Origin of the sequence: Geopseudomonas aromaticivorans, assembly GCF_019097855.1 — a bacterium.
Taxonomy (GTDB): Bacteria; Pseudomonadota; Gammaproteobacteria; order Pseudomonadales; family Pseudomonadaceae; genus Geopseudomonas; species Geopseudomonas aromaticivorans.
Genome location: NZ_JAHRGL010000012.1, coordinates 1 through 56,569, shown reverse-complemented (window position 1 = coordinate 56,569; position 56,569 = coordinate 1). Strand labels below are relative to the sequence as shown.

Annotated in this window: 47 protein-coding genes and 1 pseudogene (1 of these 48 cut by a window edge); 15 read left to right on the top strand and 33 right to left on the bottom strand. The window is 66.5% G+C overall.

Annotated elements, in window-relative coordinates:
• From KRX52_RS04840 to KRX52_RS04815, 6 genes are all read left to right on the top strand, one after another.
• On the top strand, positions 1–1,028 hold the 3' portion of the coding sequence (locus KRX52_RS04840) for an acyl-CoA dehydrogenase family protein (protein ID WP_217680034.1). It extends 133 nt beyond the left edge of the window; the window shows 1,028 of its 1,161 coding nt (coding positions 134–1,161); its start codon lies off the left edge, out of view; the stop codon is at positions 1,026–1,028.
• Positions 1,025–2,203, top strand: a complete 1,179-nt coding sequence (locus tag KRX52_RS04835; protein ID WP_217680033.1) for an acyl-CoA dehydrogenase family protein — start codon at positions 1,025–1,027, stop codon at positions 2,201–2,203. Before KRX52_RS04840 ends, KRX52_RS04835 begins: the two co-directional genes overlap by 4 nt.
• A gap of 50 nt (positions 2,204–2,253) precedes the next feature.
• Positions 2,254–3,381 carry an AraC family transcriptional regulator gene (locus KRX52_RS04830; protein WP_217680032.1) on the top strand — a complete coding sequence of 376 codons (1,128 nt, stop codon included), beginning with the start codon at positions 2,254–2,256 and terminating at the stop codon, positions 3,379–3,381.
• 235 nt (positions 3,382–3,616) lie between these two features.
• Positions 3,617–4,387, top strand: coding sequence for a class II aldolase/adducin family protein (locus KRX52_RS04825; RefSeq protein ID WP_217680031.1), 771 nt, complete (start codon positions 3,617–3,619; stop codon positions 4,385–4,387).
• 20 nt (positions 4,388–4,407) lie between these two features.
• The gene (locus KRX52_RS04820) at positions 4,408–5,334 is read left to right on the top strand and encodes a TauD/TfdA dioxygenase family protein (RefSeq protein ID WP_217680030.1); all 927 of its coding nucleotides are present in this window, start codon (positions 4,408–4,410) and stop codon (positions 5,332–5,334) included.
• Between the two features lie 283 nt (positions 5,335–5,617).
• On the top strand, positions 5,618–7,057 hold the full coding sequence (locus KRX52_RS04815) for an SEFIR domain-containing protein (protein ID WP_217680029.1): 1,440 nt from the start codon (positions 5,618–5,620) through the stop codon (positions 7,055–7,057).
• Between the two features lie 677 nt (positions 7,058–7,734).
• Here the strand turns inward: KRX52_RS04815 and KRX52_RS04810 are convergent.
• From KRX52_RS04810 to KRX52_RS04755, 12 genes and pseudogenes are all read right to left on the bottom strand, one after another.
• Positions 7,735–7,884 (bottom strand): annotated as a pseudogene (locus KRX52_RS04810) (hypothetical protein); the annotation flags it as partial.
• Positions 7,885–7,888: 4 nt separating this feature from the next.
• Positions 7,889–8,944 (bottom strand): metal-dependent hydrolase, encoded by a 1,056-nt coding sequence (locus tag KRX52_RS04805; protein ID WP_217680028.1) that lies wholly within the window; start codon positions 8,942–8,944, stop codon positions 7,889–7,891.
• A 3-nt stretch (positions 8,945–8,947) separates the two neighbouring features.
• On the bottom strand, positions 8,948–9,631 hold the full coding sequence (locus KRX52_RS04800; protein WP_217680027.1) for a TetR/AcrR family transcriptional regulator: 684 nt from the start codon (positions 9,629–9,631) through the stop codon (positions 8,948–8,950).
• A gap of 272 nt (positions 9,632–9,903) precedes the next feature.
• On the bottom strand, positions 9,904–10,842 hold the full coding sequence (locus KRX52_RS04795; protein ID WP_217680026.1) for a bifunctional OB-fold nucleic acid binding domain-containing protein/MaoC family dehydratase: 939 nt from the start codon (positions 10,840–10,842) through the stop codon (positions 9,904–9,906).
• A gap of 5 nt (positions 10,843–10,847) precedes the next feature.
• Positions 10,848–12,059 (bottom strand): thiolase family protein, encoded by a 1,212-nt coding sequence (locus KRX52_RS04790; protein WP_217680025.1) that lies wholly within the window; start codon positions 12,057–12,059, stop codon positions 10,848–10,850.
• A gap of 220 nt (positions 12,060–12,279) precedes the next feature.
• Positions 12,280–13,893, bottom strand: coding sequence for a DUF1302 domain-containing protein (locus tag KRX52_RS04785; protein ID WP_217680024.1), 1,614 nt, complete (start codon positions 13,891–13,893; stop codon positions 12,280–12,282).
• Between the two features lie 71 nt (positions 13,894–13,964).
• A complete protein-coding gene (locus KRX52_RS04780; RefSeq protein ID WP_217680023.1) occupies positions 13,965–15,050 on the bottom strand; it encodes an MBL fold metallo-hydrolase in 1,086 nt (361 codons plus the stop codon).
• A complete protein-coding gene (locus tag KRX52_RS04775; RefSeq protein WP_217680022.1) occupies positions 15,043–16,902 on the bottom strand; it encodes a long-chain-acyl-CoA synthetase in 1,860 nt (619 codons plus the stop codon). The genes KRX52_RS04780 and KRX52_RS04775 overlap by 8 nt, the downstream gene beginning before the upstream one ends.
• Before the next feature lie 36 nt (positions 16,903–16,938).
• Entirely contained in the window at positions 16,939–18,012 is a 1,074-nt protein-coding gene (locus KRX52_RS04770; RefSeq protein ID WP_217680021.1) for an alkene reductase, read from the bottom strand.
• A 10-nt stretch (positions 18,013–18,022) separates the two neighbouring features.
• Positions 18,023–18,655, bottom strand: a complete 633-nt coding sequence (locus KRX52_RS04765) for a nuclear transport factor 2 family protein (protein ID WP_217680020.1) — start codon at positions 18,653–18,655, stop codon at positions 18,023–18,025.
• 73 nt (positions 18,656–18,728) lie between these two features.
• The gene (locus KRX52_RS04760) at positions 18,729–19,502 is read right to left on the bottom strand and encodes an SDR family NAD(P)-dependent oxidoreductase (RefSeq protein WP_217680019.1); all 774 of its coding nucleotides are present in this window, start codon (positions 19,500–19,502) and stop codon (positions 18,729–18,731) included.
• A gap of 13 nt (positions 19,503–19,515) precedes the next feature.
• Positions 19,516–20,253 carry an SDR family NAD(P)-dependent oxidoreductase gene (locus KRX52_RS04755; protein ID WP_217680018.1) on the bottom strand — a complete coding sequence of 246 codons (738 nt, stop codon included), beginning with the start codon at positions 20,251–20,253 and terminating at the stop codon, positions 19,516–19,518.
• Positions 20,254–20,432: 179 nt separating this feature from the next.
• Here KRX52_RS04755 and KRX52_RS04750 point away from each other — a divergent pair, with 179 nt between their 5' ends.
• The 4 genes from KRX52_RS04750 (at position 20,433) to KRX52_RS04735 (ending at position 25,358) form a co-directional block, all read left to right on the top strand.
• A complete protein-coding gene (locus KRX52_RS04750) occupies positions 20,433–21,773 on the top strand; it encodes a spinster family MFS transporter (protein WP_217680017.1) in 1,341 nt (446 codons plus the stop codon).
• Between the two features lie 14 nt (positions 21,774–21,787).
• Positions 21,788–22,618, top strand: a complete 831-nt coding sequence (locus KRX52_RS04745) for an alpha/beta fold hydrolase (protein ID WP_217680016.1) — start codon at positions 21,788–21,790, stop codon at positions 22,616–22,618.
• A gap of 53 nt (positions 22,619–22,671) precedes the next feature.
• Positions 22,672–24,801 carry an oxidoreductase gene (locus KRX52_RS04740; RefSeq protein ID WP_217680015.1) on the top strand — a complete coding sequence of 710 codons (2,130 nt, stop codon included), beginning with the start codon at positions 22,672–22,674 and terminating at the stop codon, positions 24,799–24,801.
• Positions 24,802–24,920: 119 nt separating this feature from the next.
• The gene (locus KRX52_RS04735; RefSeq protein ID WP_217680014.1) at positions 24,921–25,358 is read left to right on the top strand and encodes a nuclear transport factor 2 family protein; all 438 of its coding nucleotides are present in this window, start codon (positions 24,921–24,923) and stop codon (positions 25,356–25,358) included.
• 65 nt (positions 25,359–25,423) lie between these two features.
• On the opposite strand, the gene KRX52_RS04730 is transcribed toward KRX52_RS04735, so the two are convergent.
• Positions 25,424–26,425 (bottom strand): LysR family transcriptional regulator, encoded by a 1,002-nt coding sequence (locus tag KRX52_RS04730; protein WP_254797401.1) that lies wholly within the window; start codon positions 26,423–26,425, stop codon positions 25,424–25,426.
• A 30-nt stretch (positions 26,426–26,455) separates the two neighbouring features.
• Here KRX52_RS04730 and KRX52_RS04725 point away from each other — a divergent pair, with 30 nt between their 5' ends.
• The gene (locus KRX52_RS04725; RefSeq protein ID WP_217680013.1) at positions 26,456–27,055 is read left to right on the top strand and encodes an FMN-dependent NADH-azoreductase; all 600 of its coding nucleotides are present in this window, start codon (positions 26,456–26,458) and stop codon (positions 27,053–27,055) included.
• A gap of 218 nt (positions 27,056–27,273) precedes the next feature.
• On the opposite strand, the gene KRX52_RS04720 is transcribed toward KRX52_RS04725, so the two are convergent.
• The 12 genes from KRX52_RS04720 to KRX52_RS04665 all read right to left on the bottom strand — a co-directional run bounded on the left by KRX52_RS04720 (position 27,274) and on the right by KRX52_RS04665 (position 41,438).
• On the bottom strand, positions 27,274–28,857 hold the full coding sequence (locus tag KRX52_RS04720; RefSeq protein ID WP_217680012.1) for an amidase: 1,584 nt from the start codon (positions 28,855–28,857) through the stop codon (positions 27,274–27,276).
• 86 nt (positions 28,858–28,943) lie between these two features.
• Positions 28,944–29,735, bottom strand: coding sequence for an SDR family NAD(P)-dependent oxidoreductase (locus KRX52_RS04715; RefSeq protein WP_217680011.1), 792 nt, complete (start codon positions 29,733–29,735; stop codon positions 28,944–28,946).
• An 89-nt stretch (positions 29,736–29,824) separates the two neighbouring features.
• Complete coding sequence (locus KRX52_RS04710; RefSeq protein ID WP_217680010.1) at positions 29,825–31,201, bottom strand: DUF1329 domain-containing protein; 1,377 nt, start codon at positions 31,199–31,201, stop codon at positions 29,825–29,827.
• A gap of 221 nt (positions 31,202–31,422) precedes the next feature.
• Positions 31,423–33,111: a class I adenylate-forming enzyme family protein gene (locus KRX52_RS04705; protein WP_217680009.1), complete on the bottom strand. Its 1,689-nt coding sequence runs from the start codon at positions 33,109–33,111 to the stop codon at positions 31,423–31,425.
• Positions 33,112–33,127: 16 nt separating this feature from the next.
• Positions 33,128–34,270 (bottom strand): acyl-CoA dehydrogenase family protein, encoded by a 1,143-nt coding sequence (locus KRX52_RS04700; protein WP_217680008.1) that lies wholly within the window; start codon positions 34,268–34,270, stop codon positions 33,128–33,130.
• 10 nt (positions 34,271–34,280) lie between these two features.
• A complete protein-coding gene (locus KRX52_RS04695; RefSeq protein ID WP_217680007.1) occupies positions 34,281–35,471 on the bottom strand; it encodes an acyl-CoA dehydrogenase family protein in 1,191 nt (396 codons plus the stop codon).
• Positions 35,472–35,711: 240 nt separating this feature from the next.
• Positions 35,712–36,881 carry an acyl-CoA dehydrogenase family protein gene (locus tag KRX52_RS04690; RefSeq protein ID WP_217680006.1) on the bottom strand — a complete coding sequence of 390 codons (1,170 nt, stop codon included), beginning with the start codon at positions 36,879–36,881 and terminating at the stop codon, positions 35,712–35,714.
• A gap of 10 nt (positions 36,882–36,891) precedes the next feature.
• A complete protein-coding gene (locus KRX52_RS04685) occupies positions 36,892–38,067 on the bottom strand; it encodes a lipid-transfer protein (RefSeq protein ID WP_217680005.1) in 1,176 nt (391 codons plus the stop codon).
• 19 nt (positions 38,068–38,086) lie between these two features.
• A complete protein-coding gene (locus KRX52_RS04680) occupies positions 38,087–38,506 on the bottom strand; it encodes a MaoC family dehydratase (protein ID WP_217680004.1) in 420 nt (139 codons plus the stop codon).
• Positions 38,478–39,611 (bottom strand): acyl-CoA dehydrogenase family protein, encoded by a 1,134-nt coding sequence (locus KRX52_RS04675; protein ID WP_217680003.1) that lies wholly within the window; start codon positions 39,609–39,611, stop codon positions 38,478–38,480. Before KRX52_RS04675 ends, KRX52_RS04680 begins: the two co-directional genes overlap by 29 nt.
• Before the next feature lie 10 nt (positions 39,612–39,621).
• Positions 39,622–40,581 (bottom strand): bifunctional MaoC family dehydratase N-terminal/OB-fold nucleic acid binding domain-containing protein, encoded by a 960-nt coding sequence (locus tag KRX52_RS04670; protein WP_437439687.1) that lies wholly within the window; start codon positions 40,579–40,581, stop codon positions 39,622–39,624.
• A 74-nt stretch (positions 40,582–40,655) separates the two neighbouring features.
• Positions 40,656–41,438, bottom strand: coding sequence for an SDR family oxidoreductase (locus KRX52_RS04665; RefSeq protein WP_217680001.1), 783 nt, complete (start codon positions 41,436–41,438; stop codon positions 40,656–40,658).
• A 138-nt stretch (positions 41,439–41,576) separates the two neighbouring features.
• On the opposite strand from KRX52_RS04665, the gene KRX52_RS04660 reads away from it, so the two are divergent.
• Positions 41,577–42,362, top strand: a complete 786-nt coding sequence (locus KRX52_RS04660) for an enoyl-CoA hydratase (protein WP_217680000.1) — start codon at positions 41,577–41,579, stop codon at positions 42,360–42,362.
• A gap of 68 nt (positions 42,363–42,430) precedes the next feature.
• Here KRX52_RS04660 and KRX52_RS04655 read toward each other — a convergent pair whose 3' ends face one another.
• Together KRX52_RS04655 and KRX52_RS04650 are read right to left on the bottom strand one after the other, a co-directional pair.
• Positions 42,431–42,661, bottom strand: a complete 231-nt coding sequence (locus KRX52_RS04655; protein ID WP_217679999.1) for a hypothetical protein — start codon at positions 42,659–42,661, stop codon at positions 42,431–42,433.
• A gap of 271 nt (positions 42,662–42,932) precedes the next feature.
• A complete protein-coding gene (locus tag KRX52_RS04650; RefSeq protein WP_217679998.1) occupies positions 42,933–44,042 on the bottom strand; it encodes a tetratricopeptide repeat protein in 1,110 nt (369 codons plus the stop codon).
• A gap of 338 nt (positions 44,043–44,380) precedes the next feature.
• Between KRX52_RS04650 and phaC the strand changes: the two genes are divergently transcribed.
• Positions 44,381–46,087, top strand: coding sequence for a class I poly(R)-hydroxyalkanoic acid synthase (phaC, locus tag KRX52_RS04645; protein ID WP_217679997.1), 1,707 nt, complete (start codon positions 44,381–44,383; stop codon positions 46,085–46,087).
• Positions 46,088–46,098: 11 nt separating this feature from the next.
• On the opposite strand, the gene KRX52_RS04640 is transcribed toward phaC, so the two are convergent.
• The 6 genes from KRX52_RS04640 to KRX52_RS04615 all read right to left on the bottom strand — a co-directional run bounded on the left by KRX52_RS04640 (position 46,099) and on the right by KRX52_RS04615 (position 53,940).
• Positions 46,099–47,256, bottom strand: a complete 1,158-nt coding sequence (locus KRX52_RS04640) for a helix-turn-helix transcriptional regulator (RefSeq protein ID WP_217679996.1) — start codon at positions 47,254–47,256, stop codon at positions 46,099–46,101.
• Positions 47,256–48,578 carry a DUF1329 domain-containing protein gene (locus KRX52_RS04635; protein ID WP_437439686.1) on the bottom strand — a complete coding sequence of 441 codons (1,323 nt, stop codon included), beginning with the start codon at positions 48,576–48,578 and terminating at the stop codon, positions 47,256–47,258. Before KRX52_RS04635 ends, KRX52_RS04640 begins: the two co-directional genes overlap by 1 nt.
• A gap of 72 nt (positions 48,579–48,650) precedes the next feature.
• Positions 48,651–50,312: a DUF1302 domain-containing protein gene (locus KRX52_RS04630; RefSeq protein WP_217679994.1), complete on the bottom strand. Its 1,662-nt coding sequence runs from the start codon at positions 50,310–50,312 to the stop codon at positions 48,651–48,653.
• Positions 50,313–50,676: 364 nt separating this feature from the next.
• Complete coding sequence (locus KRX52_RS04625; protein WP_217679993.1) at positions 50,677–51,579, bottom strand: VOC family protein; 903 nt, start codon at positions 51,577–51,579, stop codon at positions 50,677–50,679.
• A gap of 67 nt (positions 51,580–51,646) precedes the next feature.
• A complete protein-coding gene (locus KRX52_RS04620; RefSeq protein WP_217679992.1) occupies positions 51,647–52,723 on the bottom strand; it encodes a 3-ketosteroid-9-alpha-monooxygenase, oxygenase component in 1,077 nt (358 codons plus the stop codon).
• A 17-nt stretch (positions 52,724–52,740) separates the two neighbouring features.
• Positions 52,741–53,940: an acyl-CoA dehydrogenase family protein gene (locus tag KRX52_RS04615; RefSeq protein WP_254797400.1), complete on the bottom strand. Its 1,200-nt coding sequence runs from the start codon at positions 53,938–53,940 to the stop codon at positions 52,741–52,743.
• A gap of 249 nt (positions 53,941–54,189) precedes the next feature.
• Here KRX52_RS04615 and KRX52_RS04610 point away from each other — a divergent pair, with 249 nt between their 5' ends.
• Together KRX52_RS04610 and KRX52_RS04605 are read left to right on the top strand one after the other, a co-directional pair.
• A complete protein-coding gene (locus KRX52_RS04610) occupies positions 54,190–54,591 on the top strand; it encodes a DUF1176 domain-containing protein (protein ID WP_217679991.1) in 402 nt (133 codons plus the stop codon).
• A gap of 100 nt (positions 54,592–54,691) precedes the next feature.
• The gene (locus KRX52_RS04605; RefSeq protein ID WP_217679990.1) at positions 54,692–56,458 is read left to right on the top strand and encodes an NACHT domain-containing protein; all 1,767 of its coding nucleotides are present in this window, start codon (positions 54,692–54,694) and stop codon (positions 56,456–56,458) included.
• Positions 56,459–56,569: the final 111 nt, after the last annotated feature.

The window sequence follows — 56,569 nt, the reverse complement described above, 5'->3', positions numbered from 1 at the left end:
GGCAGATCGCCGAGGAGCTGTGCTGGCCGGGGCTGATGATTCCCGAGCAGTACGGCGGCGTGGGCCTGGGCTTCGTCGAGCAGGCGATCCTGCTCGAACAGATGGGCCAGCACCTGCTCTGCTCGCCATTCTTCGCCAGCGCCTGCCTGGCCACCCCGGCGCTGCTGCTGGGCGACAACGAGGCGCTGCGCCAGCACTGGCTGCCCGAACTTGCCGCCGGCAGCCTGACCGCCACCCTCGCCTGGCGCGAGAGCCGCGACGGCTGGCACGCTGCCGAGCAGCCGCTCGCCACCCGCCAGGGCGACGGCTGGCGCCTCGACGGCATATATGAAGCGGTGCTCGACGGCGCCAGCGCCGATCTGCTGATCGTCGCCACCCGCGACGACGCCGGCGCACTACGCCTGTTCGCCGTGCCCGCCGAGCAGGCCGGCATCCAGCGCCAAGCGCTGCCGACCCTGGACCAGACCCGCCGCCGCGCGCGTATCGAGCTGGACGCGGTGGCAGTCGCCCCCGAGCAGTGCCTGCACGGCGACAGCTGCGGCGAAGCCCTGCTCGACAAGATCCTGCAGGTCGCCGCCATCGGCCTGGCCTGCGAGCAGACCGGCGCCGCCCAGCGCACACTCGACCTGACCCTCGCCTACATCGGCGAGCGCAAGCAGTTCGGCCGCACCATCGCCAGCTTCCAGGCGATCAAGCACCGCTGCGCCGACTTGATGCTGGCCATCGAGTGCGCCCGCTCGGCCAGCTACTACGCCGCCTGCGTAGCCCGCGAGGCACTGGTCGAAGACGGCGACGCAACCCTGGCCGGCCAGTTGGCCGAGGCCTGCGCTATCGCTCAGAGCCAAGCCAGCGAGACCTTCATGCACTGCGCGGCGGAGTCGATCCAGCTGCACGGCGGCGTCGGCTTCACCTGGGAGTACGACCCGCACCTCTACTTCAAGCGCGCCCGCGCCAGCGAGCAACTACTCGGCACGCCGAGCTGGCATCGCGAGCGCCTGGCCACCCTGATTCTGGAGTCCCGCCCATGAAAATCGGATTCGGCACCGAGGACGAAGCCTTCCGCCAGGAAGTCGCCCACTGGCTCGAACAGCACCTGCAGGGCGAGTTCGAGCAGCTGCGCTTTCGCGGCGGCCCCGGCGACGAACACATGTTCCCCGAGGAACGCAAGGCCTGGGAGCGCGAGATGGCCCGTGGCGGCTGGATCGGCCTCGGCTGGTCGCGCGAGTGCGGCGGGCGCGGCCTGTCGATCAGCCAGCAGGTGATCTTCCACGAGGAGTACGCCCGCGCCGGCGGCCCGGGGCGCATGGGCCACATCGGCGAGGGGCTGGCCGGACCGACCATCGCCGCCTTCGGCACCGAGGAGCAGAAGCGCCGCTTCCTGCCCGGCATCCTCGAAGGCCGCGAGTTCTGGTGCCAGGGCTACTCAGAGCCGGGCGCCGGCTCCGACCTGGCCGGGGTGAAGACCCGCGCCCGCCTCGAGGGTGATCGCTGGCTGATCAACGGCCAGAAGGTGTGGACCTCGCTGGCCCACGAATCGGACTGGTGCTTCGTGATCGCCCGCACCGAGCCGGGCAGCGTCGGTCACAAGGGGCTGTCCTTCTTCCTGGTGCCGATGCACCAGGCGAACATCCGTGTGCAACCGATCCAGCAGATCACCGGCACCAGCGAGTTCAACGAGGTGTTCTTCGACGACGCCGAAACCGCCGCGGACAACATCGTCGGCGCACCCGGCGAGGGCTGGAAGATCGCCATGGCCCTGCTCGGCTTCGAGCGCGGCGTCTCCACCCTCGGCCAGCAGATGCTGTTCCAGAACGAGCTGGACGAGATCGTGCGCATCGCCCGCGCCAACGGCGCCGCCGCCGACCCCATGCTGCGCCAGCGCCTCGCGCGCGCCTGGGCCGGCCTGCGCACCCTGCGCTACAACTCGCTGCGCATGCTCTCCGGCCCGCAGAACGGCAGCCTGCGCCCCGAGGCGATGAGCTACAAGCTGGCCTGGTCCACCTGGCACGTCGAACTCGGCAAGCTGGCCATGGACGTGCTCGGCCCGCAGGCGGAGATCCTCGACGGCGAGCCCTACGAGCTGTCGCGCTTGCAGTCGCTGTTCCTGTTCACCCGCTCGGACACCATCTACGGCGGCAGCAACGAGATCCAGCGCAACATCATCGCCGAACGGGCGCTGGGGATGCCGCGCGAACCGCGTTGAGTCCCACTCCATAGGAGCCAGCTTGCTGGCGATGCCGATCTGTAGGGTGGATGACGGCGCAGCCTCATCCACCGGAACCACGGTGGAAAACGCTACGCGGTTTTCCACGGGGTGGCCATCCATCCTACGAACCGGACCGCCAGCCGCGCCAAGGCCCCAAGGAGGCTGCCATCAATACCGATTCCCGCTACATCGTCTGGCTGCTCGACTTCCTGCACAGCCAGGGCATCGACAGCGCGCAACTGGCCCGCCGCCACCGGCTGGACCCCGCGCGCCTGCTGGACGCCGATGCCGTGGTCAGCGCCGAGCAGCACCGCGCGCTGCTGCTCGATGCGCTGCAGCTGAGCGGCAATGCCGGCCTCGGCCTGCAGCTGGGCATCCAGCGCTCGCTGGCCACCCTCGATCAGCTGGGCTACCTGATGATGAGCTGCGGCACCCTGCGCGAGGCGAGCGAGACCGGCCTGCGCTACCAGAACTACCCGGGGCGCTTCTCCGGGCGCTCGATCGTCACCGCGTTCAGCGAGATCGAAGGCCAGGGCTGCTACCAGATCCACGCCAAGGACGACCTCGGCCCGCTGCGCCTGCTGGCCGTGGAGGACGTGCTGGGCAGCATCGTCGCCAGCTGCCGCTGGGTGCTGGGCCGCCCCCTGCCAGTCACCCGTCTGCGCTGCAACTTCCCCGAACCGGCGCATGCCGAGCAGTACCGCGCGGTGTTCGGCTGCCCGATCCAGTTCGACGCGCCGGCCACCCAGCTGTTCTTCCACGCCGCCGTGCTCGACCAGCCGCTGCCCCACGCCAGCCCGCAGAGCGCCGCGCTGTACGCCAGCCTGTGCGAGCGGCGCAGCATCGAACTCAGCCGAGGCGACGTGGCCTGGCGGCTTTCGCAGATGATCGTCGAACATATTGCCGAACCACCGGACCTGGCCGCCGCCGCCGAGGCCCTGCACTGCAGCCCGCGCACCCTCAGTCGCAGGTTGCTGGCCCAGGGCTGGCAGTACCAGCAACTGGTCGACCAGGTACGCGAGATCCACGCCCGCCGGGCGCTCAGCGACCCCACCCAGAGCATCACCCGCATCGCCCAGCAGCTCGGCTACGCCGACAACTCGGGCTTCTTCCGCGCTTTCAAGAAATGGACCGGGCTGTCGCCCAGCGCCTTCCGCGAGCGGCTGTTCGGCTGAACGCCGGGCCGCTGCGCCTCTTGCCGTCGCTCCCGCGAAGGCGGGAGCCCAGGTGTTGCGGACCTTCTGGATTCCCGCCTGCGCGGGAATGACGGCCTTTGCAGCGCTTCCCCACGCCCCACCAACTTGGCCGGATCGGCCATCGATCTGTCCGCATCGGCAATGCTCGCACCGGCCCACGGCTCTAGCATCGAACCCACGACAAGAACCGCCAAGCCGACACCGGAGCACTACCATGCTGAGAACCGAAGGCATCAACGCCCAACTGCTGGAGAAGTTCGCCCCCAACCCCGGCGCGCGTCCGCTGCTGCCCGAGCTGAGCGCCAAGGCGCAGGTCGCGCTGATGTGCCGGATGCTCCGCCGCGAGGGCTGGGACGACCACATCGCCGGGCACATCACCGTGCGCCAGAGCGACGGCACCATCCTCACCAACCCCTGGGAGCTGGCCTGGGACGAGCTGCGCGCCAGCGACATCCTCACCCTCGACCGCCACGGCAAGGTCCTCGACAGTGACTGGAACGTCACCCCGGCGCTCGGCCTGCACCTGCAACTGCACGAGCTGCGCCCCGACGCCAACGTGGTGATCCACAACCACGCCCGGTGGAGCGGCATCTGGGCCGACATGCAGCAGGTGCCACCGGTCTACGACCAGTCCGGCGCCTACTGCGGCGTCGAGCTGCCGCTGTACGACGACTACGCCGGCACCTTCGAGAAGCAGCAGATCAGCCTGTCCGCCGCCGAGGCGCTGGGCGATGCCAAGTGGGCGCTGCTGGCCAACCACGGCTCGCTGGTGGTCGGCCGCGACCTGCGCCAGGCCCACCTGCGGGTCGTCACCCTGGAGTGGCGCTGCCGCCGCGCCTTCGAGGTCAAGCTGGCCGGCGGCGGGCGCCCGCTGCCCGACGAGGTGGTCGAACGCCTGGCGATCGCCGACGCCAACGGCTTCCCCTTCCTCTGGGAAGCCATGGCCCGCCGCGAGCTGCTCAACGATTCGTCCGTCCTCGAATAACAACAATCGGGAGAGCAACCATGAGCCTCATCGTCACCCCCCTGGACAACGTCGGCGTCGAAGTCTCCGGCTTCGACATCAACGGACCCTACAGCGAGGAGCTGCAGGCCGAGCTGAAGGAGCTGTGGTACGAATACGCCATCCTGCTGTTCCGCGACCAGCAGATCACCCCGGAAAGCCAGATCCGCTTCAGCCGCCTGTTCGGCAAGCTGGAGATGCACCCGCTCAAGGTCACCACCTCGGCCCAGTACCCGGAACTCTTCGTGCTGGAGAACAACGGCGCCAAGGACAGGTTCTCCACCGCCTTCTACCACGGCGAGGAGATCGTCGGCCGGCTCGACTGGCACATCGACCTGCACTACACCGGCCGCCCCAACCATGGCGCCGTGCTGACCGCCGTGGAAGTCGCCAAGGAGGACGGCATGACCGGCTTCGGTGACCTGGCCAAGGCCTACGACACCCTCGACGACGAGACCAAGGCCCTGCTGGAGAAGCTGGAGGTGGCCTACTCGTTCAGCATGCAGCGCCGCCACATGCGCTACGTCGACCTGGACGGCTACGTGCCGGGCCCCGGCCTGCCGAAGAAGCCCTCGGACATCGGCTTCCCCGACTTCGCCGATGCCGTCTACCCGGCGGTGGTAACTCACCCCATCAGCGGCCGCAAGGTGCTCGGCGTGGTCGAGCAGTTCCTCGACCGCGTCATCACCCCGCAGCGCTTCGGCCTGTGCAACGACGAGTCCATCGAACTGCTCGAACGCCTGGTGGCGCATATCCGCAAGCCGGAATTCCACTACTTCCACCAGTGGCACCAGGGCGACATAGTCCTCTGGGACAACTGGCGCGCCATGCACTGCGCCACCGGCACCAAGCCGGGCGTGCGCCGGGTGATCAACCGCACCACCATCGAGGGGGATCGGATGCTGGGGCGGGTGTTGAGCGGGGAGTGAGCCGCTGCGGCTTCCTTGATGACTGAAAACGACCGGGGCTGCGAGAGCGTCCCGGTTGTATTTCTGGTGGGTGGCACGGTAGGCTCGACCCCATTCGATCAGTGAGTGCAAAGGGAGTTGCAGTTGTGGTGCATAAGATCCACATCTCTCCTCCCCCTTCTCAAAAGCCGCACCTCAGAGCGGTTTTGTGTGCTTGCCTCGAAATTTTATCAACCAGTCCCGCCTAGGGAGTTATGCACCACCTAGTGCATATTTACAGTTATACCTTTGAGGCACGCCCCGCATGAGTTCGCCACCTCGTCTATTCATTTCCTATAGCTGGTCAACATCCGAACACGAGCAGTGGGTCATTGATCTAGCTACGGAGCTAGTAAACAGTGGCGTAGATGTTGTACTAGATAAGTGGGATTTGCGCGAAGGCCACGATTCCATAGCGTTCATGGAAAAGATGGTCACTGACCCATCAATCTCGAAAGTCATCCTCGTCTGCGACCAGGTCTACGCAAGCAAGGCCGATGGAAGAGCTGGCGGTGTCGGAACTGAAACCCAGATCATTTCTGCGGAGGTCTACGCGAAGCAGTCTCAAGATAAGTTCGTCGCAGTCATCGCGGAAAAGAACGATGCAGGCAAGCCCTACTTGCCCACCTACTACAAGTCACGTATCTACGTTGACCTTAGCGAAAGCGATCGTTATGCAGAGAACTTCGAAAAGCTCCTGCGCTGGATTTTCGACAAGCCGTTATACCTGAAGCCAGAGATAGGGAAACCACCATCATTCATCATCGAACCAGATGCACCCGCTTTGGGAACCAGCGCTCTCGCCAAACGGGTTATTGAGGGTGTAAAGGCCGACAAAGGCTACACGCGCGGCGCCCTAGACGAGTACCTTTCACTCTTTTCAGAACACCTCGAACGATTTCGCATTTCTTCCGACGAAGGCGAAATGGATGATCGAATAGTGAAATCAATTGAGGATTTCACTCCTTCACGCAACGAACTGATTCAGATCGTCACAGCGCTTGCACAGTACACAGACCCGCAGGCATATGTGCCACGTGTTCATAGGTTCTTTGAATCCATATTGCCGTATCTTTCACGGCCACCGCATGTCAATCGGTGGAGCGAGACAGATTTCGACAACTTCAAATTCATAGCCCATGAGATGTTTCTCTATGTCATTGCGGTTCTCCTGCGCGGCGAGCACATTGAATCCGCCACATACCTCCTGTCGCAGTCGTACTATGTTCCAGGCAACTCTGATTACGGCAAGAATGCAACGGTGAGCTTTACAGCCTTCCGCGAATACATGAAGTCCTTGGATATTCGAAACCAACGACTCAAAAGCAATCGCCTCTCGATAAGGGCTGACCTACTTGAACAGCGATCAAAGACCTCTGGTGTACAGTTCCGACATGTTATGCAGTCGGATTTCGTTTGCTTTCTCCGTGCCGACTTAACGCACATAGATAGCTACGACAGATGGTGGCCAGAGACGCTGCTTTACGCGACCCGGCACTACGGGCCATTTGAGCTGTTCGCAAGGTCAACATCGAAGACCTATCTATCGCGCACCTTGTCGCTCTTGGGCGTTCCCAATCTAGATTTACTTAAGGAAAAGCTCGATGAGTACGCTTCCGATAGAAAGAATCTCCCTCGGTGGCAGTTTGAATCCTTTAACCCATCGGCATTGGTCGGCTTTGACCAACTTGGCACAAAGGTATAACCCTGCGTTCGAGGCGACCTGCGCGAAAAGCTGCGCAGGCGCCTCAACTTCGCGTTATGCTCACAAGAACAGATTAGATTTTTAACAGAATAATATTTCACGCAATAATCGGAGGAATTACTTTCTTAATTTTAACCAGTCTCCATGATTTCGCCAAAATTAGAGGGCGGGTAACTTTACTGCTTATGCTGGAATAATATACGTTGGGGCTACTAATTTTATGATATTGCTTGGGGTAAATATACCTGCGCCAGCCGGAAAAAGCTCTAGCCCTTCACCCCTAGCAAACTAAGCCATGACCTGACCAGAAAGAAAGCACGCAAAGGATTGCTTGAATACAAGAAATTGTTTGATGAAGGATTTTTGACGCAAGAAGAGTTCAACACGAAGGCAAGTGAGCTAAAGAAAGAAATACTATGAACATAACAATCACTACATGGAATCCACCCACAAGTGGTGAGTAAAGTCGTGCCAACCCTGTCGTCAGTGCGGTTGCACTCGTATATCCGTCCTTCGCTGGGCGTTGCCACCCGGGCCATTCTGTAGTTCGCGCGACGGGGGCCAAGCGTTCAACCGATCACGAGGATCAGGATTGTTATCGGCCTTGTTCCGTCGCAGGACTCGCCTGTTCCGACAGTGTCGCTGTGCACCACAACCACAAGAAAACCGCTTCCCGATTACTCCGGCCCGCCGTCAGGCGGCTTACCGCTCTGCCAGTCGCCACTGAAGCGCCGCTCGCGGCACCACACCGCCCAGCAGATCCGTACCAGCTTGTTGGCCAGCGCCACGGCGGCCTTGTTGTGGCCGATCCGTGCTGCCGTCTCCACCACCTCAATCCTCGGACTCCAGCCCTTGCCGCGAATCGGCCGAGAAGTAGCGCAGGCGGTACAGCCGCCAGGACAGCGTGTCGCCGCCGCGGCAGAAGCCGTAGCGAAAGGTATCGGGCAGGGCCGGCAGGTCGTAGCGCAGGTCGGTGAACCAGATGCAGGTTTCGTCGCCGCGATCGATCCGCGACAGCGCCGGAAAGATCGCGAAGCGGCGGTAGGAGGCGAAGCGGGGGTCGTGCCAGCGCGCCTGCATCTGCTCCTGCAGGGCGGCGTCCGCGCCGTAGCGATGGCGCAGCTGCCAGGCCAGCCGCTCCGACGGCCGATAGGCCCAGGCAAGCTCGCCCAGCGGCCCCGGGATCGGCAGCGCTCCCCCGCCAGCGTCGAGCTTCAGATGGGCCTGGTGATAACGGTCGCCATCGACCACCAGCAGTTTCCAGTTGAAGGGCGACAGCGGCTGGGCCAGCGCCACCACCCGCGCCGGTGCGATGCCATTGGCCTGTGCCCACTGGCGGGCGATCTCGTTGGCACGCTGCTGCTGCAGCGTCTGCTCGCCCGCATACAGCGCGAGCAGCGCGATGCCCGCGACGGCGGGCCAGCGCTTGCGCAGCCTCAGGCTGGCGACCAGCGCGCCCAGGGCGATCAGCAGGAAAAGCGGGTCCACCAGGAACAGGCTGCCGATCCAGAAGCGCTCCTTGCTGATCGGATGGAATAGCGCGGTGCCGTAGGCGGTCATCAGGTCGAGCGAGATGTGCGAGGCAAGGCCGACGGCGGCGAAAGCACAGGCGGGCAGGAAGGCCGCCTGGCGCTTACCCGCCAGCGCGAACGCGCCACCGATCAGCGCGGCCCACAGCGGCAGCAGGATGAGCGAATGCGTCGGGCCCTGGTGCCAGTCGGCGAGAAATCGCAGCGGATCGACGAGGAAGCCGATGAAGTCGATATCGGGGAAGATCGCCGCGATGGAGCAGAACGCCAGGCGCTGCCGTGGCTGCAGCCCGGTGCAGCGCGCCGGGGCGGCTTGCGCCAGCGTGGCGCCCAGCAGCGCGTGGGCGAGCGCGTCCATCGCTCAGCCGCCGCCGTCGGCCCCGCTGCCGGTGCTGCCTGTCGACGGCCCCGTCCGGCGTGCCGGCGGTCCGGCGCGGTCCATCCCACCGAGCCAGCCGGCCACCCACTCGGCCCGGGCGAGCAGCCGGTCGAGCAGGTTGCGACTGCGGCTGGCGCCGGGGCTGTCGTCCCGCAGCCAGCAGGCGAAGGTCGCCAGGTAGATGGCGGTGAGCGCCGCTTCCTCGCATTCACGCCGCCAGCCGGTTGCCGGCAGCAGGGCCGCTTCGCGGATCCATTGCACCGTGCGGCTGACCCGCAGCACGCCCTGGATCTGGAGATGCAGGTGCTCGGGCTGCAGCTTGTAGCGCAGCATCTCGGCGGCCAGCCGGCGATGCGGGGCCAGCACGTCCAGCCAGCTGAAGATCGCGCGCTGCAGGCGTTCGCGTGGGCTGAGGAGCTGCCAGCCCGGCGCCTCCGGCGCGGCCAGCAAGGCGGCATCGGCCCGCTCGAACCAGGCTTCGGCGATCGCGTCTTTGCCGGCGAAGTGCAGGGCGATGTCGGCCAGGCCGATGTCCAGTCGCGCCGCGAGTTCGTGGATATGAAAACCGTCCCAGCCGCGCTCTTCGCCGAGGCTCAGCGCGGTGTCGATGATCCTGCATCTGTGCTCGGCCTGGCCGAGGACGCCGGGGGCAGCCACTTCGCTCATCGCATGGTCTCCTCTACAAGGGTGCCGAACAGCCTCCTGGAAGCGTAGATGCGCTGGCGTCCCCGCGGGACGCCACCCGGCGGAGGGCCGCTCGAAGCGCTTGGGCACACGCGCCCTTACCGACAGCCAGTACAACCGCCAGCCCTCTTCTGGTGGCCGCTCACATCTTCGCCGGCCTGATCGAGCTGTACAGTGAGCTTGTTGCGGACAAAAAAAACCGCTCATCGCAAATGCGGGAGCGGCTAAAGGGTGACACTTCAGTATTCCATTCGTTACATGTACAGCACGACCAGATCGTTGATCACCGCCGGGCGCTCGCTGCCGACCACGTGGATGTTCAGCTCCAGGGTCAGCTGGGTGCCGCGCTTGCCGATCTCCACGGCCTTGACCCGGCCGCGAGCGTGGATGCGCGAACCGGCCGGCACCGGGCTGGGGAAGCGCAGGCGGTCGGAGCCGTAGTTGACCATGTTGGTGAAGCCGACGATCTCGTAGTCGAACGGCACCTTGAGCCGCGACATCAGCACCTGGACCAGCGCACCATGGGCGATGGTGCCGCCGAACGGGCCTTGCTTGCGGGCGCGCTCCGGGTCGATGTGGATCCAGTAGTCGTCGCCGGACAGCTTGGCGAATTCGTCGATCAGCGCCTGATCAACGACGAACTGGTTGCTCCAGGCGGTGAACTGCTCGCTGACCAGCGCGTGCAGCGCTTCGGCATCGTCGACGCGGATCTGCCGGCGCGGCGCCTGTTCCTCAGCTTGCTCCACCACCTCCGGCTCGTCGAAGCGGCGCGGAGCCACCTGCTTGTCGAGGCCGGTAAAGCGCAGCAGGGTGTCGCCCTCGGCGTTGACGGTGTCGAACACCGGCTTGAGGCGCATGCCGACCTTGATCTCGCTTTCCTCAAGGCCGACCAGGGTGGTGTTGATCCGCACGCCCTCATCCAGCTCGACCACGGCGAGCTTCTGCGGCGCCTCGTCGGCGAAGTCCGGCAGGGTGGGGATGCGCGCCACGGTGAAGCTGTACAGCGTGCCGCTGCCGGAAACGTCCTGCCACTTGAGGTCGTGGGAGTAGCAGCGGTCGCAGTGGCGGCGCGGGTAGAAGATCCAGCGGCCGCAGGCCTGGCACTGCGGGATGGTCAGGCGCTGCTCTTTCAGGCCTGCCCAGAACGGCGCCGAAATTTCCGTCGGCACGGGCATCGGTTTGTTGGTCGACATCTGGCTCATGCTCCCTGAAGAATCAGTGCGCCCTGCTCGCTCATCACGCCGCCGGTACCGGAGACGTAGACGTTGTCGCAGCGTGACAGCTGGCGGTCGCCGGCGCGGCCGGCGATCTGGTGGAAGGCCTCGACCACCTGCGACATGCCGCCGGCCGAGCCGGCCTGGCCGAAGCTGAGCTGGCCGCCGTGGGTGTTCATCGGGAAGTTGCCGCGCCAGGTCAGGTCGTTGTCGCGCACGAAGCGCATGCCCTCGCCCTTGGGCACGAAGCCGGCGTCCTCCAGGGTCAGCAGCACGGTGATGGTGTAGCAGTCGTAGATCTGCGCCGCGTGCATGTCGGACGGCTTGAGCCCGGCCATGGCAAAGGCACGCTCGGAGGCCGGACCGATCGGGGTGCGGGTCATCTCCTCGGCATAGGTCGGCGACTTGAAGGACAGGTGCTCGCCAAAGCCGGTGACCACCGCGCCGCGGTTGCGCGCACGGGCGGCGACCTCCTTGGAGGCGACGATCAGCGCCGCGCCGCCAGCGACCGGCATGACGATCTCCAGCACATGCAGCGGGTCGGCGACCTTCTTGCTGGCCAGCACCTGCTCCACGGTGAGTGGCTGGCCGTAGAACATCGCCTCGGGGTTGAACTGGGCGTTGAAGCGCTGATCGACGGCGATCTTCGCCATCGCCGCAGCGTCGTAGCCATATTGGGCGGCGTAGCGCTGGGCGATCATCGCGTAGCCGGTGTTCTGGCCCATGTGCCCATAGGGCAGGTCGAACTCCGCCTCGGGCGCACCGAAGGCGGTGCTGTGGCCGCCGAAACGCATGGCGCGCGCCATCCAGCTCGGGTCCTCGTCGGGGCCGAAGGGCGCCATGCGCGCCGGCAGCACGCAGAGCACCGCCTGGCACAGGCCCAGCTCGATGGCGGCGGCGGCGCGCCAGACCATGGCCACCGAAGTACAGCCGCCGAGGTCGACCACCTCGGCGAAGTTGAGCTTCATGCCCAGGTATTCGGCGGCCATCGCCGGGACGAACACCGAGGCCTCGTGGAACTGCGGGCCGTTGATCACCAGGCCGTCGAGATCCTCGGCGCGCAGCCCGGCGTCAGCCAGGGCGCGCGCGGCCAGGTCGGCCACCTGCTCCAGATGGAACATGCGCGGCGCGGTGGCGTACTTCTCCGGTTTGTACTGGGCCGCCCCGACGATAGCGGCGTTGCCTTTGAGTCCCATGGTTGTCTCCACTGGCGTAGGACGTGACTGCAGCCACTATGCCGCAGTCGCGCCCGGCGCGAATCGTTCAAATCGAGTAGACCGGTCCCCTGCAGGGGCGAATTCATTCGCCTTGGTGGGGCATTCTGGCGAATGAATTCGCCCCTACAGTTCGCAAGCCAGTCATGCAATTGCCCTGATCGGACAGGCCGGGCAGCAGATGCCGCCCGGCGCAGCCTGGTCAGAACGAGTATTTGGCGGACAGGGTGGCATAGTCCCGGTCGGCCAACTGGCGGCGGATCGGGTCGGCCTCGCCGAGGAAGGCGTTGTAGGCCAGTGCCACTTCCAGGTTGCCCATGTACTTGAAGGTGGTGCCGACGGTCATGCGGCGGTCGCCCTGGGCGCCGGAGATGGTGCCGGACATCGGCGTGGCGCCTTCGACGACGTGGGAGAAGCGCACCGGCACGTCCAGATCCCAGCCGGTGAACACGCCGGGGTAGTTGAACACGCCGACCAGCGAGTAGGCGGTGGCGGTCTTGCTCTTCCACGCCGAGGTGGTCTTGAAGCTGTAGTCGTCGGCACCGTTGAGGTTGTCGACGTCGTCGACCCGCACATGCACCACCTCGCCCATGAAGGTGGTCTGGCTGGCCCACGGGCGGTCGCCGAGGATGCGCATGAACGACAGCTGCATCTGCTGGCCCTGACCCGTGGTCGGTGCGAAAGTCCCACGCGCCTTGTTGGTGAGTACGTTCACCGGAGCGCCATCGCGGTACGACCACTCGCCGCCGACCTGGGTGTCGCCGATCTTGGTGGAGAAGCTCACGCCGGTGAGGTGGATATCCTCGAAGTAGTTGACCTCGTAGCCCCGCGGGATTCGCGGGTTGGTGATGCCGGGGAGGATGCCAACCCCGGACGGGTTGCGGTCGTGGTAGTTGATGCGAAACAGCGACAGCTCGAGATCTGCGGTCGGCCGGTAGCGCATCTGCACGCCCCACTGGCCGCTGTCGCGCGGTTCGTTGGTATCCAGGTAGGGAATCCTCATCGGGCCGGCAAGCAGCATCTCGCGGCCCGGACCGGTGACGTCGCTGGTCGACATGTAGCTGCCCGCCGGCGCCAGCTCGTTGCCTGCCCACTCGTACTGCACGTAGGCGCCCAGGCTGAACGACTCGTTGAGGCTCCACTGGCCGGACACCTGGCCAATGGGGAGCAGCACTTCCTTGGCCTCGATGCCCGGCAGCGAGGCCTTGACCACGTCGACCGGCGACTGGGCACCGGACACACCTGGGAAGATCAGGCTCTCGCCCCAGGACACCACATGCTCGCCCGCCTTGACGTCGATGCTCTGCCCACCCTCGGTACGCCAGCCGCTGAACACGTAGGCATCGAGAATGCGGCTGCGCCCACCACTGAAGCGCCGCGCATCGTTGGTGAACTCGTCGAACTCGCCGGTCTTGTTGACCCGCCCGGGGGCGTCGTTGTCGTTGGAGTTGTGGTAGACGTCGTCGTAGAAGGTGCTGGCACGCAGTACCGCGCCATAGTTGTCCTTGCGCAGGATCAACTCGGCCAGCGCGCCGAGGCGGTTGGTCACCAGGCTGCCCTTGTCGAAGTTGCGGTCGCCGTCGTCCATGTTGAGGGTCAGCGGGCCGTCAATCAGCGCCTTGTCCTGATCCTCCATGCGCACGCCCATGCCGTAGCTGGTGGTGAGCGTCCAGTCGAGGGTCGCGCCGTTGTCGAACTCGATGGTCTCGCCAGCATGGGCGGCGCCGCTGGCCATGGCCACCGCGGCGGCCAGGCCGAGGAGCGGGAAGCGCTGGGCTACCAGACTCTTGCAACGAAGATTGTTGTTATTGTGCATGCTGCTTTTTCTCCTAATGAAGGCCAACCGGCCGCATCGAGTTTCCGGGCGGTGCCTGCGAATGTTCGTCGTCAAAAAGGACTAGAAAGCTCGCCGAGCATGTCTTCGGGCCGGGCGCGTCGGTAGCGGTGCACGCCCGCCTGCTCCTCGCGCACCAGCAATCTCTCGGTGATCAGGTAGTTGATGTGGGCCAGCGTCTCGCCGATGGCCATCAGCTCGTCGAAGCGACTCTTCAGGCGCGGGAACAGCTCGACCATCAGCTCGGCCGCCGTGCACGGCTGCGCGCAGCGCTCCAGCGCCAGGTCGAGGTGCCGGCGGTGGTGCTCGCGCAGCTGCCCCAGGCGCGTGTGCAGGCCGTGGAACGGCCGCTCATGGGCCGGTAGCACCAGCACGCTGTCGGGCAGCTCGCCAAGGCGCTCGATGGACTCCAGCCAGTCGCGCAAGGGATCGCCGTCCGGCTCGGTCACGCCGACACCGACCGTCGGGGTGATACGCGGCAGCACCTGATCGCCGGAGATCAGCAGACCGTCCTCAGCGCAGTACAGGCAGGCGTGCTCGGGCGAGTGACCGCGGCCGATAACCACCTGCCAGCGCCGCCCGCCGATGGACAGCACGCCGCCCTCCTTCAGGCGGCGGAAGGCGAGCGGCGGCGTCGGCCGGAAATGCTCCTGGCGGATCATCGGCAGGAAGGCGGTCGAATCCTCTTCGCTCAGCCCGGCCTGGCGGTAGAACTGGTGGAAAGCCCAGTCCGGCTCGTCGCTGCGCGGCGGCGCGACGTGGATCGCCTGGTACTCGGCGTGGGTCATGTACACCGGGCAGCGGAAGCGCTCGGCCAGCCAGCCGAGCAGCCCGCTGTGGTCGTAGTGGAAGTGGGTGCAGACCAGCGCCAGCAGCGGACGGCCCTCCAGCACGCCGCCCAGCACCTCCTCCCACACCGCGCGGCTCTGCTCGGTGCACAGGCCACTGTCCACCGCCACCCAGCCATCGCCGTGGCGCAGCAGGTAGAGGTTGATATGGTCGAGGCCGAACGGCAGCGGCATGCGCAGCCACAGCACACCGGGCGCCACCTCCAGCGTCTGCCCGGCGGCCGGCGGCGCCACCCAGGGGAAGCGCAGGCCGGCCTTGAGCTCGTGGCCGTTGTGGTCGAGATCAGCCATGGGAGGCACCGAACGGCGCCAGGCCGATGGATGCCAGCGCTTCGGCCGAGTACGGTCGGTAGGTGCCGGAGGCATCGTCGCGCACATACAGCGGGTCGTCGAACGCCGTCGGGTCGTAGCCCTGGCGCTGCAGATCGACCTTGCGCAGCTTGAAGGTGCTGGTCAGGTCGGCGGCTGGCGACACGCGCACGAACACCGGCGCGGCGTAGCGCGGCAGGCGTTGCTCGGTCAGCGCGTAGAAGCTGTCCGCATCGAACTGCTGACCGTCCTGCATCAGCACCGCGGCCATGCCGGCGCGGCCCTCCTGGCCCGGCACCTGCACGCCGTAGATGTTGATCAGCTCCAGGCCCGGATAGTCGGCCAGGGCGTCGGCCACCTCCAGGGTCGAGACGTTCTCGCTCTTCCAGCGGAAGGTGTCGCCGATGCGGTCGACGAAGTAGAAGTAGCCGTCCTCGTCGTAGCGCAGCAGGTCGCCCGAGCTCCAGTAGGCGTCGCCCTTCTGGAACACGTCGCGGAGGATCTTCTTCTCGGTGGCCTCGGCCGAGGTGTAGCCCTCGAAACGGCCGCCGCCGATGTCCGGGTGGTCAACGATATAGCCGATGGCCTCGCCCACCTCGCCCGGCTGGCACAGCAGGTAGAAGCCGTTGGCGTCACGCGGGTGCGACTCGCTCTCCACGTCGAAGCGCACCAGGCGGAAGTTGGTCTTCTCCCAGTAGGGCACGCGGCCGCAGGAACCGATGCGGTTGTCGAGGTTGATCAGGTTGGTGTTGGCCTCGGTCGAGCCCCAGCCCTCGAAGATCTGCACCGCGCCGAAGCGCTCGACCCAGCGCTGCCAGGACTCCGGCGACAGGCCGGCGCCCAGCATGGCGCGCAGACTGTGCTCGCGGTCGCGCTGGTCCTCGGGCAGGTTGAGCAGGTAGCGGCAGATTTCACCGATGTACTGGCAGATGGTGATGCCGTTGTTGCGCACGTCGTTCCAGAACTCGCGCACGCTGAAGCGCCGGCGCAGCACGATGGCGGCGCCGGCCTTGAGCGCGGTGGAGGTCACCGAGGTGGCGGCAGCACCGTGATAGAGCGGCAGGCAGCAGTAGAAGACGTCGTCCGGGGTGGCCTCGAGGGTCTCCACCATCACGTCGCCCGAGCTCATCCAGCGCATATGGCTGTAGCGCGCCGCCTTGGGCAGGCCCGTGGTGCCGGAGGTGAAGATCAGCAGGCTCGGCGTCTCGGCGGTGATGCCTTCGCGCAGGCTGCGCGGCGGCGCCTGGCGCGAGGCGCTCGCCACCTCGGCGGCGAAGCCTTCGTCGGCCAGCGCGCGCAGTTCGGCTGCGGCCGGCTTCTCGGTGTCCGGCACCAGCCATAGCGGCACATTGGGCAGGCCTTCGGTGGCGGCGAAGTTGGCCAGGCACTCCTCGCCGGCCAGCACGGCGCGCGCGCCGGTGCTCTCCAGGGCGTGGGCCAGCGGCTTGCCGCTGACGTGGGTGTTGAGCGGCGCCACCACCACGCCGAGCTTGACCAGGCCGAACCAGGCGAAGAAGAACTCCGGGCGGTTCTCCATAGCCAGCGCGCACACATCGCCAGCCTTGAGGCCGCGGGCCAGGGCGGCGTGCGCCACCTGGTTGGCGCGCGCGTCCACCTCGGCGTAACTGTAGCGCTCGCCGCCGTAGATCAGCATGGTCTGCGTGGCCAGGCGTTGTGCCTGCTGCTCGAGGCGGTCGGCGATGGTGTAGAGGTCGCGCGGCTTGACCAGCGCGCTGGCCGCGGCGCGGCGGTCGAGGCGCGCCTGGGTGACCTCGCGCGGCACCGGGGCGGCGTCCAGCGCGGCCATGGTCTGCGCATCAATGCGATCGTTCATGTCGTTTCCCCTGAATGGATTCGCGGCTCGCCCGGCTCACTGCGCCGGCACCGGCCAGCGCGGGTAGTCGAGGTAGCCACGCGGTCCCGCGGTGTACAGCGAGCCGCGGTCGAAGCCGGCCAGCGGCGCGTTGGCGCGCAGGCGCTCGGCGAGGTCCGGGTTGCCGATGTAGTGGCGGGCGAAGGACACCGCCTCGCCCTGCCCGGCCTCGATGGCCTGACGCGCCGACTGGCCGTCGAAGCCGTCGTTGAGGATCAGCGCGCCGGGGAATTTCTCGCGGGCCAGGGCGAAGGCGTCCAGGCCGGCGACCGGCGAACGCATCACGTGCAGGAAGGCCAGCCCCAGCGGGGCGATGGCGTCGAGCAGCGCCGCCGCGGTGGCGGCCGGATCTGAGTCCTCGCTGTCGTTGTAGGGGTTGCCGGGGCAGATGCGCAGGCCGACCCGGCCCGGGCCGATGGCCTCGGCCATGGCGGCGAGCACCTCGGCGGGGAAGCGCACGCGGTTTTCCACGCTGCCGCCGTACTGGTCGCTGCGCCGGTTGCTGCCCTCGGCCATGAACTGCATCGGCAGGTAGCCGCTGGTGCAGTGCAGCTCGACGCCGTCGAAGCCGGCGGCGCGGGCGTTGCGCGCGGCCTGAGCGAACTCGGCGATCACGTCCTGAACCTCGGCGGTGCTCAGCTCGTGCGGCTCATCGGTGTCGACCATGCCGGCGGCGTCGCTGTACAGCTGGGTGCGCGCGCGCAGCGCCGAGGGCGCCACGATCGGCGCGCCGGCCGGCTTGTTGTGGTGACTGGAGACCCGGCCGACGTGCATCAGCTGCAGGACGATGCGTCCACCGGCGGCGTGCACCGCCTGGGTGACGCCGCGCCAGGCGGCGATCTGCGCGGCGCTGTAGATGCCCGGGGTGCGGCAGTAGCCGAGGCCGGCGGCCGAGGGCGCGGTGCCCTCGGCGACGATCAGGCCGGCGCCGGCGCGCTGGGCGTAGTACTCGACCATGTCGAGGGTCGGCATGCCGTCGGCGCCAGCGCGGCTGCGCGTCATCGGCGCCATCACCACGCGGTTGGCCAGTTCGATGTCGCCGAGGCGAAGGGGTTGGAACAGCGGATTCATGGTCAGCTCCTCAGCGCACGCGGATCTTGGGCGCGCCGGCACCGCGGCGCAGGGTGGCGAGGAAACCTTCCAGCGGCGCCGGCTCGGCCACTTCGGGCAGCACTTCCTTGTCCGGGCGCGCGGCCCAGAACTCGGTCCAGGAGGGGAACAGGTCGTGGAAGGTGCCGTGATAGGGCTCGCGACCGGGCCAGCGCATCTTGCGCTCGCCGATCGGCGGCTTGTTCAGGTCGGTGGCGTACCAGTAGCAGGGCAGGCGGCGGCGGAAGTACCAGCACCCGTCGATGCGCTGGTAGTCGTCCCAATAGAGCATCTGCATGATCACCCACTCGGGGCCGGTCTCGTGCTCGTTCTTCGAATACACCACGCCGGTGGCGTGGTCGGCGTCGACGAACTCGATGATGTGCTGGCCGAGGTGGTGCGAGGTGCCGTCGAACTGGTTGCGCAGGGTGTCGTCGAGCCAGCTCTTGAGGTGAGCGCGGCCGACCTTGTCGCGGCCGACGCGGATGTCCGGGGCAAACAGGTTGACGTGGGAGTCGAGGTCGCGCATGTCCAGCGACAGCGAATACTTGCCGGCCAGCTGGCGGATTTCCTCGATGGACTCGAGGCGGTCCAGGCGCGCGGCCAGGCTATTGTTGTTGTCCATTCGGATTGCCCTTGCTACGGGTGATTCGGCCCCGCGCGGGCGATGGCGCCGCGCGCGGGGGTGGCGCGTGGCGTTACTCGAGTACGGTGTAGAGGTCCGAGCTGCGCCCGCCGTCCACGGTCAGGCTGGCGCCGGTGACGTAGGAGGCTTCGTCGGAGGCCAGGAACAGGATGGCGTTGGCCAGCTCCACCGGCTCGCCGACCCGGCGCATCGGGATCAGCTTCTCGGTGTTGGCGCGGCCCTTGTCGTCGGCCAGCATGCCGGCGGTGGCCGGGGTGGCGACCACGCCGGGGATCACCACGTTGCAGCGGATGTTGGCGGCGGCGCCCTCGGAGGCGGCGGCGCGGCTGAAGTTGATCACCGCGGCCTTGGCCGCCGAGTAGCCGGCCATCCAGGCGGTGCCGAACAGGCCGCAGATCGACGCCAGGTTGACGATGGAGCCGCCGCCCTGCTGCTGCATCAGGCGCATCGCGGTGCGGGTGCCCCAGAAGGTGCCGTCCACGGTGGTGGAGAAGTTGCCGTGCCAGGTCGCGGTGTCGGTGCCGGTGATGGCGCCCCAGCTGTAGGCCATGGCGTTGTTGACCAGGATGTCCAGGCGACCGTGGCGCTGGGCCGCCGCCTCGATGGCGGCGACGAAGCTCTGCTCGTCGCTGACGTCGGCGACCACGCATTCGGCATTGCCGCCCTTGTCGCGGATGGCGGCGACCACTGCTTCCAGTGGCTCGGCGCGCCGGCCGCAGATGACCACGATGGCGCCCTCCTCGGCGAAGCGGTGGGCGGTGGCCTCACCGATGCCCGAGCTGCCGCCGGTGATGAAGGCGACCTTGCCTGCAAGACGTGCTGTCATCGTTCTCCCCTCCTCAGATGAAGGCCATGCCGCCGTTGACGGCGATGTTCTGGCCGGTGATGAAGCTGGCGTCGTCGCTGGCCAGGAAGGCGGCGACCTTGGCGATCTCGTCCGGCTCGCACATGCGGCCGAGCGGGATGGCCTTGACCATGCTCTGCATCCAGTCGTCGGGGATGCCGGCCATCATCGGGGTATTGGTCGGGCCGGGAACGATGGTGTTGACGCGGATCTGGCTGGCGGCCAGTTCGCGGGCCAGGCTGCGGGTCAGGCCCATCACGCCGGCCTTGGCGGCGCAGTAGTGGCTCGGACCCTCGCCGGAGATGGCGGCGGTGCTCGACAGGTTGACGATCACCCCGCCCTCGCCGCGCTGGTGCATCAGGCGCGCGGCCTCGCGGCTGCACAGGAACACGCCGGTGAGGTTGACGCCGATAACACGCAGCCAGTTCTCGTCGGGGGTATCGAGGAAAGCGTCGACCGAGCCGATGCCGGCGTTGTTGACCAGCACGTCGAGACGGCCGAAGCGCTCGACCACGGCCGCCATGGCCGCGGCCACCGAGGCGCTGTCAGCCACGTTGCAGGCCAGCGCCAGGGCGCTGCCGCCGGCCAGCCCTTCGATGGTCTCGCGCGCGGCCTCCAGGTTGATGTCCGCCGCCACTACCACAGCGCCCTCTGCGGCGAAGCGGCGCACCATCGCGCGCCCCATACCCTGCCCCGCTCCGGTGACGAAGGCCACCTTGTTCACCAGCTTCATGTGCGTTCTCCCGCAAGCGAATGTTCCATCGCGGCGGGGAAAGTCCCGCAGCGACCACGGGACTCATGATTGGCGGCAGGTGGGGGAAGAACATCGTCCGATTTGACGATGCCCGTGACAGGGGGCAAAGCGGAGCCTCTTGCTCAACTTCTACAGAAGAACAACAAGAGGACCTGCCCGTGAACTCACCTGCGCGTGTCACCTGGCGTAGCCACTACGCCCTGGCGGTGCTGACCGTCATCTACGTGTTCAACTACATCGACCGGCAGCTGATGGCGATCCTCATCGAGCCGGTGAAGGCCGAGTTCGCCATCTCCGATACCCAGGTCGGCCTGCTCTCCGGGCTGACCTTCGCGGTGTTCTACACCCTGTTCGGCTTCCCCCTCGGCCGGCTGTCCGACCGCATCGGCCGCAAGCCGGTGATCGCCCTGGCGTGCATCGCCTGGAGCGCGATGACCATGCTCTGCGGCCTGGCCGGCAGCTTCCTGTTCCTGCTGCTGGCGCGCATCGGCGTAGCCATCGGCGAGGCCGGCGGCACCGCGCCGTCGATGGCGATGGTCTCCGACCTCTACCCGCCCCAGCGGCGCTCCACCGCCCTGTCGGTGCTGATGCTCGGCTCCAGCCTGGGCGCCGTCTTCGGCCTCGGCCTCGGCGGCTGGATCGCCCATCACTACGGCTGGCGCACCGCCTTCGTGGTGATCGGCGCCCCCGGCATCTTCCTCGGCCTGCTGCTGTGGGCCACGGTACGTGCGCCCAAACCCGCCGCACCGACGACGGCCAGCCTGGCCCAAGCCCAGGAAAGCTGGCAGCAGACCCTCGGCATCCTGCTGGCCACTCCAGCCTTCGTCTGGATCGTGCTGACCGGCGCGGTCGCGGCCATCGCCGGCTACGCCATCGGCACCTGGGCGCCGAGCTTCCTGATCCGCTCCCACGGCCTGTCGCTGCAGGAGGCCGGCATCCTGGTCGGCGTGGTCGGCGGCACCTGCTCGGCCATCGGCACCCTCACCTGCGGCTGGTTCACCGACCGCATGGTGCGCCGCGACTGCGGCTGGCAGATCGGCGTGCCGCTGCTCGGCACCCTGATCAGCATCCCCTTCGGCCTGGCCTGCTTCATGTGGCCGCAGGGCGTGGCCTTCACCGCCTTCGGCATCGGCGTGCCGATGGCCTTCCTGTTCTACATCCCCTTCGGCTTCTTCGGCACCTGGTGGGCGCCCCCCTGCCTGGGCGCGATCAGCCACCTGTTCCCGGCCACCCGCCTGGCCCAGGCCACGGCGATCTTCATGATGGGCATGGGCCTGCTCGGCGTCGGCCTCGGCCCGCTGGTCACCGGCATGCTCAGCGACTACTTCACCCCCATCGCCGGCAGTGCGGCGCTGCGCTACTCGCTGGCCGCCTCGATGTCCCTGCTGGTGCTGGCTGCGCTGTTCCTGACCCTGGCCCTGCCGCGCTATCGCCGGCAACTGCGCGGCCAGTCCGCGCTGCCGAACGCCGCCCCCGGCGCCTCCCCTGCTACCGCCTGACCCGGAGATAACCCATGTCCGCACAAGACCTTCCGCTGCCCCTCGGCCACTTCGCCACCCTGCCCGACGGCCTGCGCCTGCACTACCTTGACGAGGGCCAGGGCCCGGTGGTGCTCTGGCTGCACGGCAGCGGCCCGGGCGCCAGCGGCTACAGCAACTTCAAGGCCAACTACCCGGTGTTCGCCGCTGCCGGCTACCGCAACATCGTCCTCGACCTGCCCGGCTTCGGTCGCTCGGACAAGCCCGAGGACACCGAATACTGCCTGGACTTCTTCGTCACCGCGCTGAACGCCTTCCTCGCCGTCGTCGGCATCGCGCGCTGCACCCTGGTCGGCAACTCGCTGGGCGGCGCCATCGCCCTCGGCCAGGCGCTGGCCCACCCGGCCACCGTCGAGAAGCTGATCCTCATGGCCCCCGGCGGCCTCGAGGAGCGCGAGACCTACTTCCAGATGGAAGGCATCCAGCGCATGGTCGAGGTGTACGGCAAGGGGCCGATGGGCGTCGAAGAGATGCGCCAGGTGATGACCCTGCAACTGTTCGACCCGGCGCTGCTCGACGACACCCTGCTCGCCGAGCGCGCCGCGGTGGCCGCCACCCAGCCGCGCAGCCTGTTCGCCGGCATGCGCGTGGCCAACATGACCGAACGCCTCGGCGAGCTGACCTGCCCGGTGCTGGCCTTCTGGGGTACGGTCGACCGCTTCAACCCGGTCGGCGGCGCGCTCAAGCTGCTCGACAACGCCCCGCAGGCGCGCTGCGTGCTGCTCAACCGCTGCGGCCACTGGGTGCAGGTCGAGCACACCGAGCTGTTCAACCGCAGCTGCCTGGACTTCCTCGCCGAAGCCTGAACAATCAAGTTGGGGGCGGCGCCGCCGCCACCAGCCAGCAAGGGACGATTTTCATGACCAGCTTCAACCACCTGCTCGCTCCCGGGCGCATCGGCACGCTCGAACTGCGCAACCGCATCGTCATGGCGCCGATGGGCTCCAACTTCGCCGAGGCCGACGGCCACTGCGGCGAACGCATCCAGGCCTATTACGAGGCGCGCGCCGCTGGCGGCGCCGGCCTGTTGATCATGGGCGTGTGCTCCATCGCCTATCCGCAAGGCACCGCCGAGCCCTACCAGGTCGGCGTGTCCAGCGACGACTTCCTGCCCGGCCTGACCGCCCTGGCCAGCCGCGTGCACAAGCACGGCGCCAAGGTCGCCATGCAGCTGCAGCATGCCGGCAAGGTCGCCGTGCGCGACATGGCCGAGGGCCGGCCAATCTGGGTGCCGTCGATCCCGCCGGCACTCAACACCAACATGATGGCGGCGCTGACCCGCGAGGAACTCAGCACCTTCGTCAGCTCCAGCAAGCGCCGCGAAGGCGGCGCGCAGATCCGCGTGATGGACAAGGCCGACATCGCGCAGATGGTCGTGTGGTTCGCCGCCGCCGCCGAACGCGCCCAGCGTGCCGGCTTCGACGGCGTGGAGATCCACGCCGCGCACAACTACATCATCGCCGGCTTCCTCTCCGCCTATTACAACCAGCGCGACGACGAATACGGCGGCCCGCTGGAGAACCGCGCGCGCCTGCTGATGGAGGTGCTCGCCGCGGTGCGCGCGCGGGTCGGCGCCGACTTCCCGGTGTGGCTGCGCCTGGACGCCTACGAGCTGCGCACCCCCGGCGGCATCACCCTGGAGGACGCCAAGACCGTGGCGGTGATGGCCGAAGGCGCCGGCGCCGACGCGGTCAGCGTGTCCGCCTACGCCGCGGTCACCGAGGGCGTGGCCTTCACCGAGGCACCGCTGGTCCAGCAGCCGGGTGGCTACCTGGAGTGGGCGGCGGCGATCCGCAAGGAAATCGCCATCCCGGTGATCGCCGTCGGCCGCGTCGAGCCCGAGGTCGGCGACCAGGGCATAGCCAAGGGTCAGTACGACTTCGTCGCCATGGGCCGCAAGCTGCTGGCCGACCCCGAGCTGCCCAACAAGCTGAGCGCCGGTCGCCCGCAGGACGTCCGCCCGTGCATCTACTGCTACGTCTGCGTTAGCCAGATCTTCATCAACCAGCGGGTCAAGTGCGCGGTCAACCCGCGCACCGGCCATGAGGCGGACATCGTCATCAGTCCGGCCGCCACGCCGCGCCATGTGGTGGTGGTCGGCGGCGGCCCGGCCGGCATGGAGGCAGCGCGGGTCGCCGCCCAGCGCGGCCATCGGGTGACCCTGCTGGAGCGCAGCGACCGCCTCGGCGGCACGCTGTTCTTCGCCGCCCTCGCCTACGCCGAGAACGGCCGCCTGCTCGACCACCTGGTGGAGCAGGTGCGCAGCCTGCCGATCGAGGTGCGCTACAACAGCCCGGCCACCCCGCAACTGCTGCGCGAGCTGGGCGCCGAGACGGTGCTGGTCGCCACCGGCGCACGGCGCGCCGCGCCGGCCATCCCCGGCGCCGAGCAGAATCATGTATGGAGCGGCGACGAGCTGCGCCGCCTGCTCACTGGCGACCGCGCCGAGGAGATCGCCAAGCGCAAGCTGTCGCTGACCCAGCGCACCCTGATGAAGGCCGGCAGCCTGGTCGGCGTCACCGACAGCACCGCCGCCATGCAGAAGCTCTCCCACGTGTGGATGCCGCTGGGCAAGCGCGTGGTGATCGTCGGCGGCGGCCTGGTCGGCCTGGAGCTGGCCGAGTTCCTCATCGAGCGCGGCCGCGAGGTCTGCGTGCTGGAAAGCGGGCCGAGCCTCGGCCGCGAGCTGGCCATCGTGCGCCGCTGGCGGGTGCTGCACGGCCTGCAGGAGCACCAGGCGCAACTGCTCACCGGCGTCGAGGTCCAATCCATCGGTCGCAACAAGGTCAGCTATGTCAGCGCCGAGGGCGTCACCGTAGAGGTTGCGGCCGACTCGGTGGTCCTCGCCATCGGCGCCGAACCGGACGACAGCCTGGCCCGCGAGCTGGCCGCCGCCGGCCTGCCCGTCAGCAGCATCGGCGACTGTGAGCAGATCGGCTACATCGAAGGCGCCATGGCCTCGGGCCTGCGCGCCGGCTGCGCGGTCTGAGCCAGAGGACGCTGCGGGGCCTCCCACAGCGTCCTCTTCACTTCACCAATCGCATGAATGTTCGCTCCTACGGACCGGGAACCTGCCTCATGCGCTTGCCCTGCCCAGGAAACCTGCCGATGAGCGACGCGACCCGCGCCATCCACAACCTGCTCTACCGCTACGCCGAAGCCATCGACGCCGGACGCCTCGACGAGGCCGCCGAACTGTTCCGTCACGCGCGCATCGAGGCCGGCGGCAACGGCACCTTGGACCACACCGGCCTGCTCGCCCTGTGGCAACGAATCATCATTCTCTATCCCTGCGGCACCCCGCGTACCCGCCACCTGATTTCCAACCCCATCGTCGACATCGACGAGGCCACCGGCACGGCGACTGCCCGCTCCTGCTACACGGTGTTCCAGGCCACCGAGCAACTGCCGCTGCAGGCCATCGCCAGCGGCCGCTACCTGGATCGCTTCGCGCGTATCGATGGGGAGTGGTGCTTCACTGAACGGGCGTATCGGCTGGATCTGGTCGGGGATATGAGCCGGCATCTGACCACGGTGAAGCACTGAACAACGGGGCTAAAGCAACCGGGAAGGCTCTCCCTCGCCTTCATCGATTGCTCGTCCCCCCAACCTCACGCCGGCCGCGCCTCCATCACCGCAATGCGCGCGGGGAGCTTTTCCAACAGGGCATCCACAGCGACCCTTGTTTTCAACGGCAGGTGGGGGGTATGTGGCCACAGGGCGTTGATCGGGAAGGTCATGCTTGGTTGCGCGGACAGCACTTCCTGCAACTCGCCGCGCAACAGGTACTCGCGAGCCAGCCAGTAGGGCAACCAGGCGATGCCGTGATCGGCAAGCGTGGCGTCGGCCACGGCACGGAGGTCGTCCATCAGCAGGCGGGCCTTGGGCTTGATCGACTGCAGCTGGCCGTTGACACGTACCTGCCAGTCGAGCAACCGGCCTTGGCGCATATACGCCACCGCATCGTGCTGATGCAGCTCCTCGATGCTTTTCGGCTCCCCGTGGCGCTGCAGGTAGGCCGGCGAAGCGCAGAACGCCATATCGTGCTCGCCCAACCAACGGGCCACCAGGTCGCGGGTGTCGGACAAGGCGCCATTGCGGATAGCCAGGTCGAAGCCTTCCTCGACCAGGTCCACCATGCGGTCGCTGAAGGACATCTCCAGGGTTAGCCCGGGATGCTGCTGCGCCAGTTCGATCAGGATTGGCGCTATGCACAAATGCCCAAAGAGCACCGGCATGGAAACCCGCAGGCGGCCGGTCACCTGCCATTTGCCGCTTTCCAGCAGCGCTTCTCCCGCACGGATTTCCTCGATCGCCCGCAGGCAGTGCTCAAGGAACAGGCCCCCCTCTTCGGTTAGGCTCAGGCTCCGCGTGGTGCGATGAAACAGTAGTACCCCCAGGCGTTGCTCCAGACGAGCGACTCTCTTGCCTACAGCGGAGCGGGTGATGTGCAAACTGGCGGCTGCCTCCGCGAAGCTGCCGGATTCCGCGACCGCGACAAAGATCTCGATGCCGTTCAGGGTATCTCGCATGAATCTGTATCCAATCAGGAACCAATCATAGGAAATACTATCGCCACTGAGGACAAAGAGGCGATGGTAGGCTTTATGCATTCAAACGACAGATTCACCAGGAGCGCATTGATGACCCAGGTTCTCGTCCTCAAGTCCAGCATCATGGGCAGCAACTCCCAGACCAACGCACTCATCGACAGTTTTCTGGCCGAACGCAGGGCTAGGGGGTGCGCCGATGAGGTGGTGGTGCGCGACTTGACCAGCCTCGATCTCCCAGTTCTCGACCACGAGCTATTCCAGGCACTGAGGGGCGCCGAGGATATGAGCGAACGTGCCCAGCGCGTGGTGGCCCTGTCCGATCAATTGATCGCCGAACTCCAGGCAAGCGATGTGCTGCTGATCGGTGCGCCCATGTACAACCTAAACGTGCCGACGCAGCTGAAGAACTGGTTCGATCTGGTAGCTCGTGCCCACGTTACCTTCCGGTATACCGAAACCCATCCGGTAGGTCTGGTCGAAGGCGTGAGCGCAGTGGTCTTCAGCTCCCGCGGTGGCGTGCATGTCGGCCAGCCCAGCGATGCGGTCACGCCTTACCTGCGGGCCGTGCTAGGCCTGATCGGCATTACTGAGGTGGACTTCATCTATGCCGAAGGGTTGGACTCGAAGCCTCACGGTGAAGCGAAAGGACTGGCCGACGCCCACGCACAAATCGTCAGACTGACCGCCTGAGCGCAGGTCGCCCCGTCACACCGATCACGCGTTCCGGATCCAAACGAGCCGAGTTGCTGCGCCGCATTTCCAAACGCAAGTGGCCTGCCGATGCGAGGATAGGTGCCGGGATCATCCTGGGCTGTGCGCAAGGCGAATCCGTAGGCAATAACGATACGGGCCGATGTCCCCTCTCAGGCCACCGGCCCGTGTCGTTTGCGCATCTCTCGTTCAGCGCTTCAGACGGCAGCCCTGCGCCCCTGCCACGGCCGCTCGCGCTCCAGCTGGCCAGCCAGCCGATACAGCAGTCCCTCGCCGCCCAGCCGCGCGGTGTACATCATGCCCACCGGCAGGCCGCTCTCGCTCCAGCCGGAAGGTACCGACATGGCCGGCTGGCCGCTGACGTTGGCAACCACGGTGAAGGCGGCGCTGCCGGTGGCGGCGGCGGCGTAGTCTTCCCAGGGCTGGCTGAGGCGCAGCTTGCCGAGCTGCGGGGTGAGCGTGGCGGTGACCGGCGAGAGGATCACGTCGAAGCGCTCGAACAACGTCTCCATCGCCAGGCTGACCTCCTCGAACGAGCGCCGCGCGCGGAAGAGTCCCTCGCCAGTGACGCCCTGGGCGCGCTCGAGCACCTTGCGGGTGACCTGTTCGAGGTCGTCTTCGCCGGCGCTGCGGCCGAGCAGCTGCTCGCGGTCGCGGATGGCGGTCAGCAGGGACGTGCCGATCACGCTGCCGTGGGCGCCGAACACCTGCTGCGGCTGCACCGGCTGCGCGATCTGCTCGATCTCATGGCCGAGCGACAGCAGCAGCTTGACCGTCTCGTCGAGCACCCGGCGGATGTCGGCGTCGAGGGTCGCCCCGGTCAGCGACTGGTCGAGCAGCGCTACGCGCAGCTTGCCGGGATCGCGGCCGACCTCGTCGACGAAGGGCCGCTCCAGCGGCGGCAGCCAGTAGGGGCTGCCCGGTTCGTGGCCCTGGCCGACGTCGAGCAGCAGCGCCGAGTCGCGCACGCTGCGCGACACCGCGTGGGCGGCGCTGGCACCGAACCAGCCCTCAAAGCGACCGGGGCCGCTGGGCGTGCGGTAACGGCTAGGCTTGAGACCGAAAACGCCGCAATAGGAGGCGGGAATGCGGATCGAGCCGCCGCCGTCGGTGGCATGCGCGGCGGGGATGATGCCGGCGGCCACCGCCGCGGCCGCGCCGCCCGAGGAGCCGCCGACGCTGTGCGCCAGGTTCCAGGGGTTGCGGGTCTGTCCCCAGAGCAGCGATTCGGTGGTGGTGGTCAGGCCGAACTCGGGCACTGCGGTCTTGCCGAAGGTCACCGCGCCGGCCGCCTCGTAGCGCGCCGCCAGGGTGCTGCTGTGCTGCGCCGGCGGGCCATCCTTGAAGAAGCGCGAACCATTGGTGGTCGGGGTGCCGGCCAAGTAGGTGTTGAGGTCCTTGAGCAGCATGGGTACGCCGGCCAGGGCGCCCTCGCGGGCCAGGCCCTGGCCGCTGCGTGTGGCGAGCAGGCGCCGGGCATAGTCGTCGTGACGCATGATCACTGCGTTGACCTTCGGATTGACCGCATCGCAGCGCGCAAGCGCCGCGGCCAGCAGCTCCTCCGCACTGATCGCGCCGCGGCGCACCTGCTCGGCCATCGCCGTGGCGTCCAACTCGAGGTACTCGCCTTGCGAAAGCCCGCTGGCGGCGAAGCCGAAGCGCGGCAACAGGCTGGCACCGGCCAGCACTGCGCCGGCCTTGAGCAACTGCCGGCGCTGCAGCTGCAGCCCGTCGCCAGCCTCGATCTGTTGTTGCCCCTGCGGGCCATCCGCCTTTTCCATGATTTTCGCCTCTTATCGTTGTGGTTCGCTCGGTTGCCGCATGCGGCCTGTCAGGCGAATGAATTCGCCCCTACAGAGCTGTGCGCTCAGTCTTTCAGCTGCGGCGCCCAGGCCACGCCATTGATATGCGCGCCGCCGTCGACGAACAGGGTGTTGCCGGTCAGATAGCGGGCATCGTCGCTGGCCAGGAAGGCCGCTACCGGGCCAATGTCGTCGAGCGGATCGCCGACGCGGCCCATCGGGTTGGCGGCGGCGATGGCCGCGGCGTTGTCCGGGTTGGCGCTGGCGAACTTGCGGTAAGCCTCGCTGATCGCGCCGGGGCAGATCACGTTGCAGCAGATCTGCTCGGCGGCCCATTCGCGGGCGGCGCTGCGGGTCAGGGTGCGCAGGGCCTCCTTGGCCGCGTTGTAGTCAGCGGTATAGAGGTGAGCGTTGACCCCGTTGAGCGAGCACAGGTTGATAATGCGCCCGCCGCCGCGCTTCCTGAACTCCGGCAGGGCCGCCTGCATGGCCCAGAAGGACCCCATCACCGCCATGTTGAAGGCGCCGAGCAGGCGCTCGTCACCGAGATTCTCCAACCGGGCGAAGCCGGAGCCGCGCCAGGCGTTGTTGATCAGGATGTCCAGGCGGCCGAAGCGCTCGACGGCAGCGGCGACCATGGCCTGCACCTGTTGCTTGTCGGTCACGTCAACGCACTGGAGGGCGGCGTCGACGCCCCAGGTTTCGCGCAGCCAGGCCACCGTCTCCGCTCCGGCCTGCTCATTGATTTCCGCCACCAGCACCCTGGCCCCTTCGCGGGCCAGCGCCCCGGCGATGCCGCGGCCGATGCCCATGCCGGCGCCGGTAACTATGGCGACCCTGTCCTGCAGCTTGCCCATCTGCTTCTCCTTCGTGGCGATTCCCGACAAAAAAGCCGCTCGCCCGAAGGCGAGCGGCCGAACGGCGCGACTCTATCCCGGCGCCGGCCTCAGCGGCCCTCAGCGCGAATGGCGTCAGCCGTGTACATGGTCGGAACGAACTTGCCCTCGTTGAGGATCGGCCCGCGCTTGGACTCGTTGGTCAGGGTGTAGCCGACGTACTGCCCGGAGTTGAGGTCGTGGTAGAAGGACGAACCGGCCTGCCAGGCGCTCATGTCGGGGTGGTAGTAGTAGTTGATGAACGCGAACTTCCACAGTTCGCCGCGGGCGTCGTAGTTGTCCGCCATCACCGCGTTCCAGGTGTCCTCGTCAATGAACATCACGCGCTTGCTGTACAGGTGACGGAAGCCTTCCTTGATGGTTGCCTCCAGCACCCAGACGCGGCGCAGTTCGTGGCGCAGGACATCGGGGTTGGGATGGTTGGGGGTCAGGATATCGGCGTACTTGAGTTCGCCGCTGTTGGCCTTGAAGGTGTTGGCGGGCACGTACATTTCGCGCTTACCGAGCAGCTTCCACTGGTAGCGATCGGGGGAGCCGTTGAACAGGCGGTCCTCGTCGATAATCATGGTGCCGTTGGTGCCGATCATCGGCTGATCATAGCCATAGCCCGGCAACTGGCGCACGCGGCGGGTACCCGGGTTGTAGGTCCACGCCTGACGGTCGCTGGTCTCGTAGTTGTAGGGCTCGTGGGCGATGTTCATGGTGCCCTTCTCACGCTGCGGCGAGAGGGTGGTGTTCCAGCTCATCGCCTGCATGCCGGTGGCGGTGTCCGGTGCGACCTGCGGATCGTTGGCCTGCGACAGGTTGCGCTGCCAGGTGCGCCCCCAGGCGATCTTGCCGTTGGGCAGCACGCTGGCGATGTCGCGGATGTTGTCCTCGGTGTGGGCGCGCACCGGCAGCTGGTGGTTCCACAGCACTTCCATGGCGGTCTTGGGAATCGGGAACGGCACCTGGCCGAGGCCCTTGACGCCCATGCCGCCATTCTCGATCTCGGCGGTCAGCGCGTTCTTCTTCGCCCGCTCGCAGACGTAGTCCGGATAGCGGAAATCGCGGTGCCCCGGGTAGACGTTGATCTTGTAGGTTTCCGGATAGCGCTTGAACAGCGCCTTCTGCCCTTCGCTCAGGCGCTCGGCGTACTGCGCCATGTTCTGCGCGGTGATCACCAGCACCGGCTTCTCGCTGGCATAGGGATCGACCGGCTTGTCGCCGGAGAAGCGCACGTGGTTCCAGCCGGGCACCTCTCCCAGGTACTTGCCGGTGAATTCGGGGATGCTGCCGTCCGCATTGCCGGCACGCTCGGCGCCGGTGCAGGTGAGTTCCTTGCCGAGCTTGGCGGCTTCCTCGGGGCTTACCTTGGCGTGGGCGCTGGCGATCAGGCCTGCATTGACCGCCAGCGCTATGGCTAGCGCAACACCTTTTCTGTTCATTGTTGTTGGTCTCCGATGGGGTGGTCCGGCTTTGGTGCCGGAGTCCATGTTTCCCAATGGAGCCCTTCCGACTCATCGTCCGTCAGGACTACAAGAAAGCGCTTCCGGTCGGGATCTCTGGCGCATCCTTGCGGCGGCAGAAAGCGCCAACGACCGCACCCGAGTCTTCCGTGGGAAGCTCGGGTGCGGTCGCACTCTACAGCGCGTCTGAAACGGCGGTTCTAGCGCAGGAAGCGGCGGACGAAGTCCTCGCGCAACTCGCGCTTGAGCAGCTTGCCGGAGGCGTTGCGCGGCAGCTCGGCGTGCTGGACCGAGAGATGCTCGGGCACCTTGAAGGCCGCCAGGTGTGCGGCGATGTGCGCGTGCAGCGCCACCTCGTCCACCCCGCTGCCCTCGCGCACCCGCGCCACCAGCGCCACCGTCTCGCCCATGCGCTCGTCCGGCACGGCGAAGGCGGCCGCCTCGATCACCCCGTCCAGACCACTGGCGCAGGCCTCGACTTCGGCGGCGGCGACCTTCTCGCCACCGCGGTTGATCAGGTCCTTGAGGCGGTCGGTGATGCGCAGGAAGCCCTCGTCGTCCACACAGCCGACGTCGCCGGTGGCCAGCCAGCCGCCGTGCAGCGCCTCGGCGGTGGCCTCCGGCTGTTGCCAGTAGCCGCGCATCAGGGTCGGCGAGCGCAGCCAGATTTCTCCGCTCGCGCCGGGCGCCTGTGGGGTGTCGGGCGAGTCGCCGATGCGCACCTCGACGATGGGCAGCGGCCAGCCGACCGTGGCCGGCTTGTAGACGAACTGGTCGCCGCCGATGGCCGCGCCCACGCCGTTGGTCTCGGTCATGCCGTAGCCGGCACCGCCGATGGCGTTCGGCTTGACGCTGGTGAGCTGCGCCAGCAGCCCCGGGTTGGCCGCCGCGCCGCCGAGGCCCAGTCCGAACAGGCTGGCGGTGGCCGCGCTGGCGAAGCGTGGCGCGGCCAGCAGCTGCTGCATCATCGCCGGCGAGCCGCTGAACTGGGTGCAGCGCTCGCCCTCGATCAGGTCGAGGGCGCGCTCGGCGTCCCACTTGTACATCAGCACCAGCCGCCGGCCACTGCGCAGGGCCAGCAGGAACTGCGCGTGCAGGCCGCTGACGTGGAACAGCGGCACGGCCATCAGGCTGGTCGGCGCGAAGCCGCTGGCCATTACCGCCTTGATGCGCTCGGGCGAACTCATCGCGGCGAAGGCGCCCTGGAACTCGAAGGCGGCCAGCGCCTGGCACACCGCACGGTGAGTGGACAGCACGCCCTTGGGCTTGCTGGTGGTGCCGGAGGTGTAGAGGATCAGCAGCGGGTCGTCAGGCTCGAAGAACGGCGGCGGCAGCAACTCCACCGCCTCGGCGAGCAGCGCGTCGTAGTCGCACACCCGCACGCCCTGCTCCGCCGCGCCGACCGCGATGGCCTGCAGGTCGAGACCATCCAGATCGCCCTCGACCAGCGCCAGGCGCGCCGCGTCACACAGCAGCACGCGCGAGCCGGAATCCTCCAGGCCGTGCAGCAGCTCCTCGCGCTGGCTCCAGCTGTTCAGCGGCACCACGATGGCACCGCTGGCCACCGTGGCGACGAAGGACACCAGCCAGGCCGGCTGGTTGCGCATGGCAATCGCCACGCGGTCGCCCTTGCGCACGCCGAAGCGTGTGCGCAGCTGCGCGGCCAGGCGGTCGACCTGGGCGAAGAACTCGCTGAAGGTCAGCCGCTGCTCCTCCCAGACCACGAATTCGCGCTCGCCGTGGGCGCGCCCGGCGTTCAGCGCGGTCAGCAGGTCCGGTTGGGCGTTGCGAAAATAGCGCGGGCCGCCGTCACCGTCGCTGACCACCTCGTAGGGCGAGCCGGGGCCGCTCAGTTGCCGCCAGGCGGCTTGCCAGTTTTCCACGGTCATCTGCCGTTTCCCCTCTTCAGGCCTGCGCGCCGTAGCGCTGGCAGTGATAGTCGCTGTCGCCGAGGCAGGCCTGGGCGACGCGGATGCGCTTGAGGTACAGGCCGACGTCCAGCTCGTCGGTGACGCCGATGCCGCCGTGCATCTGCACCGCCTCGTTGCTGACCTTGTCGGCGGCGATGCCGGCCTTCCACTTGGCCAGGCTGGCCAGGCGACCGCGCTCGGCGGCGTCCAGGCTGGCGTCGTCAAGGGCGGCGAGGCCGGCCATCACCGCGCTGCGCGCCAGCGCCAGCTCGACGTACAGGCGCGCGGCGCGGTGCTGCAGGGCCTGGAACGAGCCGATCGGCGCGTCGAACTGCACGCGGGTCTTCAGGTAGTCGAGGGTGGTTTCGAACAGCTGCTGGGCGGCGCCAAGCAGTTCGGCGGCCAGGCACACGCGACCGCGATCCAGCGCCGTCTCCAGCGCCGGCAGGCCGTTGTCGAGTTCGCCGACCAGTGCGTCCGCGCCAACCAGCACGCCGTCGAACTGCAGGCGAGCGCAGTTGCGCGAGTCGATCAGCGCCGCCGGGGATACCGTGAGCCCCGGAGCGCCGGCCTCGACCAGCAGCAGCGACAGGCCATGGGCCTCGCCGCGCTGCCCGGCCGTGCGCGCCAGCACCAGGTAGGCATCGGCGCCCGCACCGTCGACCACGAACAGCTTGGCGCCGGACAGACGCCAGCCGCCTTCGCAGCGCTCGGCGCGCAGCTCAGAGGCCAGCGGGTCGTGACGGGCACCCTCGTCGATGGCCAGCGCCAGGCGCTTGTCGCCGCCGATCAGCGCCGGCAGCCAGCGCTCCTGCTGTTCGGCACTGCCGGTCAGCTGCAGCAGCGAACCGCCGAGCACCACGCTGGACAGCAGCGGGCTGGCGCTGAGGTTGCGGCCGATCTGCTCGAACAGCGGGCCGAGGCTCTGGCAGCCGAAGTCCAGGCCGCCGAACGCTTCGGGGAACGGGATTGCGCTCCAGCCCAGCTCGACCATTTCGCTCCACAGCGCGGGGTCGAAGCCGAGCGGCGCGCGCTCGTCGCGCAGGCGGCGCTGCGCGGCCACCGGGCTGCGCGCGGCGAGGAACTCGCGCGCGGTGTCGGCCAGCAGCCGTTGTTCTTCGTTGAAAATCAGGCTCATGGCGTGTTCCTCACTTGGCGTCCGGCAGGCCGAGCACACGCTTGGCGATGACATTGAGTTGAACTTCCGAGGCGCCGCCGGCGATGGTGAGGGCGAAGCCGTTCAGCCAGGCCTTGGTGATCGCCAGCTCCTCGCCGGTGAAGGCGTCGCCTTCCCAGCCGAGGGCGTGGTAGCCGAGGGTGTCGAGGAGGATCTCGAACTTCTCGCGATCCTGCTCGCTGTGCACCAGCTTCATGATCGCCATCAGGCCGGAGATGTCCTGGCCGCTGCGCGCTTCCTCGCCCATGCGCTGCACGGTGAGGCCGTAGGCGTGTTCGTCCATCGCGCAAGCCAGCGCGCGGGCGCGCAGGGCCTGGTCGGCCGCGCTGCGCGGCTCGGGCAGGTAGCGCTCGACCAGCGGCAGCAGGTGGAAGTGGTTCGGCAGGCTGGTTTCGCCGAACTTGGACATGGCCTTGCGCTCGTGCTGCAGCAGGCTCTTGCCCAGGGTCCAGCCGCCGTTGAGCGGGCCGATCAGCTGGCTCTTGGGCACCTTGACGTTGTCGAAGAACACCTGGCAGAACGCCGATTTGCCGCTGATCAGGTCGATGGGGCTGACGCTGATGCCCGGCGAGCGCATGTCCAGCACGATCAGGCTGATGCCCAGATGCTTGGGCGCGCTGGCGTCGGTGCGCACCAGGGCGTACATCCAATCGGACTTGTCGCCGTAGGAGGTCCAGATCTTGGTGCCGTTGACCACGAAGTGGTCGCCCTCGTCGCGGGCGCTGGTCTTCAGGCTGGCCAGGTCGGAGCCGGCGTTGGGCTCGGAGAAGCCCTGGCACCAGCGGATCTCGCCGCGCGCCATGGGGGTGAGCAGGTCGCGCTTCTGCTGCTCGCTGCCGTATTCGAGCAGCACCGGGCCGAGCATCCATATCCCTAAGTTGATCTGCGCCGGCCGGCACTTGAGGCGGCGCAGCTCGCTTTCCAGCACCGCCAGCTCGGCCGGCGACAGCCCGCCGCCACCGTACTCGCGCGGCCAGTCGGGGCAGAACCAGCCCTTGTCGCGCATGCGCTCGAACCACAGGCGCTGGTCTTCACTGCTGAATTCGATCTTGCTGCCGCCCCACACCAGCTCGCCCTCGGGCGTCGGGGTGCGCAGCGATGGCGGGCAGTTGGCTTCGAGCCAGGCCCGCGTTTCCTGGCGGAAATCGTCGATTGCGCTCATCTGTTGTTGTCCTTCTGTCGTGCGCCGGGGGCCATGCCCCCAGCGGCAATGTAGCGGATTTCGCCCTGCATCTCCCAGTACGGCACTCGGGTAGTACCCGTAAGGGCGAATTTATTCGCCAATAGCCCGTGGCAAGACGAATGAATACGCCCCTACAAGGACTTACCAAGCTCGGCCCCCCCACTCCTTTGCATGAGGCCAACTTCCCGGCCTGTAGGGGCGAATAAATCGCCCCTACACTCAGCGGACGGTACGCGGCATGCCGAGGCCGAACTGGGCGATCAGCTCGCGCTGGATTTCGTTGGTGCCGCCGCCAAAGGTCAGGGTCACCGAGGCGCGCACCTCGTAATCCAGCTCGCCCTGCAGCAGGGAAGCCGCCGAGCCCTCGCGGATCAGGCCGTTGGCGCCGACGATCTCCGACAGCTTGCGCAGGATCTCGATGGCCGACTCGGCGCCGTAGACCTTGGTGGTCGAGGCCAGCGCCACATCCATCTGCCCGTGCTCGAGGTCGGCGGCGATGCGGAAGTTGATCAGCCGCATGGCCTCCAGGCGCGCGTAGCACTCGGCCAGCGCACTGCGCACCCAGCCGTTATCGACGGCGCGGCGACCCTGTTCGTCCGCGCTCTTCGCCCACAGGTAGACGCGGCGGAACAGCCCGGCCACCTTGTCCGACCAGGAACCGAGGCCCAGACGCTCGTGGTTGAGCTGCGCGGTGATCAGCCTCCAGCCGCCGTTGAGCTCGCCCACCAGCATGTCGGCCGGCACGCGGACGTTGTCGTAGTAGGTGGCCGCGGTGGGGTTGCTGCAGGTCGGGATCACCGTGGTCGAGAAGCCGGGCAGCTTGGTGTCGAGGATCAGGATCGACACGCCCTTGTGCCGCGGGCGCTCCGGGTCGGTGCGCGCGGCCAGCCAGATGTAGTCGGCCGCCTCGGCGCCGGAGGTCCACAGCTTGTTGCCGTTGACCACGAAGTGGTCGCCCTCCGGGCGCGCGGTGGTCTTCAGCACGGCCAGGTCGGAGCCGGCATCCGGCTCGGAGTAGCCGATGGCGAAGATGATCTCGCCGGCGGCGATGCCGGGCAGGAACTTCTCCTTCTGCAGCGCGGTGCCGTACTCCATCAGCGCCGGACCGACGGTGCTGATGGTGACGAAGGGCAGCGGCGCGCCGGCGATGTTGGCCTCCTCGAAGAAGATCAGCTGCTCGGTGGCCGCGTAGCCCTGGCCGCCGTGTTCCTTCGGCCAGCCCACCGCCAGCCAGCCGTCGCGGCCCATCTGGCGGATGGTCTGGCGGTACAGGTCGCCGCCTTCCTTGCCGCGCAGCTGGCTGCGCAGCTCGGGAGTCATCAGGTTCTGGAAGTAGTCCCGCACCTTCAGGCGCAGGGCGTGTTGCTCGGGGGTCAGATCGACGAACATGTCGCGCTCCTCATGCTGCGCCCAGGATCAGGCCGCTGGTCGGTACGCCGGTGCCGGCGGTGACCAGCACGTTCTCCGCGCCGGCAACCTGGTTGACCGCGCTGCCACGCACCTGGCGCACGCCCTCTGCCACGCCGTTCATGCCGTGGATGTAGGCCTCGCCGAGCTGGCCGCCGTGGGTGTTGATCGGCAGGCTGCCGCCGCGGGCGTGCAGGCCGTCGCGGATGAAGTCCTTGGCCTCGCCGCGCTTGCAGAAGCCGAACTCCTCCAGCTGCGGCAGCACGAACGGGGTGAAGTGGTCGTAGATCACTGCGGTCTGGATGTCCTGCGGGCCGAGGCGCGACTGGGCGTACAACTCCTTGGCCACCACACCCATCTCCGGCAGGCCGGTGATGTCCTCGCGGTAGAACGAGGTCATGCTCTGCTGGCCTTCGGCGATGCCCTGCGAGGCACCCTTGATGATCACCGGTTTCTGCTTGAGATCGCGGGCGCGTTCGGCCGAGGTGATGACCATGGCCACCGCGCCATCGGACTCCTGGCAGCAGTCGAGCAGGTGCAGCGGCTCGCAGATCCAGCGCGAGGCCTGGTGCTCCTCGAGGGTGATCGGCTTGCCGTAGAAGAACGCCGCCGGGTTGGTGGCGGCGAAGTCGCGCACCGCCACGGCGACACGGCCGAAGTCCTCGCTGGTAGCGCCGTAGGTGTGCATGTAGCGCTGGGCGAACATGCCGACCCAGGCCGCCGGGGTGTGGAGGCCGTGCGGCATGTACCAGCCGTAGTTGACCGCGTCGAAGATCGGCGCGCCGCCGAAGTCGTGCGGCTTGCCGAAGCGGTACCAGGAGCGCTCGTTCATCGCCCGGTACACCACCACCACCTTGGCCACGCCGGTAGCCACGGCCATCGCCGCGTGCATGATCGGCGCACAGGCGCCGCCGCCGCCGTGGGGGATCTGCGAGAAGAACTTGACGTTCTTGCAGCCGAGCAGGCGCGCCACCTCGTATTCGGGCACGTTGTCCATGGTGTAGGAGCTGAAGCCCTCCACCTCGGACGGGTCGATGCCGGCATCAGCCAGCGCGCCCAGGGTGGCTTCCATGGCCAGGCGCAGCTCGGTGCGCCCGGAGTTCTTGGAGAATTCGGTCGCGCCGAGGCCGACGATGGCCGCGCGTCCGGAAATCGAATTGGTCGTCATATCCTGTCTCTCCTGCGCCTTACGGCAGCACCAGGGTGGCCGTGCCGGTCACGTGGTTGCCCATGGAGTTCTTGCCCTTCAGCGTCACCTGCACGGTGCGGCTGGCCTCGTCGCGTGCGCTCACCTCGCCACTGAAGGTCATGGTGTCGCCCGGGTAGTTGGGCGCGCCCAGCTTGATCTTCAGATCCTGGAAGCGCGCGCCGTGGCCTGCCCAGTCCTCCACATAGCGCTGCGCCAGGCCGCTGGTGGTGAGGATGTTCATGAACACGTGCGGCGAGCCGAGCTGGCGCGCGGCGTCTTTGTCGTGGTGGCCGGGGAAGTAGTCGCGGGTGGCGATGGCGCCGGCGGTGATCAGCTGCACGGTGATCGGGATCGCCAGCTCCGGCAGCGCCTGGCCGGGGAGCACTTCGTCAAATGCCTTGGTTTTCTTCGAGGTCATATTTCCATCCCAGCTTGTCGTTGTTGGCCAGCCAGTCGCCGAGGCGCTCGAGGGTCGCGGCTGCGCCACCGAGGGTGATGCCCAGGGCGCGGCTCCAGTAGAGGTAGCGGTGGATCGGATAGGTCAGGTCGACGCCGATGCCGCCGTGCACGTGTTGCGCCTTGTGGCCGACCAGATGGCCGGCCTCGCAGGCGAGGTATTTGGTGGCCAGCGCCTCGGAGGTCGCCGGCAGGCCGGCGTCGAGGCGCCAGACCAGCTGCCAGAGCGCCGAGCGCAGGGCTTCGACGGCGATGTGCGCGTCGGCCATGCTCATCTGCACCGCCTGGAAGCTGCCGATGGCGCGGTCGAACTGGCGGCGCTCGCTGACGTACTCGACGGTGCGGCGGATCTGTTCGGCGGAAACACCCAGCTGCAGGGCGGCCAGCGCGGCGATGGCGCGGCTTTCCAGCCAGTCCAGCGCGGCGGCCGGCAGCAGCGCCGCGGCCGGCACCAGCACGGAGTTGAAGCGCAGGTCGGCGACCGCCTCGCCCTGGGTGAACACCCCGGCGGTCTTGTCGATGCCGGCGGCGTTGAGGTCGACCAGCAGCAGGCGCGGCGCGCCGGCCACCTTGGCCAGCAGCAGCGCCTGGCAGACATTGGCGCCCAGCGGCACGGCAGACACCGTGCCGTCCAGCTGCCAGCCGCCGGCGACTTCCGTGGCCTGCAGGGCGATGCCCTGGGCATTGGCCAGACCGTCGAGCGCCAAGGTCAGCAGGCGGCGGCTCTCGGCGGCGGCCTGCACGGTCTCGGCGCTGCTGTCGGCGGCGAATTTGGCCAGGGTCGCGGCGGCCAGCTGGTGGCGCCACAGCGGTACCTGGCCGAGCGCGCGACCCTGGGCCTCCAGCACCAGCATCAGCTCGGTCATGCCCAGGCCGCTGCCGCCGAAGTCCTCGGGGATGGCCAGGGAATGCAGGCCGGTCTCCACGCAGCTCTTCCACAGCTCGGCCATGAACGGCTCGCCGCTGGTGTCGAAGGCGCGCAGGCGGTCGTCGCTGCAGTAGTCGGCGAACAGGCTGCCGGCCATGTCGGCGATGGCGCGCTGTTCTTCGTTCAGTTGGAAATCCATGCTCGGCTCCTCACTGCGCCACCGGCCGGAACATCGGCAGGATCAGCTCGTCGTCGAAGGTGTGGAACTCGACCTGCACGGCCTGGCCGATGGCCAGCTCGTCGCGCTTGACGCCGACCAGGCCGGCGGGCAGGCGCACGCCCTCCTCCAGCTCGATCAGGCCGATCGGGTTCGGGTAGTCGAACGGCGGCACCTCGGGGTAGTGCATGACCACGAAGGAATAGATCGTGCCCTTGCCCGAGGACTGCACGCTGTCCCAGTCGAAGGAGTGGCAGCTGGAGCACACCGGACCCGGTGGATGGCGCAGGGTGTTGCAGGCGGTGCAGCGCTGGATCAGCAGCTTGCCCTCGGCGCAGCCTTCCCAGAAGAAGCGGGTGTCGTCGCTGATGCCGGGCTTGGGCCGCTTGAACTTCGGCACCGCGGACGCGCCGTCGCCCTCCGCGGCCGGCTTGACCGGATTGGCCGGGCGGAACTTGAACACACGGAACAGCAGCTGGCCGACCTTCTCGTCGCCCTCCGGCTGCTCGGAGAAGAAGGTCATCACCAGGGTGACGAAGTAGCCGGTGCCCAGCGCGGTGGTCTTCTCGTCGCCCACCGCGTCCAGGCGGGTGGTGTAGTAGAGCTTCTCGCCGAGCTTCACGTAGCGGTCGAAGCTCAGGTCGGAGTTGACCGCCACCACCGAGGCGAAGCCGTTGGCTTCCAGCAGCTTGAGCACCTCGTAGGGGTTCTCGTCGGTCGAGCCCGGCGCGTAGTTGTTCATGTGCAGGCCTTCCAGGCACCAGGCCTGCAGCATCGCCGGCGGCGCGACGATGCCGTCGTGCTCGCTGGTCGCCGCGTAGTCGGCGTCGAGGTACAGCGGGTTGTCGATGCCCATGACCTCGCACCACTGGCGGATCATCGGCGCGTTGACCGCGTCCCAGGCGTAGACGCGACCGTACTCGCGTCCCACCATGGCCCGCACGGCGGGCATGAATTCTTGTTCAGCCAAGATGTTCTCCTCGGAGTTGAGGGCGCACCGCCGCACGGCGGACGCGCCGGCTTCGGTCATTGATGGGCGGAATTGGCTGCGGCAAGGAATGCGGGACTCTCCCCGCCCCCGTGCAGCAGGAGGTTGCAGCCGCTGGCGTAGCCGGCCAGCGGGGAAGCGATGTACAGGCAGGCGTTGCCGATGTCCTCGGGACTGGCCATGCGCCCGGCCGGGATGGTGGCGGCGACCGCGGCGATGCCCGCCTCGTCGCCGTAGTGCAGGTGCGCCTGTTCGGTCTGCACCAGCCCCGGACTGACGGTGACCACGCGCACCTTGGGCGCCCACTCCACCGCCAGCGAGGTCACCAGCGCCAGCACGCCGGCCTTGGCTGCGCCGTAGGCGGCGGTGCCCGGCGAGGGGCGCAGGGCGCTGATGCTGCCGATGAACACGATCACCCCGCCCTGCTCCTGGCGCTGCATCAGCCGGTTGGCGTGCTGGGCGACGTTGAGCGGGGCGATCAGGTTGAGGCGGATGATGCCCTCGTGGTAGCGCGGCGAAGCCTCGGCGGCCAGCACGTGGGGGCTGCCGCCGGCGTTGTTGACCAGCACGTCGAGCCGCCCGCAGCGCTCCTCGATCACCGCGAACAGGGTGGCCAGCGAATCGCTGTCGCGCACGTCGGCGGGGAGGAACTCGGCCTGGCGGCCGTCGGCCTCCGGCAGTGTCTCCGGGGCGTTGCGACCGCAGACCAGCACGCGGGCGCCGGCGGCGAGAAAGCTCTGCGCGATGGCCGCGCCTATGCCCTTGGTGCCGCCGGTGACCAGCACCACCTTGCCGGCGAAATCGAGGTTCTGAGTAGCCATTGCATGCTCCTTGATAGCTGCATGGCTTCACTCTAGGGACTGCCCCTCGCCGAACTCGTCGTTCAAATGGACGATGAGTGACGGCGGCACACCTGCGAACAATGCCGCCATCCCTCCTGCCTTATAGAGAGGCCGCGCATGGCCGCCGACAACCTCCTCCCCGTGCTTCTCGACTTTCCCGCCGAAGGCGTCGCGCGCCTGCGCTTGAACCGCCCGCAGGCCACCAACGCCCTGAGCCTGGAACTGCAGGCGCTGCTCTCACGGCACTTCGCCGAACTGGGCGAGGACGCGGCGGTGCGCTGCATCGTGCTCACCGGCGGCGACAAGGTGTTCGCCGCCGGTGGCGACATCACCAGCATGGCCGGCGTCGGTGCCATCGACATCTACCAGCGGCATACTGAGCGGGTCTGGGCGCCGATCCAGCACTGCCCCAAACCGGTGATTGCCGCGGTATGCGGCTACGCCTACGGCGGCGGCTGCGAGCTGGCTATGCACGCCGACATCATCGTCGCCGGGCGCGGCGCGCGCTTCTGCCAGCCGGAAATCCGCATCGGCATCATGCCCGGCATCGGCGGCACCCAACGCCTGGTGCGCGCGGTGGGCAAGGCCAAGGCGATGCGCATGGCCCTCACCGGCGCGCCGATCAGCGCCGAGGAGGCCTGGGTCGCCGGGCTGGTCAGCGAACTGGTGGATGATGCCGAGGTGCAGGAACGCGCCCTGGAGATGGCGCGCGACATCGCCGCCATGCCGCCACTGGCCGCCGAGCAGATCAAGGAAGTGATCCTCGCCGGCATGGACGCCTCGCTGGAGGCGGGCCTGGCCCTGGAACGCAAGGCCAACGCCCTGCTGTTCGCCTCGCGCGACCAGAAGGAAGGCATGCAGGCGTTCATCGACAAGCGCAAACCGCGCTTCGAGGGGCGCTGAGGCAATTCCCTGCCGGGCGATCTCATTCGCGCCTACGAGAGCTCACCTCGGCCGTCGTGACAGCCCGCTCAGCTCACCGCCAGCTTGTCCTGCACCGACAGGCGCATCACGTAGCCGAGCTTGACCAGCGACGGGCCGACGATGGTCAGCATGTGCGCGCCGACCACCAGGCGCAGGCCTATCTGCTTGTCGAAGCCGTAGGCGCCGAGCACGCCGACGATCAGGATCGCCACGCCGGCCAGGATCAGGTTGTTCGCCAGATTGAAGACGTTTGCCGGGGATTCGAGCACACCAGACATTTCAGGTACCTCCACAACGGGTTTCAGCAGTTGCAGAAGACCAATCAGGAAGCGTGCCAGGCGTGCGGGGACTTGCAGATCAATAACCTAGTGCAATGATCAGGTATTTGCGGTCAAAGCGACACGCACATTTGCGTGTCGTCCCGACTACAAAGCGAGTCGGAATGACCCGAACACCTTGCCGTAGGGTGCGCCATGCGCACCGGCCAGTGAGCCGTTGATCCGCATGCGGACAAGGTGCGCACGGCGCACCCTACGCGGAGCGGCCGAGTCAGCCGGCACGCCGGTATTTTTCGGCGTACTCCTTAGCCAGTCCTTTCGCTCGGGCCAGATCTTCGGCGGACAATTCCGCCTCCAGCTCTACCAACGCCTTGACGGTCAGTTGTCGTGCTTCGGGTGGTAGCGGTTTGTCGCTGGTCGTCACCAGTGATATCCAGGCATATGCCTGTGCCTTGTCCTGGGCCACTCCCTGTCCCTTGTAATAGATGCCACCGAGGAAGGCCTGCCCCCGCGCATCGCCCTGCTCGGCTGCCTTGCGGAACCAGTTCGCCGCCTGCGGGTAATCCTGCTCCATACCGATTCCGCGATAGAGCATCAAGCCGATACCGGCCTGCGCCTCTGCATTGCCCTGCTCCGCCGCCTTGCCCAGCCAGTTCGCGGCCTGAACCAGATCCTGCGGCATCCCCTTGCCCAGCGAATACATCTTGCCGAGGTCCAGCTGGGCCTGAGCATCGCCCTGTTCCGCTGCCTGACGATACCAGTGTGCGGCTGCCGCGAGGTCTGCCGGCGCACCCTTGCCGTCGGCATACATGTTGCCCAGGTGGCGCTGGGCCTCGGCATCACCCTGCTCGGCGGCCTTGCGATACCAGCGCGCGGCCCGCGCCAGATCCCGGGAGACACCCCTGCCGTGGTAGTACAGGCTGGCGAGATAGCGCTGGGCCACGGCATCTCCCTGTTCGGCGGCCTTGCGATACCAAGCGGCCGCCTGCGCCGGATCCTGCGGCAGGCCCTTGCCGTAAGCGTACATGGCCGCCAGCTGGAGCTGGGCCTGGCTATCCCCCTGCCCAGCCGACTTGCGATACCAGTCGGCTGCCGTCTCGAGGTTCGCTGCCACGCCCTTGCCGCTGTAGTACATGCCGGCAAGGTAGAGCTGGGCCTTGGCATCGCCCGCTTCGGCTGCCTCGCGATAGGCGGCCAGCGCCTTGCCGAAGTCCTGCGGCACGCCATTGCCGTGGTAATAACGATTGCCGAGCTGCACCAGGGACTGGACATCGCCCAGTGCGGCACGCAGTTGAATGGTCGTCACCTCGAGCGAGGCGGCCTGAACCTGGGCAAGGGGATGGAGCAGACAGGTGGCGAGGAAAAGCGTGCGGATATTCATGAAAGATCCCAGTCCGTTGGAATCGGCACAGCCTACCCAAAGGGGTGGTCCGAATCTGCAGCGATAGTGTGAACCAGTCGGCAATCGCCTGGTTTCAAGCGGCCTCTCCCGAGCATGCGAGCTATCAGCAAGCGGCACCCTCCGCATTGGCCGTCGCCCAAATCTCCAAGGCCAGCGCCGCAATCACCGCCAGCAGGCCTGTCACGCAATGCTAAACGTCTGTCGCTGGATGGTAAGCAGTTGCCAGCACCAGTCCCTAGATTGCCTGCCCATCCGGCCACGCGATCCAGCCTCTGTTGCGGATGCGGGACCTCATTTGCAGAACATCGGGTAAAACAATGCACAACATGCCGCCCTTCTCCGCCTTCTTCTCGGCCAACCTGCCTTTCGTTGCCCGCGCAGCCCTGGAGCCATTGCGCTCCTGGGTCCGCCAGAGCCCCTGGTTCCGGGACCATGACACCGATGCCTGGTTCGAGGTCGACGCCGCCGCCCTTGAGTGCCTGCAGAGCGAATACAACGGCGAGTGGGCCACGCTAGGCATGCAGATGCTCACTCAGCAGCCGTTCGCCTTCACCGACTCGCGCTTTGCCGGCAGCGCCTGGAACCAGCCGCTGTTCGGTTCGCTGGCGGCGCTCTACCTGCTCAACTCGCGCTTCCTGATGCGTCTGCTCGATCTGCTGCCAATCGACTCGGCCAAGCTGCGCACGCGACTCGCCTTCCTGGTCGAGCAACTGATCGCCGCCGGGGCGCCGAGCAACTTCCTGGGCAGCAACCCGGAAGCGCTCGAGCGCGCGATAGACACCGGCGGGGCCAGCCTGTTCAGCGGCCTGCTGCACCTGGCCAGCGACCTCAAGGAAGGCAAGCTGCGCCAGTGCGACAGCGCTGCCTTCGAAGTGGGCGTCAACCTGGCCACCACGCCCGGCCAGGTGGTCTACCAGAACCCGCTGTTCCAGCTGATCCAGTACGCGCCGCAGAGTGCAACCCAGTACAAGCGTCCGCTGCTGCTGGTGCCGCCGGCGATCAACAAGTACTACATCCTCGACATGCAGCCGGAGAGTTCCTTCGTCCGCAATGCGCTGGAACAGGGCCATCCGGTGTACCTGGTGTCCTGGCGCAACGCCGACGAAAGCCTCGCCGCCACCACCTGGGACGACTACGTCGAGCAGGGCATCGTCGAGGCGATCAAGGTCACCCAGGCGATCAGCGGCGAACAGCAGCTCAACCTGCTCGGCTACTGCGTCGGCGGCACCCTGCTGGCCTGCGGCCTCGGCGTGCTCGCCGCGCGTGGCGAAAAGCCGGCGGCCAGCCTGACCCTGCTGGTCACCCTGCTCGACTTCGAGGACCCCGGCGTGCTCGGGGTGTTCATCGACGAGAAGATCGTCCGCTATCGCGAGCACGCCATCGGCGGCGCGGGCGGCCACTATGGCCTGTTCCGCGGCGAGGACATGGGCAACACCTTCTCTCTGCTGCGCCCCAACGAGCTGTGGTGGAACTACGGCGTCGACAAGTACCTCAAGGGCCAGAAGCCGCGCTCGCTGGACCTGCTCTACTGGAACAACGACCACACCCATCTGCCCGGGGCCATGTACTGCTGGTACCTGCGCCACACCTACCTGCAGAACGAGCTGAAGACCGGCAAGCTCGAGGTCTGCGGTGAAACCCTCGACCTGTCCAGACTGGACATGCCGACCTACGTTGTCGGCGCCCGCGAGGACCACATCGTGCCATGGCGCAGCGCCTTCACCAGCGCACGTCTGCTCAAGGGGCCGACCCGCTTCGTGCTCGGCGCTTCGGGCCACATCGCCGGCATCATCAACCCCGCCTCGAAGAACAAACGCAACTACTGGACCAGCGATGCGCTGCCGGCCGATCCGGATCAGTGGCTGGAAGGCGCTACCGAACAACCCGGCAGCTGGTGGCTCGACTGGACCCACTGGCTGGGCCAGCATGCCGGCAAACAGGGCAAGCCGATCACCCGCCTCGGCTCGGCCGACTACCCGCCGCTGGAGCCCGCCCCTGGCCAGTACGTGCTGGCCCGCAGCTGAGCCAAGCGCCCTTAATCCAGCGCCACCACGCTGCACAACAGCAATTGCACCAGCGCGGTCTGCCGTTTCACCCCGGTCTTGGCGAATACCGCGCGCAGGTGGCTGCGCGCGGTGTTGCGGCTGATGCCCAGGCGCGTGGCGCTTTCCTCGAGGGTCAGGCCTTCACCGAGCAGCACGGCGAGCGAAGCCTCGGCCGGGGTGAGCTGGTAGAGCTGGCGCAGCAGGGGTTCGGAGGGCTGTGCCGGGCGGCTGCTGTCGCGCAGGATCAGTTCGACGGCGGCCGCGCGGCCGGCTTCGGCAGCCAGCGGGATGCTGCGTACCAGCACGCTCAGCCCGCCGGGCTGGCCCCCGCGGTCGAGTGCGATGGCTTCCACCAGGCCGCTGCCGTTGCGTCCGGCGGCGGCCTGCTTGATCAGCCGCCACAGGCGGCGGTCGTCGCGCGGGGCGACGGCTTCGAGCATGCCGTTGTGCAATTGCAGGCTGTCGCCTTCGGCGAGGATGGCCTCGGCGGCCCGGTTGATCCGGCAGATACCACCGGCCTCGTCGAGCAGGATCGAGCCGATGCCCATGCGCTCCAGGGTGCCGACGTACAGCCGGCAGGCACTCTCCACCCGGTCGAGGTGGGCGTACAGGCGCAGCGCGCGGCGCAGGTGTGGCAGCAGCAGGCCGCACAACGCCCGCTCCGTCTCGCTGAATGGCCCGCTCTGCGGCGGACGGCTCAGGCGCAGGCGGAATTCGCGCTCGCGGCCGTCGTCGCTGCGGATGTCGGCGCCCATCATGTAGCGCACCTGCAGCGGTTCGAGAAAATCGCGGTAGATCACGCTGGCCAGCCATTCGCCCTCGTCGATCAGCTCCTCGAGCATCACCACGGTGTCGCGCGGCAGGTTGACGAACGGGTCGACCGCGTACAGCGAGCTGCTGTAGAGGGCGTGGATGTGCGGCCGCGCCTCGCCGGCGAACACCACCATGCCGCGATCCTCGGCGCTCGGCAGGCGGATGGTCAGCGAGGCGTAGTTGGCGCGGAACTGCCGGCGCAAGGCGTCGAGCAGCGCGTTCCACGGCTTGTCCTCGAGCAGGCCGTCGTAGACCAGGCCGATCAGCCCCTGCAGTTCGGCGTAGCTGGTGCCTGCGGCGAGGCAAGGGGCGCACGCGCCCCCTGCCCCGTCCATCAGAGCCCGCCTCGGCGCGCGGCTTCCGGCCCGAACATCGCCGCCCGGAAGTTCGGGGCGTTCAGCTTGTAGCCCTTGGGCTGCTCGTTGATCAGGTTGAACGCCAGGTAGGTGTTCTCCAGCAGGTCGTGGTACAGGCCGACGCCAGCCTGTGGCGTCTGGGTCTCGTAGGCGTAGAAGAAGTTGAGCATCGAGGTGCGCCACAGCTCGCCGCGGCTGTCGTAGTTGTCGGCGACGATGGGGAACCAAGTGTCCTCGTCGATGTACAGGCGACGCTTGCCGTACAGGTGACGGTAGTCAGCCTTGAGGGTGCCTTCCAGTACCCACACGCGGTGCTTCTCGTAGCGCATGTGGGTGGGGTCGATATGCCCCGGCTTGATCAAGTCGGCGTACTTGAGCTCCGGCGAGTGGATTCGATAGGCGTTGTAGGGGATGTACAGCTCCTTCTTTTCGACGATCTTCCAGTCGTAGCGCTGGCCGGAACCGTTGAACAGACGCACCTCGTCCACGGTGATCGAGCCGCCGGAACCGGGAAACGCCATGTCGAAGCCATAACCGGGGGCCTGGCGCACGCGGCGGGTGCCCGGGTCGTAGCGCCAGCTCTGGCGCGGCTCGGTTTTGTCGTTCCAGAACTCCATGCCGGTGTTCACCTCGCCCTTGTCGCGCAGCGGCAGCAGGGTCTGGTTGAGGTAGAACGACGACTGGCCGCTGGTGTCGCCGATGCGGCCCGGCTCCAGGTGCGGCGCCAGGTTCTTCGAGTGGACGCGCCCCCAGTTGACCTTGCCGTCGCGCAGCACATAGGCGTTGTCCGAGATGTATTCCTCGGTCCACGGGCGCACGGTGAACAGCGAGGCGTTCTTCAGCAGCTCCAGGCCATTCTTCGGCATCGGGAAGGGCGTGCCGCCGGTCTTGGCCACCACGCCTTCGCCGTCATCGGTCAGGTGGGCGTAGCCGACGTTGGCCTTGGTCGCCTCGCACACACTGTCGTTGAAGCGGAAGTCGCGATGCGACGGATAGACCGGCATGCGGAAGGTGTCCGGATACAGCTTGAACAGCGCCTTCATGCCATCGGTGAGGTGCTGTCCGTGCTCGGCCATGTTGGCCGCGGTGATGGTGAACAGCGGCTTTTCGTCCGCGTAGGGATCGAGCGGATGGTTACCGGTGCCCTGGAAATTCACATGCGGCGGCGCGCCCAGCCACTTGCCGGAGTACTCAGGAATGCTGCCGTCGGCGTTGCCGGCGCGCTCGGCGCCCATGCAGGTGTAGGTGCTGCTGTCCAGCTTGGCCCGTTCCTCGGCCGAGGCATTGGCCAGCGCCGGCATGGCGCCGAGCGCGAATAGCGCGCCGCAGGCGATGGCGAGTTGCGTGTGCTTCTTCATGGGTCCATCCCCTTCTTAATAGGTGTACTTGGCGTTCAGCGACACGTAGTCGCGATCCGCCAGGGTGCGGCCGTTGGCGATGTCGGCCGAGCCGAGGTAGCCGACGTAGGTCATGCCGACCTGGAAGTTGCCCAGGTACTTGAAGTCGCCGCCGACTGTGACGCGCTTCTCGTCGCGGCCCAGGCCGGACAAGGCGCTGCCGGAGACGTTCTGGTTCCAGAACACCTTGGTGGTCAGGTCCCAGCCGCTGAACAGGCTCGGGTAGTCGAACATCGCGCCGACGCCGAGCAGCGTGCTGCCGCGGGTCTGGCCGTCGTACTCGAACTCGTCGAAGCTGCCGTTCTGCCCCGGCATCCCGCCGCTGACGTGTAGGGTGTCGACGCTGTCGATGCGCTGGTGCATCACCTCGCCCATCAACGTGGTCTGGTGGGCCAGGGCGCTCGGGCCGAGGATGTACACGGCATTGAGGTTGCCCTGGATCAGGTTGCCGCGGGTCGGCGCGCCGTTGGACAGGTACACCGCGGCGTCCTCGCGGTAGCTGAGGTCACTGCCGATCTGCACCGCATCGCCGAGCTTGGTGCTCAGGCTCACCCCGGTGAGGGCGATGTCGTCGAAGTAGCCGAGCTGGTAGGCCGGCGCGTTACCCGCCCCGGTGCCGCGGCCGACGTCCTTGAGCGAGGAGTACTGGGTGCTGCCGGTGAAGTCGAAGAACAGCGCCGCCACGCGGTCGTGGTAGCGGTAGTGGTAGAGACCGACCTCGGTGTTCTGGGCCAGCTGGTAGCGCAGGCCCAGGCCCCACTGGCCGTCGTCGTCCGGCTCCACCTCGCCAGCGTAGTTGACCACCCGGAAGCTCTGGTCCGGCAGATTGCCGATCACCCCCGGCGCCAGGCGGTAGAACTCCGCGCCCGGGCCGAAGTAGTCGCTGCCGAAGTAGTCGCCCACGGGGCTGAGCAGGGTCTCTTCCCACTTGTACTGCCAGAAGCCCACCAGGGTCAGGTCGTCGGTCAGCGTGTAGCTGGCCGATACCTGGCCGACCGGCAGGTAGGCGTCCTTGGCCTCGGTGCCCGGCACGTTGAACTTGGTGGCGTCCACTGGCGCCTGGCCCTGGCTGATGTTCGGCCAGAACAGGCTCTCGCCCCAGGCCACCAGGTGACGGCCGGCCTTGGCCGACAGGTAGTGGCCGTCCATGTCCCAGCTGCCGAACACGAAGGCGTCTAGCAGGCGGAACTCGCCGCCGCTGCGCTCGCGGGTCTTCTCGGTGAAATGGTCGTGGGCGCCGATCTTGTTGACGGTCAGCGGCGAGTCGTTGTCGTTGCTGCTCCGGTAGGCCGCATCGTAGAAGTGGCTGGCGCGCAGCATGGCGCCGAGGTTGTCGTGGCGCAGCAGCGCCTCGCCGAACAGGCTGACCCGGTTGGTGATCAGCGAGCCGCGGTCGAAGTTGCGCGTGCCGTCATCGGCGTTGAGATCGTTGAGGTACTCGTCGTCGGCCTTCTCGGTCCGCATCGAGGCGGTGTAGTTGACCGTCAGCGACGACTCGAGGGTGGTCGACTCGCCGAGTTCGACGGTCGGCAGGGCGTTCACCGCCCCGCTGCTCAATGCCACGGCGACTGCGAGCAACTCGCGCAGGTACGGCGGCTGGCCGGCGCGCCGGCACTCCTTTCTTGCTGCCTTGGGCATACTGCCTCCGGATTATTGTTGTTCTGGCATTGCAGGCCCGCGCTCGGGCAACGCCACCACGCGGGCAGGTCCATGGCCCCGCCGCGCGTGGAACCGGCGCGGCGGGGACGGGGTCAGTGTGGGAAGGGGGCGGGTGCCGGCACATCATCCATTTGAGGGAGATTCGGGCGTGATGTGCTCGACAGTACGTCCGGGGGGCGCCTGTTCGCGCTTACGGGCGCCGCGAAACACTGCAGCCCCCTTGCCGTCGCTCCCGCGCAGGCGGGAGCCCAGATGCCTCCCCTCTGGATTCCCGCCTGCGCGGGAATGACGAGCTCTTCAGCGCTGCTCCGGAGGGCCAGCGCAGCAGATCCAGGGCAGGCCCTCAGCCCGCCGGCGCGTTGAACCCCACGCCGAAATCATGGCCCCACACGCTCACCTCGCTGGCCTCGTAGACGCTGTGCCGCGTCCAGTCGAGGACCAAGCCGCCGAAGCCGTACTCGATGGCGAAGCCCGAGGGGGTGGCCATGTAGAAGGAGGTCATGCGGTCGTTGACGTGCTGGCCGAGGGTGGCCATCAGCTTCACGCCCGCGCGCTGCATGCGGTCGTGGGCGCGGCCGACCTCCACGAGGTTGTCCACCTCGACCATCAGGTGCACGCAGCCGCTCGGCACCGGCGCGCCGAACAGCGCCAGGCTGTGGTGGCGGCCGTTGTTGCAGTGCAGGAAGTAGATGGGGATGGCCGGGGCGTCCGGCACGGGGCGGAAGCGGTGGATGTCGGACAGGCCGAAGCCCATGACATCGCGCAGGAACGCCCAGGTTTCCTCGAAGTTCGCCGCCGGCAGCACGGTATGCCCCATACCCAGCTCGCCGGTGACGAAGCCCGGCACGCCGGCCGGCGAGACGAAGCGGCGAAAGTCCGAACACACGCCCCACACCAGCTCGTGCAGGTTGCCGGACGGGTCGCGCAGGCTGGCCAGGCCGTTGACCCGGCGCACCGAGCACAGCTCGGCGCAGCCGCGCTCGAACGGCACCCCGGCGCGCTCCAGCTCCGCGCAGGCCTGCTCGAAGGCTTCCTCGCCCGCCAGCTCCCAGCCGCTGGCCACGTAGCGGTCGGCCGGCCCGCTCGACACGAACAGGCGGAACGGCCGCTCGTCCATCTTGATATAGAGGTCGCCCAGCGGCCCCTCCTCCACCATCATGCCCAGCACCTGCTCGGCCTGCCGGCGCCAGGCGCCCAGGTCGCAGCTCGACGCCACCACATAGGCCAGTCCACGAATGTCCATCATCGGATTCTCCTCGTCGCGGCGCCGGGCGGGGCCATCGCATCGCCCCGCCCGGCGCACTGTTCGGCTATCAGCCGCGCAGGTGGCGCAGTTCCGGCTTCACGCCGACGTAGTCCATGTCGATCTCGTGCTCGTAGCGGCGGGTCGACTCCTCAGACGCCTCGTTGATCGGCTGGAAGAACTGGTCGTACCACTTGCGCGCGTGGTAGATCGGCCCGTCGCTCTCGCACAGCATCGGGTTGCCGATGCGCACCTTGTTGTCCCAGATGGCCACGTCGGTGCCCAGGGCGACGCACTGCAGCTCCGTCCACTCGGCGATCAGTTGCTGGTTCTCCGGCTTGCTCAGCCCCGGGATGTTCTTGGTCGCCACGCCGAAGTGCAGGGTGAAGCTGTTGTGATCGATCGCCGTGTTGCCGACGATGTAGATGGTCTCCATGTAGTGACCCTTGTACGGCCCCTTCAGCGACACCAGCAGCACGCCCGGCCCGTAGTAGGTGGCGTAGGTGATCACCGCCTCGCCCGCGCTCATGATCCGCGAGCCGGAGATCTGCACCTGAGTGGCCTTGTGGCCCTCGAACAGGTTGGCGAAGAACAGCGACGGTGACTGGTGGGTCTCGTCGAAGTGCCCCATGTCGACGATGTTGTCCACCAGCTCGCGGCTGTTGGCGTTGATCACCCACTCCGCCCAGTGCATCTCGCTGTACTCCGGCGAGTCCAGCTCCTCCAGGCGCGGGATCTCCTGGCCTTCGATCGGCGGGTTGCCATCCGGGTCGTGCCAGATGAACAGCGCCTCGTTCAGCTCGGCGGTGGCCCAGCGCCCCACCCGCGCCTTCGGCGGCACGCGCTTGCAGTAGGGAATGCTCACCGCCTTGCCCTCGCGGTCGAACTGCCAGCCGTGGAATGGGCACACCACCTTGTCGCCGTCCAGCCGACCGTGGCTGAGGTCGCCGCCCATGTGCGGGCACCAGGCGTCGAGCACCTGCAGCGCGCCGTCGGAGGTCTGGAACACCACCAGGCGGTAGCCGAAGGCGTTCACCGTGTGCGGCTTGCCATCCTTGTACTTCTGGGCCGAGCCCAGGCAGTGCCAGCCGCGGGCGTAACGCTCGGGGATCGGGTCGGCGATGATCTTTGCGCGGTTCATGGACATGATCGGGTCTCCTGGGCTCAGAGGAAGCTGTCGGTGGTGGTCTGGTCGGTGAGGGCGATGAAGCCGAAGGCGCGGCCGAACAGGTCGACGTTGTTGGCGATGTGCGCGCGGCCGGTGAACACGTCGAGGAAGATCCGCGTCAGCGGATTGCTGCGGTAGGTGCCGGTGGCGCCGCAGCAGCGCAGCAGCTCGTTGATGTGGTGGGCGCACTCGTTGGCCACCTGGGCGAGCTGGTAGCGCTGGCGCAACCGCTCGTTGACCGGCGCCGCCTCGCCACGCTCGGCATAACTCATCTGCACCTCGTAGTGGCGCTTGCGGTTCTCCACCATCTGCTCATGGGCCACCACCGCGCGGGCGTAGGCCAGTTGCGCGTTGGGATCGTCCACCGTGCGCATGCCGACGTTCTTGCTGATGCCCTGCTTGGCGTAGTCCTTGAAGTGCTGGATGGCCGCCGCCAGACCGCCGAGGCAGGCGTTGGATACCGCCGGGATGAACATCTGGGCGAACGGCACCCGGTACAGCGGCGCGTTGTTCAGCTCGCGGCCGGGGTTGGCCGCGTCGTCGTGCTGCTGGGTGGCGTGGGTGCGATGGAAGGGCACGAAGGCGTCCTCGACCACGATGTCGTGGCTGCCGGTGCCGCGCAGACCGATCACATCCCAGTTGCGCTCGATACGGAAATCGCTCTTCGGCACCAGGAAGGTGCGGTAGCTGTTGCCCTTGCCGGCGCCCGGCGTGATGTTGCCGCCGAGGAACACCCAGTCGCAGTGTTCGCAGCCGGTGGAGAAGCCCCAGCGCCCGCTGATGCGGTAGCCGCCCTCCACTTCCGTGACCCTGGCCACCGGCATGTAGGTCGAGGCGATCAGCGTCGAGGCATCCTCGCCCCACACCTCCTGCTGCGCCTGCTCGGGGAACAGCCCCAGCTGCCACGGATGCACCGCCACCACGCCGTACATCCAGGCGGTGGACATGCAGCCCTCGGCCAGCGTCTGCTGGATCTCGGCGAACACCTTGGGTCCGAACTCGAAGCCGCCGTGGCGCTTGGGCTGCATGACGCGGAACAGCTGCGCCTCCTGCAGCGCGGCGATCACCTCGTCGGCCACCTTCAGCTCGGCCTCGGCCTGCGCGGCACGCTCGGCCAGCAGCGGCACCAGCGCCCGCGCACGGGCCACCAGCTCCTCGGGGGAAATTCTTGTTGTTTGCTCCATCGACTCACCCATGGACTGCGGGAAAACGTCGCGGGCCGCCCGCGTTTCAGTGGCGGCTCGCCCTGTGTGACACGGGATGGATTCTTTGGCGGGGGCCGGGGGGCAACATCATCCGAATGGATTAGCCACGCGGGTAGTGGGGGTTTTGTTGATCTGGAGCAAATATATCGCGGCAATTGGCCGAAGGACGCTGCGGGTTGCTATAACAGCGCCGGGGCCGAGACGCCTCGCCAAGGACATCACCCGGTAAGGAGACCCCGCATGACCCGCCCAACCCTGCCCTTGATCCTCGCGCTGCTGCCGGCAACGCTGTGGGCGCAGGAGACCACCCCTGCCGGCGTCGGCTTCACCCACCACAACTGGCAACTGGCCTGCGACAACACCCGCACCTGCCGCGCCGCCGGCTACCAGAGCGACGACGACCAGCTCCCCGTGTCGGTGCTGCTAACCCGCAAGGCCGGCCCCCAACAGCCAGTCACTGGCCAGGTGAAGCTCGGCTACTTCGTCGACTACAGCGCGCTGGAGCAACTGCCAGCCGAGTTCCGTTTGGCGATGAGTATCAACCGCTGCGGCCTAGATGTGACCAGATGGAATTCTTTGGGGAGCCGGAGAACCACATCATCCGAATCTATGTTTCCACGCAAGCATCATGGATCATGTTGAGTTAGGGGAGAATTCATATTCATTCACCCAGCGGCCCACCAAACAATCCAGGTCAATTTAAAATTTACAATCAAGCAAAATTGAAAAAGGAGAAGTAAAGTTGGACGAGGGCAAGATTGCAGCTGAATTTATTTCAAGTAACTTGGATAAAATTTGGCAGCTTGGGAAAAGGGCATTTGGCTCGATTGATGAGACAGTCCAAATAAAGTTAAAAACCGCATACTCTGAATATCTACAAAACACGAGAGAAAAATACTCAAAATCAAAATCTTTTTTTATAAGAAATCAGGCGGTAGATCTTTATGACTACTACATCCCTACTGGGATTTACAGCGGAACCCAGAGCATACCAATCCCGAAATTCAACTCCTGCCTAGATTATTCAAATCGAATTGTAATAACCGGCACTGGCGGCAGCGGGAAAAGCGTGCTAATGCGGCATCTTTTTCTTGACTGTATGTCTCAAAAGAAATATGTACCAATTTTAATTGAGTTGCGTGATTTAAATTCTGGAAAATCCTCACTAGAGGATTACATCGTAGAAACACTCGACCTATATGGCTTTGACGTTTCCGGAAGCTATGTGGAAAAAGCCAAAAAAGAAGGCCATTTTTGTTTCTTCTTGGATGGCTATGACGAAGTCGATCACTCGTTAAGAAAGAACCTTATCAAGCAGATATTGAAATCCTCGGAAAAATTCAAAAACTGCCCAATCTTTATTTCATCAAGGCCTGACGATGTCTTCAATGGAATTGAAAGGTTTAGTGTTTTTCGAATGCAGCCGCTTGATTTAGAGTCTGCTTCAAATCTGATAAGTAAGCTTCCGTTCGACCAGGAAATAAAATATAAGTTCATTGGCGCCCTGTCAGATGGATTATTCGAAAAGCATGAGTCATTCTTATCAAATCCATTGCTTTTATCCATCATGCTGCTCACCTATGGCGAAAATGCTGAAATACCCTCGAAACTTAGCATTTTTTATAACCAAGCATACGAAGCTTTATTTCAAAGGCATGATGCAAACAAAGGTGGCTATAGTAGGAGCAGGAAGAGCGAGTTAGATATTCAGGATTTCTCTCGAGTCTTCTCGCTATTCGCGCTACAAACATATGATCGACGAATATTTAAAATGCCTAGAGTTGACTGCCTTCAGTTCATAGAGAAAGCAAAGGCATCCCTTAAGAAAGAATTCAAATCTGACGATTATTTGTCAGACTTACTAAGCGCAGCATGTCTTCTCATTGAAGACGGCTTGGAGATTGCTTTCTCGCACAGGTCGTTCCAAGAGTACTTTGTTGCACTTCACATCTCGTGCGCCTCCCCAGAGATCCAAGAAAGACTTATAAATAGATACTGGAAAAACATGACGTCAGACAACGTCATAAACTTACTTCTTGAGATAAACCCTGACCTGGTCGAAAGGGTCCTTATCACCCCAAAACTTAAGGATCTCTTCTCCGAAATAGGCGTCAGGGATAAAGTGGGAATTACTCATGCCGTGAAATATATGCAGCGCGCCTACGAATCCATAACACTGGACGAAGAAAAAATATACGCAACATACCCAGGAACAGAGGCAAACATATGCGCAATTATTCACATGGCGGTCTACATATGCGAAACATATAGTTTTCCAGAAGATGACTATTTCGAGGATAACCACAGATGGCTTCTTGAAAGGCACGGCAGTAAAGATGGGGAAATAAAACTCAAAACAGAAAGCGTTACATACAAGACGCCGCTAATGGCAGACATACTCAATTCTCGTGGCGCATTCTCTATTGGCTACTTGCAGGCCGCATACGACGCCTACAAAATACTCAAGCGTAAGAACGAAAGCGCCATTGACAGCCTAGGGAAGGTCTGAAATAGCCCTCCCCATTCGCGACAGACCTGCTCGGCAGGCCAAAATCGGGCTACTTCATCCCCCTGGACTCAGTTTCCTGCCCCCGAAGAGCATTTGCCGGGGGCTTCCCCT

What these genes read in the sequence shown, in the direction of transcription:
- KRX52_RS04835 (WP_217680033.1), top strand. Translation starts at nt 1,025, where the DNA reads ATGAAAATCGGATTCGGCACCGAGGACGAAGCCTTCCGCCAGGAAGTC.
- KRX52_RS04830 (WP_217680032.1), top strand. Translation starts at nt 2,254, where the DNA reads ATGACGGCGCAGCCTCATCCACCGGAACCACGGTGGAAAACGCTACGC.
- KRX52_RS04825 (WP_217680031.1), top strand. Translation starts at nt 3,617, where the DNA reads ATGCTGAGAACCGAAGGCATCAACGCCCAACTGCTGGAGAAGTTCGCC.
- KRX52_RS04820 (WP_217680030.1), top strand. Translation starts at nt 4,408, where the DNA reads ATGAGCCTCATCGTCACCCCCCTGGACAACGTCGGCGTCGAAGTCTCC.
- KRX52_RS04815 (WP_217680029.1), top strand. Translation starts at nt 5,618, where the DNA reads ATGAGTTCGCCACCTCGTCTATTCATTTCCTATAGCTGGTCAACATCC.
- KRX52_RS04805 (WP_217680028.1), bottom strand. Translation starts at nt 8,944, where the DNA reads ATGGACGCGCTCGCCCACGCGCTGCTGGGCGCCACGCTGGCGCAAGCC.
- KRX52_RS04800 (WP_217680027.1), bottom strand. Translation starts at nt 9,631, where the DNA reads ATGAGCGAAGTGGCTGCCCCCGGCGTCCTCGGCCAGGCCGAGCACAGA.
- KRX52_RS04795 (WP_217680026.1), bottom strand. Translation starts at nt 10,842, where the DNA reads ATGTCGACCAACAAACCGATGCCCGTGCCGACGGAAATTTCGGCGCCG.
- KRX52_RS04790 (WP_217680025.1), bottom strand. Translation starts at nt 12,059, where the DNA reads ATGGGACTCAAAGGCAACGCCGCTATCGTCGGGGCGGCCCAGTACAAA.
- KRX52_RS04785 (WP_217680024.1), bottom strand. Translation starts at nt 13,893, where the DNA reads ATGCACAATAACAACAATCTTCGTTGCAAGAGTCTGGTAGCCCAGCGC.
- KRX52_RS04780 (WP_217680023.1), bottom strand. Translation starts at nt 15,050, where the DNA reads ATGGCTGATCTCGACCACAACGGCCACGAGCTCAAGGCCGGCCTGCGC.
- KRX52_RS04775 (WP_217680022.1), bottom strand. Translation starts at nt 16,902, where the DNA reads ATGAACGATCGCATTGATGCGCAGACCATGGCCGCGCTGGACGCCGCC.
- KRX52_RS04770 (WP_217680021.1), bottom strand. Translation starts at nt 18,012, where the DNA reads ATGAATCCGCTGTTCCAACCCCTTCGCCTCGGCGACATCGAACTGGCC.
- KRX52_RS04765 (WP_217680020.1), bottom strand. Translation starts at nt 18,655, where the DNA reads ATGGACAACAACAATAGCCTGGCCGCGCGCCTGGACCGCCTCGAGTCC.
- KRX52_RS04760 (WP_217680019.1), bottom strand. Translation starts at nt 19,502, where the DNA reads ATGACAGCACGTCTTGCAGGCAAGGTCGCCTTCATCACCGGCGGCAGC.
- KRX52_RS04755 (WP_217680018.1), bottom strand. Translation starts at nt 20,253, where the DNA reads ATGAAGCTGGTGAACAAGGTGGCCTTCGTCACCGGAGCGGGGCAGGGT.
- KRX52_RS04745 (WP_217680016.1), top strand. Translation starts at nt 21,788, where the DNA reads ATGTCCGCACAAGACCTTCCGCTGCCCCTCGGCCACTTCGCCACCCTG.
- KRX52_RS04740 (WP_217680015.1), top strand. Translation starts at nt 22,672, where the DNA reads ATGACCAGCTTCAACCACCTGCTCGCTCCCGGGCGCATCGGCACGCTC.
- KRX52_RS04735 (WP_217680014.1), top strand. Translation starts at nt 24,921, where the DNA reads ATGAGCGACGCGACCCGCGCCATCCACAACCTGCTCTACCGCTACGCC.
- KRX52_RS04730 (WP_254797401.1), bottom strand. Translation starts at nt 26,425, where the DNA reads ATGCATAAAGCCTACCATCGCCTCTTTGTCCTCAGTGGCGATAGTATT.
- KRX52_RS04725 (WP_217680013.1), top strand. Translation starts at nt 26,456, where the DNA reads ATGACCCAGGTTCTCGTCCTCAAGTCCAGCATCATGGGCAGCAACTCC.
- KRX52_RS04720 (WP_217680012.1), bottom strand. Translation starts at nt 28,857, where the DNA reads ATGGAAAAGGCGGATGGCCCGCAGGGGCAACAACAGATCGAGGCTGGC.
- KRX52_RS04715 (WP_217680011.1), bottom strand. Translation starts at nt 29,735, where the DNA reads ATGGGCAAGCTGCAGGACAGGGTCGCCATAGTTACCGGCGCCGGCATG.
- KRX52_RS04710 (WP_217680010.1), bottom strand. Translation starts at nt 31,201, where the DNA reads ATGAACAGAAAAGGTGTTGCGCTAGCCATAGCGCTGGCGGTCAATGCA.
- KRX52_RS04705 (WP_217680009.1), bottom strand. Translation starts at nt 33,111, where the DNA reads ATGACCGTGGAAAACTGGCAAGCCGCCTGGCGGCAACTGAGCGGCCCC.
- KRX52_RS04700 (WP_217680008.1), bottom strand. Translation starts at nt 34,270, where the DNA reads ATGAGCCTGATTTTCAACGAAGAACAACGGCTGCTGGCCGACACCGCG.
- KRX52_RS04695 (WP_217680007.1), bottom strand. Translation starts at nt 35,471, where the DNA reads ATGAGCGCAATCGACGATTTCCGCCAGGAAACGCGGGCCTGGCTCGAA.
- KRX52_RS04690 (WP_217680006.1), bottom strand. Translation starts at nt 36,881, where the DNA reads ATGTTCGTCGATCTGACCCCCGAGCAACACGCCCTGCGCCTGAAGGTG.
- KRX52_RS04685 (WP_217680005.1), bottom strand. Translation starts at nt 38,067, where the DNA reads ATGACGACCAATTCGATTTCCGGACGCGCGGCCATCGTCGGCCTCGGC.
- KRX52_RS04680 (WP_217680004.1), bottom strand. Translation starts at nt 38,506, where the DNA reads ATGACCTCGAAGAAAACCAAGGCATTTGACGAAGTGCTCCCCGGCCAG.
- KRX52_RS04675 (WP_217680003.1), bottom strand. Translation starts at nt 39,611, where the DNA reads ATGGATTTCCAACTGAACGAAGAACAGCGCGCCATCGCCGACATGGCC.
- KRX52_RS04670 (WP_437439687.1), bottom strand. Translation starts at nt 40,581, where the DNA reads ATGCCCGCCGTGCGGGCCATGGTGGGACGCGAGTACGGTCGCGTCTAC.
- KRX52_RS04665 (WP_217680001.1), bottom strand. Translation starts at nt 41,438, where the DNA reads ATGGCTACTCAGAACCTCGATTTCGCCGGCAAGGTGGTGCTGGTCACC.
- KRX52_RS04660 (WP_217680000.1), top strand. Translation starts at nt 41,577, where the DNA reads ATGGCCGCCGACAACCTCCTCCCCGTGCTTCTCGACTTTCCCGCCGAA.
- KRX52_RS04655 (WP_217679999.1), bottom strand. Translation starts at nt 42,661, where the DNA reads ATGTCTGGTGTGCTCGAATCCCCGGCAAACGTCTTCAATCTGGCGAAC.
- KRX52_RS04650 (WP_217679998.1), bottom strand. Translation starts at nt 44,042, where the DNA reads ATGAATATCCGCACGCTTTTCCTCGCCACCTGTCTGCTCCATCCCCTT.
- phaC (WP_217679997.1), top strand. Translation starts at nt 44,381, where the DNA reads ATGCACAACATGCCGCCCTTCTCCGCCTTCTTCTCGGCCAACCTGCCT.
- KRX52_RS04640 (WP_217679996.1), bottom strand. Translation starts at nt 47,256, where the DNA reads ATGGACGGGGCAGGGGGCGCGTGCGCCCCTTGCCTCGCCGCAGGCACC.
- KRX52_RS04635 (WP_437439686.1), bottom strand. Translation starts at nt 48,578, where the DNA reads ATGCCGGCGCTGGCCAATGCCTCGGCCGAGGAACGGGCCAAGCTGGAC.
- KRX52_RS04630 (WP_217679994.1), bottom strand. Translation starts at nt 50,312, where the DNA reads ATGCCCAAGGCAGCAAGAAAGGAGTGCCGGCGCGCCGGCCAGCCGCCG.
- KRX52_RS04625 (WP_217679993.1), bottom strand. Translation starts at nt 51,579, where the DNA reads ATGATGGACATTCGTGGACTGGCCTATGTGGTGGCGTCGAGCTGCGAC.
- KRX52_RS04620 (WP_217679992.1), bottom strand. Translation starts at nt 52,723, where the DNA reads ATGTCCATGAACCGCGCAAAGATCATCGCCGACCCGATCCCCGAGCGT.
- KRX52_RS04615 (WP_254797400.1), bottom strand. Translation starts at nt 53,940, where the DNA reads ATGGGTGAGTCGATGGAGCAAACAACAAGAATTTCCCCCGAGGAGCTG.
- KRX52_RS04610 (WP_217679991.1), top strand. Translation starts at nt 54,190, where the DNA reads ATGACCCGCCCAACCCTGCCCTTGATCCTCGCGCTGCTGCCGGCAACG.